Annotated in this window: 51 protein-coding genes (2 of these 51 cut by a window edge); 26 read left to right on the plus strand and 25 right to left on the minus strand. The window is 68.9% G+C overall.

Annotated elements, in window-relative coordinates; translation table 11 throughout:
• From PM1_RS09005 to PM1_RS31070, 3 genes are all read left to right on the plus strand, one after another.
• Positions 1 to 785, plus strand: the 3' portion of a protein-coding gene (locus PM1_RS09005; RefSeq protein ID WP_009623532.1) for an extracellular solute-binding protein. It extends 316 nt beyond the left edge of the window; the window shows 785 of its 1,101 coding nt (coding positions 317-1,101); its start codon lies off the left edge, out of view; the stop codon is at positions 783 to 785.
• 189 nt (positions 786 to 974) lie between these two features.
• Positions 975 to 1,907, plus strand: a complete 933-nt coding sequence (locus PM1_RS09010; RefSeq protein WP_009623530.1) for a DMT family transporter — start codon at positions 975 to 977, stop codon at positions 1,905 to 1,907.
• A 155-nt stretch (positions 1,908 to 2,062) separates the two neighbouring features.
• On the plus strand, positions 2,063 to 2,194 hold the full coding sequence (locus PM1_RS31070; protein WP_009623528.1) for a PA1414 family protein: 132 nt from the start codon (positions 2,063 to 2,065) through the stop codon (positions 2,192 to 2,194).
• A gap of 69 nt (positions 2,195 to 2,263) precedes the next feature.
• Here PM1_RS31070 and PM1_RS09015 read toward each other — a convergent pair whose 3' ends face one another.
• The 6 genes from PM1_RS09015 to speB form a co-directional block, all read right to left on the minus strand.
• Entirely contained in the window at positions 2,264 to 2,989 is a 726-nt protein-coding gene (locus tag PM1_RS09015) for an MBL fold metallo-hydrolase (protein ID WP_009623527.1), read from the minus strand.
• Positions 2,990 to 3,153: 164 nt separating this feature from the next.
• Positions 3,154 to 4,755 (minus strand): 5-guanidino-2-oxopentanoate decarboxylase, encoded by a 1,602-nt coding sequence (locus PM1_RS09020; RefSeq protein ID WP_009623526.1) that lies wholly within the window; start codon positions 4,753 to 4,755, stop codon positions 3,154 to 3,156.
• A gap of 93 nt (positions 4,756 to 4,848) precedes the next feature.
• Positions 4,849 to 6,228: a sodium:solute symporter gene (locus tag PM1_RS09025; RefSeq protein WP_009623525.1), complete on the minus strand. Its 1,380-nt coding sequence runs from the start codon at positions 6,226 to 6,228 to the stop codon at positions 4,849 to 4,851.
• Positions 6,229 to 6,346: 118 nt separating this feature from the next.
• Positions 6,347 to 7,861: a purine-cytosine permease family protein gene (locus PM1_RS09030; protein ID WP_009623524.1), complete on the minus strand. Its 1,515-nt coding sequence runs from the start codon at positions 7,859 to 7,861 to the stop codon at positions 6,347 to 6,349.
• Between the two features lie 25 nt (positions 7,862 to 7,886).
• Positions 7,887 to 8,291 carry a YybH family protein gene (locus tag PM1_RS09035; RefSeq protein ID WP_009623523.1) on the minus strand — a complete coding sequence of 135 codons (405 nt, stop codon included), beginning with the start codon at positions 8,289 to 8,291 and terminating at the stop codon, positions 7,887 to 7,889.
• 10 nt (positions 8,292 to 8,301) lie between these two features.
• Positions 8,302 to 9,261 (minus strand): agmatinase, encoded by a 960-nt coding sequence (gene speB, locus PM1_RS09040; protein WP_009623522.1) that lies wholly within the window; start codon positions 9,259 to 9,261, stop codon positions 8,302 to 8,304.
• Positions 9,262 to 9,547: 286 nt separating this feature from the next.
• Between speB and PM1_RS09045 the strand changes: the two genes are divergently transcribed.
• The 3 genes from PM1_RS09045 (at position 9,548) to PM1_RS09055 (ending at position 13,212) form a co-directional block, all read left to right on the plus strand.
• Entirely contained in the window at positions 9,548 to 10,444 is an 897-nt protein-coding gene (locus PM1_RS09045) for a LysR family transcriptional regulator (RefSeq protein WP_009623521.1), read from the plus strand.
• Complete coding sequence (locus tag PM1_RS09050) at positions 10,441 to 11,034, plus strand: tRNA-uridine aminocarboxypropyltransferase (RefSeq protein ID WP_009623520.1); 594 nt, start codon at positions 10,441 to 10,443, stop codon at positions 11,032 to 11,034. The genes PM1_RS09045 and PM1_RS09050 overlap by 4 nt, the downstream gene beginning before the upstream one ends.
• Positions 11,035 to 11,604: 570 nt before the next feature.
• Complete coding sequence (locus PM1_RS09055; protein ID WP_009623519.1) at positions 11,605 to 13,212, plus strand: ABC-F family ATP-binding cassette domain-containing protein; 1,608 nt, start codon at positions 11,605 to 11,607, stop codon at positions 13,210 to 13,212.
• A 188-nt stretch (positions 13,213 to 13,400) separates the two neighbouring features.
• On the opposite strand, the gene PM1_RS09060 is transcribed toward PM1_RS09055, so the two are convergent.
• Complete coding sequence (locus PM1_RS09060) at positions 13,401 to 13,769, minus strand: antibiotic biosynthesis monooxygenase family protein (protein ID WP_009623518.1); 369 nt, start codon at positions 13,767 to 13,769, stop codon at positions 13,401 to 13,403.
• A 73-nt stretch (positions 13,770 to 13,842) separates the two neighbouring features.
• On the opposite strand from PM1_RS09060, the gene soxR reads away from it, so the two are divergent.
• Positions 13,843 to 14,325, plus strand: coding sequence for a redox-sensitive transcriptional activator SoxR (gene soxR, locus PM1_RS09065; RefSeq protein ID WP_009623517.1), 483 nt, complete (start codon positions 13,843 to 13,845; stop codon positions 14,323 to 14,325).
• Here the strand turns inward: soxR and PM1_RS09070 are convergent.
• A complete protein-coding gene (locus PM1_RS09070) occupies positions 14,298 to 15,257 on the minus strand; it encodes a threonine dehydratase (protein ID WP_009623515.1) in 960 nt (319 codons plus the stop codon). The genes soxR and PM1_RS09070 overlap by 28 nt on opposite strands.
• 219 nt (positions 15,258 to 15,476) lie before the next feature.
• On the opposite strand from PM1_RS09070, the gene PM1_RS09075 reads away from it, so the two are divergent.
• Positions 15,477 to 16,439, plus strand: a complete 963-nt coding sequence (locus PM1_RS09075; RefSeq protein WP_009623513.1) for a DMT family transporter — start codon at positions 15,477 to 15,479, stop codon at positions 16,437 to 16,439.
• A 598-nt stretch (positions 16,440 to 17,037) separates the two neighbouring features.
• On the opposite strand, the gene aqpZ is transcribed toward PM1_RS09075, so the two are convergent.
• The 4 genes from aqpZ to PM1_RS09095 form a co-directional block, all read right to left on the minus strand.
• A complete protein-coding gene (gene aqpZ / locus PM1_RS09080) occupies positions 17,038 to 17,724 on the minus strand; it encodes an aquaporin Z (RefSeq protein ID WP_009621566.1) in 687 nt (228 codons plus the stop codon).
• 150 nt (positions 17,725 to 17,874) lie between these two features.
• Positions 17,875 to 18,498, minus strand: a complete 624-nt coding sequence (locus PM1_RS09085; RefSeq protein WP_009621568.1) for an NAD(P)H-dependent oxidoreductase — start codon at positions 18,496 to 18,498, stop codon at positions 17,875 to 17,877.
• Entirely contained in the window at positions 18,491 to 19,885 is a 1,395-nt protein-coding gene (locus PM1_RS09090) for a class II fumarate hydratase (RefSeq protein WP_009621570.1), read from the minus strand. The genes PM1_RS09085 and PM1_RS09090 overlap by 8 nt, the downstream gene beginning before the upstream one ends.
• Before the next feature lie 97 nt (positions 19,886 to 19,982).
• A complete protein-coding gene (locus tag PM1_RS09095) occupies positions 19,983 to 20,996 on the minus strand; it encodes a DUF2804 domain-containing protein (RefSeq protein WP_009621572.1) in 1,014 nt (337 codons plus the stop codon).
• A gap of 152 nt (positions 20,997 to 21,148) precedes the next feature.
• On the opposite strand from PM1_RS09095, the gene PM1_RS09100 reads away from it, so the two are divergent.
• The 8 genes from PM1_RS09100 to PM1_RS09135 all read left to right on the plus strand — a co-directional run bounded on the left by PM1_RS09100 (position 21,149) and on the right by PM1_RS09135 (position 30,422).
• Positions 21,149 to 21,694, plus strand: a complete 546-nt coding sequence (locus PM1_RS09100) for a DUF2059 domain-containing protein (RefSeq protein ID WP_099049072.1) — start codon at positions 21,149 to 21,151, stop codon at positions 21,692 to 21,694.
• Between the two features lie 13 nt (positions 21,695 to 21,707).
• Positions 21,708 to 22,016 carry a BolA family protein gene (locus tag PM1_RS09105; RefSeq protein WP_009621576.1) on the plus strand — a complete coding sequence of 103 codons (309 nt, stop codon included), beginning with the start codon at positions 21,708 to 21,710 and terminating at the stop codon, positions 22,014 to 22,016.
• A gap of 110 nt (positions 22,017 to 22,126) precedes the next feature.
• A complete protein-coding gene (trhO, locus tag PM1_RS09110) occupies positions 22,127 to 23,068 on the plus strand; it encodes an oxygen-dependent tRNA uridine(34) hydroxylase TrhO (protein ID WP_009621578.1) in 942 nt (313 codons plus the stop codon).
• Between the two features lie 39 nt (positions 23,069 to 23,107).
• Positions 23,108 to 23,710 (plus strand): DsbA family protein, encoded by a 603-nt coding sequence (locus PM1_RS09115; RefSeq protein WP_161788528.1) that lies wholly within the window; start codon positions 23,108 to 23,110, stop codon positions 23,708 to 23,710.
• 579 nt (positions 23,711 to 24,289) lie between these two features.
• Positions 24,290 to 26,746, plus strand: coding sequence for an EAL domain-containing protein (locus PM1_RS09120; protein WP_009621582.1), 2,457 nt, complete (start codon positions 24,290 to 24,292; stop codon positions 26,744 to 26,746).
• A 62-nt stretch (positions 26,747 to 26,808) separates the two neighbouring features.
• Positions 26,809 to 27,594, plus strand: coding sequence for a TenA family transcriptional regulator (locus PM1_RS09125; protein ID WP_009621583.1), 786 nt, complete (start codon positions 26,809 to 26,811; stop codon positions 27,592 to 27,594).
• A 938-nt stretch (positions 27,595 to 28,532) separates the two neighbouring features.
• Complete coding sequence (locus PM1_RS09130; protein ID WP_009621585.1) at positions 28,533 to 29,942, plus strand: amino acid permease; 1,410 nt, start codon at positions 28,533 to 28,535, stop codon at positions 29,940 to 29,942.
• Between the two features lie 102 nt (positions 29,943 to 30,044).
• Positions 30,045 to 30,422 carry an MliC family protein gene (locus tag PM1_RS09135; RefSeq protein WP_009621587.1) on the plus strand — a complete coding sequence of 126 codons (378 nt, stop codon included), beginning with the start codon at positions 30,045 to 30,047 and terminating at the stop codon, positions 30,420 to 30,422.
• Between the two features lie 190 nt (positions 30,423 to 30,612).
• Here PM1_RS09135 and PM1_RS09140 read toward each other — a convergent pair whose 3' ends face one another.
• The gene (locus tag PM1_RS09140) at positions 30,613 to 31,536 is read right to left on the minus strand and encodes a hypothetical protein (protein WP_009621589.1); all 924 of its coding nucleotides are present in this window, start codon (positions 31,534 to 31,536) and stop codon (positions 30,613 to 30,615) included.
• Between the two features lie 236 nt (positions 31,537 to 31,772).
• Here PM1_RS09140 and arfB point away from each other — a divergent pair, with 236 nt between their 5' ends.
• The gene (gene arfB / locus PM1_RS09145) at positions 31,773 to 32,186 is read left to right on the plus strand and encodes an alternative ribosome rescue aminoacyl-tRNA hydrolase ArfB (protein ID WP_009621591.1); all 414 of its coding nucleotides are present in this window, start codon (positions 31,773 to 31,775) and stop codon (positions 32,184 to 32,186) included.
• A gap of 151 nt (positions 32,187 to 32,337) precedes the next feature.
• Here the strand turns inward: arfB and PM1_RS09150 are convergent, their stop codons facing one another.
• Entirely contained in the window at positions 32,338 to 33,408 is a 1,071-nt protein-coding gene (locus tag PM1_RS09150; protein ID WP_009621593.1) for an AbrB family transcriptional regulator, read from the minus strand.
• 108 nt (positions 33,409 to 33,516) lie between these two features.
• On the opposite strand from PM1_RS09150, the gene PM1_RS09155 reads away from it, so the two are divergent.
• The gene (locus PM1_RS09155; protein WP_009621595.1) at positions 33,517 to 34,419 is read left to right on the plus strand and encodes a LysR family transcriptional regulator; all 903 of its coding nucleotides are present in this window, start codon (positions 33,517 to 33,519) and stop codon (positions 34,417 to 34,419) included.
• 372 nt (positions 34,420 to 34,791) lie between these two features.
• Here the strand turns inward: PM1_RS09155 and PM1_RS09160 are convergent, their stop codons facing one another.
• Positions 34,792 to 35,685, minus strand: coding sequence for a TauD/TfdA dioxygenase family protein (locus PM1_RS09160; RefSeq protein ID WP_009621597.1), 894 nt, complete (start codon positions 35,683 to 35,685; stop codon positions 34,792 to 34,794).
• A gap of 113 nt (positions 35,686 to 35,798) precedes the next feature.
• Between PM1_RS09160 and PM1_RS09165 the strand changes: the two genes are divergently transcribed.
• A complete protein-coding gene (locus PM1_RS09165) occupies positions 35,799 to 36,830 on the plus strand; it encodes an AraC family transcriptional regulator (RefSeq protein ID WP_009621598.1) in 1,032 nt (343 codons plus the stop codon).
• A 55-nt stretch (positions 36,831 to 36,885) separates the two neighbouring features.
• On the opposite strand, the gene PM1_RS09170 is transcribed toward PM1_RS09165, so the two are convergent.
• From PM1_RS09170 to phhA, 3 genes are all read right to left on the minus strand, one after another.
• On the minus strand, positions 36,886 to 38,082 hold the full coding sequence (locus PM1_RS09170) for an amino acid aminotransferase (protein ID WP_009621599.1): 1,197 nt from the start codon (positions 38,080 to 38,082) through the stop codon (positions 36,886 to 36,888).
• Positions 38,079 to 38,435, minus strand: a complete 357-nt coding sequence (locus PM1_RS09175) for a 4a-hydroxytetrahydrobiopterin dehydratase (protein WP_009621600.1) — start codon at positions 38,433 to 38,435, stop codon at positions 38,079 to 38,081. Before PM1_RS09175 ends, PM1_RS09170 begins: the two co-directional genes overlap by 4 nt.
• Before the next feature lie 140 nt (positions 38,436 to 38,575).
• Positions 38,576 to 39,364: a phenylalanine 4-monooxygenase gene (phhA, locus tag PM1_RS09180; protein ID WP_009621601.1), complete on the minus strand. Its 789-nt coding sequence runs from the start codon at positions 39,362 to 39,364 to the stop codon at positions 38,576 to 38,578.
• Positions 39,365 to 39,624: 260 nt separating this feature from the next.
• Between phhA and PM1_RS09185 the strand changes: the two genes are divergently transcribed.
• Positions 39,625 to 41,187, plus strand: coding sequence for a sigma-54-dependent phenylalanine hydroxylase transcriptional regulator PhhR (locus tag PM1_RS09185; protein WP_009621602.1), 1,563 nt, complete (start codon positions 39,625 to 39,627; stop codon positions 41,185 to 41,187).
• Between the two features lie 672 nt (positions 41,188 to 41,859).
• Here PM1_RS09185 and PM1_RS09190 read toward each other — a convergent pair.
• The 5 genes from PM1_RS09190 to PM1_RS09210 all read right to left on the minus strand — a co-directional run bounded on the left by PM1_RS09190 (position 41,860) and on the right by PM1_RS09210 (position 44,347).
• On the minus strand, positions 41,860 to 42,102 hold the full coding sequence (locus tag PM1_RS09190) for a hypothetical protein (RefSeq protein ID WP_009621603.1): 243 nt from the start codon (positions 42,100 to 42,102) through the stop codon (positions 41,860 to 41,862).
• A gap of 176 nt (positions 42,103 to 42,278) precedes the next feature.
• Positions 42,279 to 42,815 carry a protoglobin domain-containing protein gene (locus PM1_RS09195; protein WP_009621604.1) on the minus strand — a complete coding sequence of 179 codons (537 nt, stop codon included), beginning with the start codon at positions 42,813 to 42,815 and terminating at the stop codon, positions 42,279 to 42,281.
• Between the two features lie 10 nt (positions 42,816 to 42,825).
• The gene (locus PM1_RS09200) at positions 42,826 to 43,194 is read right to left on the minus strand and encodes a roadblock/LC7 domain-containing protein (RefSeq protein WP_009621606.1); all 369 of its coding nucleotides are present in this window, start codon (positions 43,192 to 43,194) and stop codon (positions 42,826 to 42,828) included.
• The gene (locus tag PM1_RS09205; protein WP_009621608.1) at positions 43,191 to 43,745 is read right to left on the minus strand and encodes a GTP-binding protein; all 555 of its coding nucleotides are present in this window, start codon (positions 43,743 to 43,745) and stop codon (positions 43,191 to 43,193) included. Before PM1_RS09205 ends, PM1_RS09200 begins: the two co-directional genes overlap by 4 nt.
• Positions 43,742 to 44,347, minus strand: a complete 606-nt coding sequence (locus tag PM1_RS09210; protein WP_009621610.1) for a DUF4388 domain-containing protein — start codon at positions 44,345 to 44,347, stop codon at positions 43,742 to 43,744. Before PM1_RS09210 ends, PM1_RS09205 begins: the two co-directional genes overlap by 4 nt.
• A gap of 271 nt (positions 44,348 to 44,618) precedes the next feature.
• On the opposite strand from PM1_RS09210, the gene PM1_RS09215 reads away from it, so the two are divergent.
• Positions 44,619 to 48,947 carry a DEAD/DEAH box helicase gene (locus PM1_RS09215; protein ID WP_009621611.1) on the plus strand — a complete coding sequence of 1,443 codons (4,329 nt, stop codon included), beginning with the start codon at positions 44,619 to 44,621 and terminating at the stop codon, positions 48,945 to 48,947.
• Between the two features lie 74 nt (positions 48,948 to 49,021).
• On the opposite strand, the gene PM1_RS09220 is transcribed toward PM1_RS09215, so the two are convergent.
• Positions 49,022 to 49,339 carry an Mpo1-like protein gene (locus PM1_RS09220; protein WP_009621613.1) on the minus strand — a complete coding sequence of 106 codons (318 nt, stop codon included), beginning with the start codon at positions 49,337 to 49,339 and terminating at the stop codon, positions 49,022 to 49,024.
• Between the two features lie 129 nt (positions 49,340 to 49,468).
• Between PM1_RS09220 and PM1_RS09225 the strand changes: the two genes are divergently transcribed.
• Positions 49,469 to 50,467: an AraC family transcriptional regulator gene (locus PM1_RS09225; RefSeq protein ID WP_009621616.1), complete on the plus strand. Its 999-nt coding sequence runs from the start codon at positions 49,469 to 49,471 to the stop codon at positions 50,465 to 50,467.
• A 347-nt stretch (positions 50,468 to 50,814) separates the two neighbouring features.
• Here PM1_RS09225 and PM1_RS09230 read toward each other — a convergent pair whose 3' ends face one another.
• A complete protein-coding gene (locus PM1_RS09230) occupies positions 50,815 to 51,528 on the minus strand; it encodes a TorF family putative porin (protein WP_009621618.1) in 714 nt (237 codons plus the stop codon).
• A gap of 214 nt (positions 51,529 to 51,742) precedes the next feature.
• Between PM1_RS09230 and PM1_RS09235 the strand changes: the two genes are divergently transcribed.
• From PM1_RS09235 to PM1_RS09250, 4 genes are all read left to right on the plus strand, one after another.
• Positions 51,743 to 52,048, plus strand: a complete 306-nt coding sequence (locus PM1_RS09235; RefSeq protein WP_009621621.1) for an STAS domain-containing protein — start codon at positions 51,743 to 51,745, stop codon at positions 52,046 to 52,048.
• A 12-nt stretch (positions 52,049 to 52,060) separates the two neighbouring features.
• Complete coding sequence (locus PM1_RS09240; protein ID WP_009621623.1) at positions 52,061 to 53,761, plus strand: ATP-binding SpoIIE family protein phosphatase; 1,701 nt, start codon at positions 52,061 to 52,063, stop codon at positions 53,759 to 53,761.
• Positions 53,762 to 53,814: 53 nt separating this feature from the next.
• The gene (locus tag PM1_RS09245) at positions 53,815 to 54,165 is read left to right on the plus strand and encodes an Hpt domain-containing protein (RefSeq protein ID WP_009621625.1); all 351 of its coding nucleotides are present in this window, start codon (positions 53,815 to 53,817) and stop codon (positions 54,163 to 54,165) included.
• Between the two features lie 73 nt (positions 54,166 to 54,238).
• Positions 54,239 to 55,404: the 5' portion of a flagellar hook-length control protein FliK gene (locus PM1_RS09250; protein WP_009621627.1), read on the plus strand. Its footprint extends 112 nt past the window's final position; the window shows 1,166 of its 1,278 coding nt (coding positions 1-1,166); its start codon is at positions 54,239 to 54,241; the stop codon falls past the right edge of the window.

The following is a 55,404-nucleotide window of genomic DNA, read 5'->3' on the forward strand; positions in this document are numbered from 1 at the left end:
GGAAGAACCTCAACCCGGCGCTGCTCAAGGTGCTGGAGAGCAAGGACCCGGGCAACCAGTACGCCATGCCGTACATGTGGGGCACCAACGGCGTCGCCTACAACGTCGACAAGGTGAAGGCCATCCTCGGCGCCGACGCGCCGGTGGATTCCTGGGACCTGATCTTCAAGCCGGAGAACCTCGCCAAGCTCAAGCAGTGCGGCGTGGCCTTCCTCGACTCGCCTACCGAGGTGATCCCCGAGGCCCTGCATTACCTGGGGCTGTTGCCCAACAGCCACGACCCCGCGGACTATGCCAAGGCCGAGGCGCTGCTGAGCAGCCTGCGCCCGTACATCACCTACTTCAGCTCCTCGAAGTTCGTCACCGACCTCGCCAATGGTGACGTCTGCGTGGCCATGGCCTGGTCCGGCGGTGCCATGCAGGCGGCCAACCGCGCCAAGGAGGCGAACAACGGCATCCACATCGAATACCGCATTCCCAAGGAGGGCACCGCGGCCTGGTTCGATGTGCTGACCATCCCCAGGGACGCGCAGAACGTCGAGCAGGCCCACGCCTTCCTCAACTACCTGCTGCGCCCGGAGGTGGTGGCGCCGATCTCCGACTACGTGGCCTACGCCAACCCCAACCAGGCGGCGGACAAGCTGATTTCCGCCGACCTGCGCGACAACCCCAACGTCTACCCGCCGGCCGAGGTGCAGGCCAAGCTGTACTCGGTGGAGATGCTGCCGCCGAAGCTGGAGCGCATCCGCACCCGCACCTGGAGCAAGGTCAAGACCGGGCAGTAAGTTGACGCCCTGGCGGCCGGCGGTGTCGGATTTGCGCTGGTGCCGTTCGTCGCTTAACTGGAATAATCGGCGGTATACCCTTGGGGTACCGCCGTTTCCTCGTCTTGGTGCCCGCTCACTGCCGAGCCTTGCCATGAAACTGCCTTGCTGCCGTTGCTCCCTTCCTTCGCCCGGACTGCGGAGGTGCATATGACGCCGCTACCCCCGCGCAAAGGCGCCGACGCCTTCGCCCTGCAAGCGATGCTGCTGCTGTGCCTGATCTGGGGCGTGCAGCAGGTGGCGGTGAAGCTCGCCGCCGGCGACATAGCGCCGATCATGCAGGCCTTCGCCCGCAACCTGCTGGCCGCCACGCTGGTGGGCCTGCTGGTGCTCTGGCGCGGCGACTGGAAGGCCGCGGGCGGCACCCTGGCCGGCGGCGCGCTGGCCGGGCTGCTGTTCGCCATGGAGTTCCTGTTCATCGCCCAGGGCCTGGTGTACACCAGCGCCTCGCACATGGCGGTGTTCATCTACACGGCGCCGATCTTCTCCGCCCTGGGCCTGCACTTCCTGCTGCCCAGCGAGCGCCTGCGGCCGCTGCAGTGGCTGGGCATCGCGGTGTGCTTCGGCGGCATCGCCCTGTGCTTCGGCGGCGGTTTCGACCTGCGGCACATGGACAGCCGCATGCTGCTGGGGGATTTCTTCGGCGTGCTCGCCGGGGCCTCCTGGGGCGCCACCACGGTGGTGGTGCGCAGCACGCGGCTGTCGGAGGCGCCGACCAGCCTGACGCTGTTCTACCAGTTGTTCGCCGCCGCGCTGCTGCTGCCCTTCATCGCCCTGGCCCTGGGCGAGTTCGGCAACGTGCGCTTCACCGCGCTGGGCGTGGGCAGCGTGCTGTTCCAGGGCGTGGTGGTGTCCTTCTTCAGCTATTTCGCCTGGTTCTGGCTGCTGCGCCGCTACCTGGCGTCGAACCTGGCGGTATTCTCCTTCATGACGCCGCTGTTCGGCATCGCCTTCGGCGTGCTGTTGCTGCACGAGCCGCTGGCCTGGAACTTCGTCGCCGGGGCGGCGCTGGTGCTGGCGGGGATTTCCCTGGTCAGCGGCGAGGCGTGGGTGCGCCGGGCATTGCGCGGCAAGCGTGCCTGAACTTGATCCAGGTCAGCGGATCGCGGCCGGCCGACGCGTAGTCTTTGTTGCAAGGAGTGAGTGGCACGGGCGGAGAGTGGGACGCCGGGCTACTCTACTCTTAGGGCGGCCCGGAAGCGGGCCGCCCGACCCTTCCGCCGCAAAGGAGGCATCCCATGAAACTCTGGCTGCAAACCCTGGCATGGAAACTGGGTGTCACGCTCGGCCTCATCGAGCCTCCGCGCCTGCAACCCATTCCCATTCCAAGCGATGAGCAACGGCGCTACGCACAGCAACGCCGACGCTGACTCCTGAAGCATCTGCTGGACACACCTTCTGCCCGCTCACGCGGGCAGATTGCGTTGGGTCCCGGTATTTCAGCCGTGGGCCGCGAACCACTCGTCGATGATCTGCCGCAGGCGCTCCCCGGAAAAGCTCGGGAAGTGCCCGCCGTGCACGGTGCGCACTGGTAGCTGGCGCAGACGCTCCAGGCTGCGCGCGTAGTCGTCCAGGTTGGAGTGGTAGGCATCCTCGATCAGCGGGCCGTCGTAGACGATGTCGCCGGAGAACAGCGTCTGCGTCCGTGCTTCCCACAGGCTGATGCCGCCCGGTGAATGGCCGGGGGTATGCAGCACCTCCAGCACGCGGTCGCCCAGGTCGAGCACGTCGCCTTCGTCGATGGTGCGCGTGGCCGGCGCGGCCTTCACCCGGTACTCGGCGTAGCACAGCGGGCAGTCCGGGTGCGCTTCGAACATCTCGTCGCCGACGAAGGCCGTGGCCAGGGTGCGCTCGCCGTCGGGGCTGGCGAGGATGTCGGCCTCGGCCGGGTGGCACAGGCGCTCGGGGAATTCGTGGTGGCCGGCGATGTGGTCGAAGTGGGTATGGCTGGCCACCGCCAGCAGCGGCCGCTCGGTGAGCCAGGGCAACTGCTCGCGCAGGCTGACCAGGCCGGAGCCGCTGTCCACCAGCAGGTCGCGCTCGCGGCCCTGGATGTGCCACATGTTGCAGCGGTAGAAGGGCCGCACCCAGGGCTCGTGGATCAGGCTGACGCCGTCGTAGCAGTGGCGGACTTCGAACCAGCGGTCGCGGGTGACGATTTTCATGCTGGGGCCTGGTGTCTTTGTGGTTTGTGTAGGAGCGCGCCCTGCGCGCGATTTCGCGGGCAGGGCCCGCTCCTACAGGGTGGCATGCCTGTGAGGGCGGTGCCGGGTGGGAGGCCTTTCCCTCTCCCTGAAGGGAGAGGGCTGCCGCACCTCACTCCATCGCCTCAAGGCGCGAACGGCGCCGCCTCCATTACTTCCACGATCAACGGCCGATCGCTCGGCGCGTTACGCAGCAACGCCTGCAGGTGCTCGTAATCCCGCGCCCGCTCCGCTTCGCAGCCGAAGCCGCGGGCGATGGCGAGGAAGTCCGGCGTGTAGATATCCACACCCAGCGGAGTGATGTCGCGGCGCTCCATGTAGCGCTTGATCTCGCCGTAGCCGTGGTTGTTCCACAGCAGCACGATGATGCCCACCCTGGCCTCCACGGCGCTGGCCAGCTCCGGCAGGGTGAACTGCAGGCCGCCGTCGCCCATCAGGCTGATCACCGGGCGGCCCGGTTCGCCGAGCTTGGCGCCGATGGCCGCCGGCAGGCCGTAGCCGAGGGTGCCGTAGCCGCTGGCGGAGTTGAACCAGCGGCGGCCGCCGTCCAGTTCCACCAGGTGGTTGCCGCTGTACACGGTCTGGGTGGAGTCGCCGACGAAGCGGGCGTCCGGCAGCGCTTCGAGAATCTTGCCGAACAGCGTGCGGTAGTGCGCCCAGCCGCTGAAGTCCTCGGCCAGCTGCGCGCGCACCTTGGCCGCGCGCTGGGCCCCGGGGCTGTCGGCGCTGGCCTGGCGGGCCGGCAGCAGTTCCAGCAGGGCGCGCATGGCGGTGCGGGCGTCGGCCTGGATGGCGATGCCCGGGACCTGGTTGCGCATCAGCTGCTGCGGGTCGATGTCGATGCGGATCAGCTCGCCGCCGATGCGGAAGTTGCCGTCGAACACCACGTCGTAGTCGGTCTCGCCCAGCTCGGTGCCGATGGCCAGGACCACGTCGGCCTCCAGCGCCAGTTCACGCACCGGCACCAGCGACTGGTTGCTGCCGACCAGCAGCGGGTGCTCCGGCTGCAGCAGGCCCTTGGCGTTGACGGTCAGCGCGGTGGGGGCGTCCAGCGCGGTGGCCAGGGCGCGGGCTTCGGCCTGGGCGGCCACGCAACCGCCGCCGAGCAGCAGCAGCGGCTTCTGCGCCTTGGCCAGCTTGGCCGCCGCTTCGTGCAGCGGCGAGCGCGCCGGGGCCGGGCGCGCCAGTTGCACGCGCGGGCGCACCTGCATGTGCTCGGCGGGGGCGGTGATGATGTCCAGCGGCAGCTCGATGTGCACCGGGCGCGGGCGCTCGCTGTCGAACACGGCGAAGGCGCGGGCCAGCACCGCCGGCAGCTCCTCGACGCTCATCAGGGTGTGGCTGAAGGCGCTCACCCCGGCGGTCATGGCGCGCTGGTCGGGCAGCTCGTGCAGGTAGCCGTTGCCGTGGGCCAGGCGCGAGCGCTCGTTGACGCTGCTGATCACCAGCATCGGGATGGAGTCGGCGTAGGCCTGGCCCATGGCGGTGAGGATGTTGGTCATGCCCGGGCCGGTGATGATGAAGCACACGCCCGGCTTGCCGGTGACGCGCGCGTAGCCGTCGGCCATGAAGCCGGCGCCTTGCTCGTGGCGCGGGGTGACGTGGCGGATGGCGCTGCCCGGCAGGCCGCGGTAGAGCTCGACGGTGTGCACGCCGGGGATGCCGAAGACGGTGTCCACGCCCCAGGCTTCGAGTTGCTTGACGAGGAATTCGCCGCAGGTGGTCATGGCAGTTCCTTTCTGTTCGTGGGTGAGGGGATTCTCAAACGAAGAGGGCGCGGAGATCGACTCGCCGCGCCCTTGTTCATCGCAGCGTACGCGTCAGGCGACGCTGGCGGCCGCCTGCGGGCGGCGCGACAGCAGGCTGACCACGACGAAGCTCACCAGGCCGACGGCCAGGCTGTAGTAGATCGGCGTGTTGGCGTCGAAGCCATCCTTGAGCATGAACGCCAGGGCGGTGACGAAGCCCAGGGTCATGCTGGTGATGGCGCCGGCGGTGGTGGCGCGCTTCCAGTAGATGGCGCCGATCAGCGGGATCAGCATGCCGCCCACCAGCAGGTTGTAGGCCAGGGTCAGGGCGCTGATCACGTCGTTCACCACCAGGGCGATGGCCAGCACCACGACGCCGGTGAGGGCGGTGAACAGGCGGTTGATGCCCAGGCTGGAGGTCTTGCCGCCGCGCAGTTTCGGCAGCAGGTCCTCGGTCAGGGTGGTGGAGGCGGCCAGCAGGCCGGCGCTGGCGGTGGACATCATCGCGGCCAGGGCGGCGGCGATCACCAGGCCGCGGATGCCGTCCGGCAGCGAGGCCTGGACGATGGCGGCGAAGGCGTTGTTGACGTTGTCCAGGTCGGGCAGCAGGACCTTGGCGCACATGCCGATCAGCGCGCCGACCAGGCCGTAGATCACGCAGTACACGCCGGCGGCGGTGCCGGCGTACTTGGCCACGCCCTCGCTGCGCGCGGTGAACACGCGCTGCCAGATGTCCTGGCCGATGAGGATGCCGAAGAAGTAGATCAGGAAGTAGGTGATGATGGTGTCGTAGCCGATGGTGTGGAAGCTGAAGGCGCTGGCCGGCAGCTTGGCCACCAGCTCGTCCCAGCCGCCCACGCGGTACAGGCAGATCGGCAGCAGCAGGAACATCAGGCCGACGGTCTTGATGATGAACTGGACGATGTCGGTGAGGGTCAGCGACCACATGCCGCCGATGGTCGAGTAGACCACCACCACGCCGCCGCCGAGCAGGATCGAGACCCAGAACGGCAGGCCGAACAGCACCTGCATCACGGTGCCGATGGCCAGGGTGGAGACGGTGCCGATCATCAGCGCGTAGGCGAACATGATCACCGCGCTGGCCTGGCGCGCCATGGGGTTGTAGCGGCGCTCCAGGACCTGGGTGACGGTGAAGATGCGCAGCTTCAGCAGCGGCTTGGCCAGGAACAGGTTCAGCGCGATGATGCCGGCGCCCAGCGCGGCGCACAGCCAGAAGCCGGAGATGCCGTGGACGTAGCCCAGGCGCACGGTGCCGACGGTGGAGGCGCCGCCGAGCACGGTGGCGGCCATGGTGCCCATGTAGAACGACGGGCCCAGGTTGCGTCCCGCTACCAGGAAGTCCTCGTGGGTCTTCGCCCGGCGCATGCCGTACCAGCCCAGTACAAGCATGCCGGCGGCATAGATCAGAACGACGATTATATCCAAGGCCATGATCGGCTCCTCACACTCGAATTGTCATTGTTGCCGCCCGCGGCTGGCGGGCGGTAGGCCGGCGGACCGGTGGCAACCGGCCCGTCGGCGTCTCACGGGTACTGCGGGTGTCGCGGGTTCAGGCCGCCGGCTCGTTGATGCCGAGCACCGGGCGGTCGTGGCTGCCGACCCAGCGCGGGCCTTGCGGGCCGTACACCCCGGCGGATTCCGGGAAGGTGCGCAGCAGCGTCAGGTAGAGCAGGGCGGCGAGACCGAGGGTCACCGGCAGGCTGATGTCGATGCCGCCGGCCAGCTCGCCCAGCGGGCCGACGAACTGCCCCGGCAGGTTGACGAAGCACAGGCCGGCCAGTGCGCTGGGGATCCAGGCGCCCATGCCGCGCCAGTTCCAGCCGTGGTGGAACCAGTAGGCGCCGCCTTGCTGGCCGCGGGTGAACACCTGCAGGTCGTCGGCGTGGTAGAAGCCGCGGCGCACGATCAGGCCGAGGATCATGATCACCATCCAGGGGCTGGTGCAGGTGATGATCAGCACGGCGAAGGTGGACACGCTCTGCACCAGGTTGGCGGCGAAGCGGCCGATGAAGATGAAGGCGATCGACAGCAGGCCGATGAACAGGGTGGCCTGCACGCGGTTGAGCAGGCGCGGGAACACGCTGGACATGTCCAGGCCGGTGCCGTACAGCGAGGTGGTGCCGGTGGACATGCCGCCGATGGTGGCGATCAGGCACACCGGCAGGAAGAACCAGCTCGGCGAGATGGCCAGCAGGCCGCCGACGTAGTTGTTCGCGGCGATGTAGTCCGGCGCTTTCACGGCGACGATGGTGGCGGTGACCAGGCCGAAGAAGAACGGGATAAGCGTAGCCAGCTGCGACAGCAGCACCGCCAGCATGATGCGCTGCTTCGAGGTCTCGCGCGGGATGTAGCGGGCCCAGTCGCCGAGGAAGGCGCCGAAGGACACCGGGTTGCTCATGGCCAGCAGGGTGGCGCCGATGAAGGCGGCCCAGAAGCCCGCGCTGCCCAGCTGCACGCTGCCGGCGTAGCCGGCGTCGAAGGGGCCGGCGAAGGCGAACACGCCTAACAGGAACAGCAGGCTGGCGGCCCACACGGCGATCTTGTTGACCAGCAGCATGAAGCGGAAGCCGTAGATGCACACCACCAGCACCAGCACCGCGAACAGGCCGTAGGCCAGGCCCAGGGTGAGGTCGGTTTCCGGCAGGCCGAACAGGCGCTTGGCGCCGCCGACCAGGGCATCGCCCGAGCTCCACACCGACAGCGAGAAGAAGGCGATGGCGGTGAGCAGCGACAGGAAGGAGCCGACGATCCGCCCATGCACGCCGAAGTGCGCGCCGGAGGAGACCGCGTTGTTGGTGCCGTTGATCGGGCCGAACAGGCCCATGGGCGCGAGGATCAGCGCGCCGACCAGCACGCCCAGGACGATGGCCCAGGCGCCGGCCTGGAACGACAGCCCGAAGAGCACCGGGAAGCTGCCGAGCACGGCGGTGGCGAAGGTGTTGGCGCCGCCGAAGATCATGCGGAACAGGTCGGTGGGCGTGGCGTTGCGCTCGGCGTCGGGAATCTGCTCGACGCCGAATGTCTCGATGGTGGTGATTGCGTGTTGGTTGTTCTTGTTATCCATGACTTCCTCCCGGGAAAGTCCCGCCTCATGGCGTAGGCGACAGGTGCTCGTGGACGGCCAGCCAGCGGCCTTGTTGTTGTTCACGGCGGAAGACGATGGTCTCCCGTTCGTGGTTCAGGCTCTCCGTTCCCTGGATGCGCAGCCGCGTGGCGACGTCGTGGCTGAAGATCGCCACGTCCTCGCCCTGCAGGCTGACGAAGGTGTTGCTGGACTGGCAGTCGAGGACCTCGAAGCCGTCGTCGCGCAACCAGCTCTCCCACACCTCGCGGTAGGCCGCGCGGGTGCGCAGCGGCTGCGGCCAGTTGTGGAAGATGAAGCTGGCGTCTTCGCTGAAGGCCGCGAAGTAGGCCTCGGTGTCGGTGCGCGCGAAGGCTGCCACGAGCGCGCGGGCAGCCTCCAGCACCTGTGCTACGCAGGCGTCGTTATGCATTTGGGGTCACTCAGCGGCGCTGTACGCCCGGGAGGATGCAGAGCATTTCGTACAGCAGGTTGGCGCCGAGCAACGAGGTGTTGCCGGTGGTGTCGTAGGGCGGGGAGACCTCGACCAGGTCGCAGCCGATGATGTCCAGGCCCTGGCAGCCGCGCACGATCTCCATCGCCTGGATGGTGGTCAGGCCGCCGATTTCCGGGGTGCCGGTGCCCGGCGCCCAGGCCGGGTCGATGCCGTCGATGTCGAACGACAGGTACACCGGGCCGCCGCCGACCTTCTCGCGCACTTCGGCCATCAGCGGCGCCAGCGACTGGTGCCAGCACTCCTCGGCCTGGACCACGCGGAAGCCCTGCTTGCGGCTCCAGTTGAAGTCCTCGGCGGTGTAGCCCTGGGCGCGCAGGCCGATCTGCACCACCCGGTCGCAATCCAGCAGGCCTTCTTCCACGGCGCGGCGGAAGGTGGTGCCGTGGGCGATCTTCTCGCCGAACATGTGGTCGTTGACGTCGGCGTGGGCGTCGATGTGCACCAGGCCGACCTTGCCGTGCTTCTTGTGGATGGCGCGCAGGATCGGCAGGGTGATGGTGTGGTCGCCGCCGAGGGTCAGCGGGACGATGCCGTGGTCGAGGATCTTGTCGTAGGCCTCCTCGATGATGCGCACGGCCTCCAGCAGGTTGAAGGTGTTGATCGCCACGTCACCGATGTCGGCGATGTTCAGCGAATTGAACGGGGCGGCGCCGGTGGCCATGTTGTACGGGCGGATCATCACCGACTCGGCGCGGATCTCGCGCGGCCCGAAACGGGTGCCGGAGCGCAGGGAGGTGCCGATGTCCAGAGGCACGCCGACGAAGGCGGCGTCGAGCTGGTTGAGCTGTTCGGGGGCCTGGATATGCGGCAGGCGCATCATGGTGGCGATGCCGCCGAAGCGCGGCATTTCGTTTCCGCCCAGGGGCTGGTGGAGTTTCTTGTCCATGGGTAGGCCTCACGGGATTCGCTGTTTTCGTGGAAACAGGCTTGTTGATACTGAGGCCGGATTCTGGTCATGCCCGGTAGTGGGAAGAATCGCTGGCTACAAATAATCAGTTCAGAGTTTTCTAAACTTATTTCCACGGCTAGACTGCGTTGCCCTGCCGCAGCCCCCGCGGCGCCGGCCCCGTCGTATGTGCCTTGCAGGCCGGGCGGCGACGGACGGTCTGGCCGATTGCCAGTCTAGTGACTGCTGAACTGGAGCCCCTCCACCTCGAATTGCGGAGCCCTTCATGAGCGCCAGCGCCCTGCCCGACGTCAAGCTTCTGCGGATTTTCGCCTGCGTGGTGCGCAACCAGGGCTTCGCCTCGGCGCAGCAGGAGCTGAACCTGTCGACCTCGGCCATCAGCACCTACATGAGCCAGTTGGAGAACCAGTTGGGCATCGTGCTCTGCCACCGCGGCCGCGGCGGCTTCGGCCTGACCAGCAAGGGCGAGCTGTTCCACCAGGAAACCCTGCGCATCCTCGGCGAACTGGAAGGCTTCGAGCGCTACGCGGCGACCCTGAAGGGAGAGCTGCGCGGCACCCTCAACCTCGGCGTGCTCGACTCCACGGTAAGCGACCCGGCGCTGCCGCTGGCCGACGTCATCGGCTCGTTCAGCAGCCTGCACCCGGCGGTGCACCTGCACCTGCAGGTACAAAGCCCCTACGAACTGCAACTGGCGGTGTTGGACAACCGCCTGGACCTGGCCATCGGCTCCTTCTTCAGCCGCATGAACGGCCTGGTCTACCAGCCGCTGTACCGCGAGCAGCACTGGCTGTACTGCAGCGACCGCCACCCGCTGTTCGACGGCCGGCGCATCCCCGCCGAGCTGATCACCCAGCAGCGCATGGTCGGCCGCGGCTACTGGAGCCAGGCGGAACTGGCGCGCCACGGCTTCAAGCACAGCGCGGCGACGGTGGAAAGCATGGAGGCGCAGCTGATCCTGATCCTCTCCGGCGGCTACATCGGCTACCTGCCCGAGCACTACGCGCATTCCTGGGTGGAGCAGGGCAGGCTGCGCGCGCTGTCGCCGGCCACCTTCGGCTACCAGGCGCCGTTCTCGCTGATCCTGCGCCGCGGCCGCTCCCGCGAGCCGCTGATCCAGAACTTCCGCGACCTGCTGCGCACGCAGCCGGGCAAGCCATGAGCCGCGCCCGCTGCGAACGCTGCCTGCGCCCGGCCGGCCATTGCCTGTGCGCGCTGATCCCGCACCTGGACAACCGCACCCGCGTGCTCCTGCTGCAACACCCCAGCGAAGCCGGCCACGCCCTGAACACCGCGCGCCTGGCGGCCCTCGGCCTGGCCAACGCCGAACTGCGGGTGGGCGAGGACTTCCGCGACCTCGACCTGTCCGCCGAGGACGCCTGGCTGCTGTTCCCCGGCGAAAACGCCATCCCCCTCGCCGAACTGGCTACCCGCCCGGCCTCCCGGCCACGCCTGCTGGTGGTGCCCGACGGCACCTGGCGCAAGGCGCGCAAGCTGCTGCACCTCAACCCGCACTTGGCAGCCCTGCCGCGAGTAGTGCTGCCCGAAGGCCTGACCTCGCGCTACCGCCTGCGCAAGGCCCCGGCCGAAGGCGCGCTGTCGACCATCGAGGCGGTGGTGCATGCGTTGAACGCGCTGGATGCACCGCAGTCCTTCGACGCGCTGCTGCGACCGTTCGAGGCGCTGATCGACGGGCAGATCGCAGCGATGGGGGAGGAGACCTTCAGGCGCAATCACCAGCGCCCACACTGATTCCGTTCGTCTCGCCGGGGCTGTCGCTCTTTTGCAGGAGCGGGCAACCCCGGCTTCTCGTAGGAGCGAGCTTGCTCGCGAACAGACTCCGCTGCGGGGCTCATTCGCGAGCAAGCTCGCTCCTACGAAGAGCACCTCCGAACCCACCTGCGCGCGATTCGCGGCCATGGGCCGCGGAAATTCCAGCGTAGGATGGTGTTGAGCGAAGCGATACCCATCGCCATGGCCGCATGGGTTTCACCAAGGCTCAACCCATCCTACGAGGAGCGCCTCGGCGACGGCCCTCAGGCCAACCGCTCCGCCACCTGAAAACTGTCGAAATGAATGCTCCTGACCTCCCAGGTGCCGCAGTCCCAGGTGGCTTCCCAATCCGGCTGCGCCAGCGCCCTCACTGATTCCGTTCGTCTCGCCGGGGGCTGACAGCCGTGGCTGCCGTTCTTTATAGTGCGCACTTCATTTCCTTTCGCGAGGTGTTCGTCCGATGCGCAATTGATGCCGCCGTGCCCGCACGGCCCGTTTCCGTCCCAGGCTGTGTGCCCTGGGAGATTCATGGCATCCATTGGAGTCGGTATGACGAGCCCCTTCACCCTGGCGCTGCAAGGCGTCACCTGCCAGTTGCCCACTGGCGAAATCCTCTTCCGTGATATTGACGAAAGCCTCGACGAACGCCGCACCGGCCTGGTGGGGCGCAACGGCGTGGGCAAGTCGCTGCTCGCGCGCATCCTCGCCGGCGAGCTGGCGCCCAGCGCCGGGCGTTGCCTGCGCCAGGGGCGCGTGCACTATCTGGCGCAGCACCCGGTGGGCGCCGCCAGCGTGGCGGAGCTTGCCGGCGTGGCGGCTCCCTTGCAGGCCCTGGCGCGTATCGAGGCCGGTGGCGTGGACGCGGCGGACTATGAACTGCTCGACGGCCGCTGGGACGTTCGCCAGCGCCTGGAGGCGGAGCTGACCGCCTGCGGCCTCGGCCACCTGGAGGCGGAAACCCCGGCGGCGCGTCTGAGCGGTGGCGAAGCCACGCGGGTGGCGCTGCTCGGCGCCTGGCTCAGCGGGGCCGACTGCCTGATCCTCGACGAGCCTAGCAACCACCTCGACCGGCCCGCCCGCGAGGCCCTACACGAACAGTTGCAGCGCTGGCGCGGCGGCCTGTTGCTGGTCAGCCATGACCGCCTGCTGCTGGAGGGCATGCAGCGCATCCTGGAACTGTCGGCGGATGGGCTGCGCAGTTACGCCGGAGGCTATTCCGCCTATCGCGAGGCGCACCGCCTGGAGCGGGATGGCGCGCTGCGCGAATTGCAGCGGCGCAAGCTGGAGCGCGAACGCCAGCAACGCGCCATGCAGGCCCAGCGCGAGCGCCAGGAGCACCGCCAGGCCAGGGGCCGGCATCAGGCCAGCGAGGTCAACCAGGCGGCCATCCTGGTGGACCGACAGAAGGAGCGAAGCCAGGCCAGCATCGCCAGGCTGCATAGCCAGCACGGCGAGCGCCGCGAGCGACTCGACGACGAGGTTCGCGAAGCCTTCGCCCGGGTGCGCCAGGACGCCGAGGTGCTGCTGGACGCACCGGACTGCGAGCTGCCGGCACAACGCGGGGTGCTCGTGCTGGAAGGGCTGCGCCTGCCCTTCGGCACCTGCCGTGCCCCGCTCGACCTGCAGCTCTGCGGGCCGAGCCGGTTGGCCCTGACCGGGGCGAATGGCTCCGGCAAGTCGACCCTGCTCAAGGTCTTGGCCGGCCACCTGGCGCCGCTCGCCGGCTACTGCGAGACGAAGGTGCGCACCGCCTACCTGGATCAGCATCTGCACAGCCTGCGCGCGGATCGCTCGGTGTTGCAGTCATTGCTGGAGCGCAACCGCCGCATGGCGCCTTCCGACCTGCGCACGCGCCTGGCCCGGATGGGCCTGGGCGCCGCGCGCATCGAACTGCCCACGGCACTGCTCAGCGGCGGTGAGCGGGTCAAGGCGGCGCTGGCATGCGAGCTGTACGTCGAACAGCCGGCGCAATTGCTGCTGCTCGACGAGCCGGACAACCACCTCGATCTCCCGGCCCTGGAGGCTCTGGAAGCGTTGCTGCGGCAGTACCGTGGCGCGTTGCTGGTAGTCTCCCACGACGAGGCCTTCCTCGCCGCCCTGGAACTGGACGGCCGACTGCAGGCCAGTGCCGAGGGTTGGTGCTGGGCCGCGCCCTAGCGGCTCTACCCGGTCGCTGTGGCCAGCTCGCGTACCTTGCAGGCGAGCACCCCCGGACTCACCTGTAGGAGCGCGCCCTGCGCGCGATTCGCGGCCATGGGCCGCATACGCCACAGGGGAAACGTCACAGCCGCATGGGTTTCGCCAAGGCTCAACCCATCCTACGAAGAGCACCTCGACGACGGCCCTCAGGCCAGCCGCTCCGCCACCAGGAAACTGTCGAAATGAATGCTCCTGGCCCCCAGCCGCAGCAGGCTGTCGCTGAACAGCTCGCTGCGCGTGGCGCCGCAGTCCCAGGTGGTTTCCCAGTCCTCGCGGCTGCGCCAGTGCACGCAGCCGAGCAGGTGGCGGCCGTCTTCGCTGGCGCGCAGTTCCGCGCCCAGGTAGCCCGGCGCCTGGTGGAACAGTTCGCGCAGCTGCTCCAGGTAGTGGCCCAGGCGCTCGGCGATGTCGGGCTGTTGCGCCGGCGCTACCTCGATGTCGATCAGCAGGGCGAAATGCGCTGGGGTTCCGGCCTGGTCGGCGTCGGTGCTGCAGTAGGCGCTGGGAATGATCATGGGTGGGCTCCTGGGCTTGAAGGCAGACGCTGGCGAGGGTAAAACCTCAACTTAACTTGAGGTCAAGCCCGCCATGCCGAAAAAACACCAGGCCCTGCACGTACCCCATGAACTGAGCGTCGGCGAACTCGCCAGGCGCGCCGGCGTGGCTGTGTCCGCGCTGCATTTCTACGAGGCCAAGGGGCTGATCCACAGCACCCGCAATGCCGGCAACCAGCGCCGTTACCCGCGCGACGTGCTGCGCCGGGTGGCGGTGATCAAGGTGGCGCAGCGCGTCGGCATCCCGCTGAACGAGATCGCCGAGGCTCTGGCCAGCCTGCCCAGCGGGCGTTCGCCCATGGCTGCCGACTGGGCGCGGCTTTCTGCGCGCTGGCGTGACGACCTGGACGAGCGCATCGCCAAGCTGGTGCTGCTGCGCGACCAGCTCAACGGCTGCATCGGCTGCGGTTGCCTGTCGCTGGAGACCTGCCCGCTGCGTAACCCCGGCGACAGGCTGGCGGAGCAGGGGCCGGGCGCGCACTGGGACGGTCAGCCGCCGGACAGCTCGCGGGCGTAGACCTCGCGGTCGACGTTGCCGCCGCTGAGCACCAGGCCCACCTTCAGCCCGCGCAGCGCTTCGCGCTCCTGCAGGGCGGCGGCCAGCGCCGCGGCGCCGGCGCCCTCGGCGACGTTGTGGGTGGCGGTGAACAGCAGGCGCATGGCCGCGCCGATTTCCGCATCGCTGACCTGGACGAAATGGTCGGCGCCGGCGCGGATCATCGCCACCGCGTTCGGCTCCGGCGTGGTGCAGGCCATGCCGTCGGCCAGTTGCGTGCTGGTGGCGTGGAACACCGGCTCGCCGGCGGCGAAGGACAGCGCATAGGCCGGCGCATGGCTGGAGACCACCCCGACGATGCGCGTCTTCAGGCCCAGGGCGTCGCGCGCGGCGATCATCCCGCAGATGCCCGAGCCCATGCCCACCGGCACGTAGCACACGTCCAGGCCGGGCAGGGCGCGCAGCAGCTCCAGGCTGTAGCTGGCCACGCCGGCCACCAGCCAGGGGTGGAAGGAGGGAATCAGGTGCAGGCCGTCGCGCTCGGCCAGTGCGGTGGCGTATTCGCGGGAGGCCTGGAAGTCTTCGCCGTGCTCGATCAGGTTGGCGCCCAGGGCGCGCATGGCGGCGTTCTTCTCGCGGCTGTTGCCGTGGGGCACGACTATGGTCGCCGGCATGCCCAGGCGCGCCGCGGCGAAGGCGATGGACTGGCCGTGGTTGCCGCGGGTGGCGCTGATCACCCCGGCCGGGCAGGGCGCCTGGGCCGCCAGGTGGTGGAAGTAGACCAGCCCGCCGCGCAGCTTGAAGGCGCCCACCGGCGAGTGGTTCTCGTGCTTGACCCAGGTTTCGCAGCCCAGGGCTTCCACCAGCAGGGGCCAGCGGATCTGCGGAGTGGGCGACAGGCTGCGGTGGACGATGGCGGCAGCGGCTTCGAGGGCGGGCAGGCTGAGCGGCATGGGGTTCTCCTATGGGAAGAGGGGAGTCTAGGACGCTGCGCCGGGAATGCGACAGGTACAGCTGGGAAGAGGATTTTCGTAGGTCTCCAGTAGCGCTTCCGGCCGCCTGCGCCCGAGTGTGCCGCCGGACCGGTACAGTTGTATCGCCGAACTGTTCCTGTCGAGCGCCACCGGCGCTGGCTTAGCATGGCTGACCGCACACGCGAAGGGCTGTCCTCCATGCACGTTTCCTCCGGCCGCTGGCAATTCGGCCTGTTCCTCTCCCTGGTCACCGCCGTGCTCTGGGGCATCCTGCCGATCAAGCTGAAGGAAGTCCTGAAGGTGATGGACCCGGTCACCGTCACCTGGTACCGCCTGGTGGTGGCCGGTGGCGTGCTGTTCGTCTGGCTGGCCGTACGCGGCCAGCTGCCGCGCTTCCGCCCGCTGGGCCGGCGCGGCGGCGGCCTGGTGCTGCTGGCGGTGCTGGGGCTGACCGGCAACTACGTGTTCTACCTGGTCGGCCTGCGCATGCTCACCCCGGGCACCACCCAACTGGTGATCCAGATCGCGCCCATCCTGCTGCTGCTCGGCAGCCTGTTCGTCTTCAAGGAGAGCTTCAGCCTCGGCCAGGGGCTGGGCCTGCTGGTGCTGCTGGGCGGCTTCGCGCTGTTCTTCAACCAGCGTCTCGGGGAACTGTTCGGCTCGCTGGGCGACTACACCCTGGGCGTGCTCATCGTCCTGCTGGCGGCTTTCGTCTGGACCTTCTACGGCCTGGCGCAGAAGCAGTTGCTCACGCAGTGGAACTCGCTGCAGGTGATGATGGTGATCTACCTGGGCTGCGCGCTGCTGCTCAGCCCCTGGGCGCATCCGCAGCAGGCGCTGCTGCTCGATGGCGTGCAGGCCTGGCTGCTGCTGGCCTGCTGCCTGAACACCCTGGTGGCCTACGGCGCCTTCGCCGAGGCCCTGGCGCATTGGGAAGCCTCGCGGGTCAGCGCGACCCTGGCGCTGACGCCCCTGGTGACCATCGCCAGCGTGGCCGTGGCGGCCAGCCTGTGGCCCGGGCACCTGCAGCCGGAAAGCCTCGACGGCCTGGCCTACCTGGGAGCGCTGCTGGTGGTGTGCGGTTCGGCGCTGACCGCGCTGGCGCCGTCGCTGCTGCGCAGCTACCGGGCGCGGCGGGCGAGGGCGGCGCTGTCGTCCTGAACCATCCCTTTAATTTCGCGAATGATAGGCGCGGATGAAGCCGGTGCGGGGACGTTATCGTGAATGCGGGAAGGGCGATCGGCGGGGCCGTGGATCAGGGCACCCTCCTCTCCCTGAAGGGAGAGGGGACCGTTCGGCGTGCGCGGGTGTTTCGGCGTTAGCCGGCAACTGCGGGATCCCCAACTGACTCCATCTCCCTTCTCGGCACGGGCTAGCCCCCTCTCCCTCCGGGAGAGGGCTGGGGTGAGGGGAAAGCCCGAGCGCCGATGTCATTCCCTGTAGGAGCGCGCCCTGCGCGCGAATCGCGGGCAGGGCCCGCTCCTACAAGTGCATGGCTTCATGGAACGTGTGGGGGAACGGAATCGAGCGAGCAGGCCTGCGGCCCCCTCACCCTAACCCTCTCCCGGAGGGAGAGGGGACCGTTCGGAGTGCGTTGGTACTTCGGCGTTAGCCGGCTGGCACAGGGATCGCCGGCTGAAGCCAGGCCTTCTCTCGGCACGGGCCAGCTCCCTCTCCCTCCGGGAGAGGGCTGGGGTGAGGGGAAAGCCCGCGCGCCGACGTCATTCCCCTGAACGAGCGGACCCCATCCGCGAATCACTCAACGCCCGCGAATCACCCGCCAGGCCAGGGCGCCGAGCACCCCGCCGGCCAGCGGCGCGACCCAGAATGCCCACAGCTGCTGCAGCGCCCAGGGATCGGTGAAGGGCGCCACGCCCAGGCTGCGCGCCGGGTTCACCGAGGTGTTGCTGACCGGGATGCTGACCAGGTGGATCAGCGCCAGGGCCAGGCCGATGGCCAGCGGCGCGAAGCCGGCGGGGGCGTCGCGGTCGGTGGCGCCCATGATGATGAACAGGAAGACCGCGCTCATCAGCACTTCGCACAGCAGCACCGCCTGCAGGCTGTAGCCGCCCGGCGAGTGCTCGGCGTAGCCGTTGGCGGCGAAGCCCTTCGATGGGTCGAAGCCGGCGGCGCCGCTGGCGATGCAGTAGAGCGCGGCGCCGGCGAGCAGGCCGCCGGCCACCTGGGCCAGCACGTAGGGCAGCAAGTGCTGGGCGGGGAAGCGTCCGCCGACGCACAGCCCCAGGCTCACCGCCGGGTTGAAGTGGCCGCCGGAGATCGGCCCCACGGCGTAGGCCATGGTCACCACGGTCAGGCCGAAGGCCAGCGACACACCGAGCAGGCCGATGCCGACATTGCCGAATTGCGCGGCCAGCACGGCGCTGCCGCAGCCGCCGAAGACCAGCCAGAAGGTGCCGACGAGTTCGGCGCCGAGTTTGCGAAACATGTTTCCCTCCCAGGAACCCAAGGGCCGCCGGAATGGCGGCAAGGGCCGGGATGCTAGGCGAGGAGGGCGGGAGGGGGCTTTAGGGAACGTCTGGAAAAGCCCCGGCTCCCGGAGATGGGATGCTGGGCGGGCCGTCGGCCCGCCCGGTGCTCACACCTGCGTGCCCAACTGCTCGGCGCGCTTGAGCCAGGCCTGGCGCTGTTCCTCGCTGGCGCCGCGCATGGGGCTGAACTCTTCCAGGTGGCGGGTGGCGATGCCGCACGGGCCGAGGATGCAGCGCACCATCTGGCGGTGCGCCGGGGCGCCCTGGCGCAGGCGGTAGCGCCAGTGCGTCTGGTCGTGGGTCACCAGCAGGTCGGCGCTGCGCCCGCCCAGCAGCGGTTCCCACTCGCGGTCCTGCGGGGTGCGGTAGCGGAAGGCGAAGCCGGGCAGGAACACCCGGTCGAAGAAGCCCTGCAGCAGCGCCGGCAGGCCGCCCCACCAGATCGGGTAGACGAACGCCAGGTGCTGGGCCCAGTGCACCTGGCGCTGGGCTTCGAGCAGGTCCGGCTCCAGGTCCTGGCTGCGCTCGTAGCCGCCGCGCAGCACCGGATCGAAGCGCAGTTCGCCGAGCTTGAGGGTGCGCACCACGTGGTCCCGGCTGCGCGCGCCGTGCTGGTAGGCGTCGGCCAGGGCGTGGCAGAAGCCGTCGGCCTTGGGCGTGCCGAGGATCACCAGGATGCGCTTGCCGTCGCCCTCCAGGGGCGTGGCGCCGGATTTGCCGGATTCAACCATGCTGCCCGGCCTCCAGCATGTCCTGTGGGCGGACCCATTCGTCGAACTGCGCATCGGTCAGGTAGCCCAGCTCCAGCGCCGCCTCGCGCAGCGAGGTGCCTTCCTTGTAGGCCTTCTTGGCGATTTCCGCGGCCTTGTCGTAGCCGATGTGGGTGTTCAGCGCGGTGACCAGCATCAGGCCGCGCTCCAGGTGCTCGGCCATGCGCTCGGCGTCCGGCTGCAGGCCGGCGATGCAGTGGCTGTTGAAGTTGCGGCAACCATCGGCCAGCAGGCGGATGGATTCCAGCAGGTTGTGGATGATGACCGGCTTGAACACGTTCAACTGCAGGTGGCCCTGGCTGGCGGCGAAGGTTAGGGCGGCGTCGTTGCCCATGACCTGGCAGGCCAGCATCGACAGCGCTTCGCACTGCGTCGGGTTGACCTTGCCGGGCATGATCGAGCTGCCCGGCTCGTTGGCCGGCAGGCGTACCTCGGCGATGCCGGCGCGGGGGCCGGAGCCGAGCAGGCGCAGGTCGTTGGCGATCTTCATCAGCGCCACGGCGAGGGTCTTCAGGGCGCCGGAGAGCGTCACCAGCGGCTCGTGGCCGGCGAGGGCGGCGAACTTGTTCGGCGCCGAGACGAAAGGCAGGCCGGTGAGGCCGGCCAGCTCGGCGGCGATGTCCTCGGCGAAGCCCGCCGGGGCGTTCAGCCCGGTGCCCACCGCGGTGCCGCCCTGGGCCAGCTCGTAGACCGCCGGCAGCGCGGCGCGGATGGCGCGCTCGGCGTAGTCGAGTTGGGCGACGAAGGCCGACAGTTCCTGGCCGAAGGTGATGGGCGTGGCGTCCATCAGGTGGGTGCGCCCGGTCTTCACCAGGTCGGCGTGGCGCGCCGACTGCGCGGCTATGCCGCCGACCAGCTCGGCGATGGCCGGCAGCAGCTCCTGGTGCACGGCTCGGGCGGCGGCCAGGTGCATGGCGGTGGGGAAGCTGTCGTTGGAACTCTGCGCGCGGTTGACGTGGTCGTTGGGGTGCACCGGCGCCTTGCCGCCGCGGGCGTTGCCGGCCAGTTCGTTGGCGCGGCCGGCGATCACCTCGTTGACGTTCATGTTGCTCTGGGTGCCGCTGCCGGTCTGCCAGACCACCAGGGGGAACTGGTCGTCGTGCTGGCCGGCGAGGATTTCGTCGGCGGCCTGCTCGATCAGCTGGCCGATCTCCGCCGGCAGCTCGCCCAGGCGCACGTTGATGCGCGCGGCGGCCTTCTTGACCAGCGTCAGGCCGTAGACCACAGCCAGCGGCATGCGCTGCCCGCCGATGGCGAAGTTCTCCAGCGAGCGCTGCGTCTGCGCGCCCCAGTAGGCCTGCTCGTCGACCTCGATGGGGCCCAGGCTGTCGGTTTCGGTCCGTTTCATGAAGGCGTCCTCCCGGAATGATCTGAGGGAGTTTAGGCCTTGTGCCGGCTTTCGGGTTCCGCGCTGCGTCAATGGCGCTTATAGCTTGCCGGCGGGCCTACCAGCGTGCGTGGGTGGCGCCTATCCAGCCCAGGGCGCGCTTGACCGGCACCTGCTCGCCGGCGGCGCTGCGCAGGAAGCCGTCGTAGTGGCCGAACCACTGGCTGGTGTGGGCGTAGAGCAGTCCCAGGCGCGGCGAGGCCTCGTGCAGCTTGAGCGGGGTGAAGGCGAGGTCGACGCGCTGGTCGGCGGTGCTCAGGCGCCAGGGGGCGAGCGGGTCGTTGGGCGCCTGGCGGATGTCCACCTCGCCGCGCAGGCGCTGCAGCTCGCCGCCGAACCACAGGGCGTTTTCCTTGTGTTCGCTGTGGTCGGTCCAGCCCGAGCCGAAGTTGCCGGCGATGCCACCGGGCGCGGCGAAGGCGGCGCGCGTCCAGAAGCTGCGGAAGGGCCACACGCCGCGGCCGAAGTCCAGCGCGGCGAAGCTCTGCCCGGCCTGGGCCTGGTAGGTTTCCTCGCCCAGTTGCAGGGCGCCGGTGAAGGGCAGGCCCATCTGCCGGCTGCAGGCGTGGAAGTGGTTGCCGCCCATGGGCACCACCAGGTTGACCGAGTCCAGGTGCGCCGGGCGCTGCACGTCCAGCGCCAGGGATAGCGGCAGGCCGCCCAGGTCGCCGGCGTCGGCGTGGATGCGCAGGCGCGCGCCCTGGTCGTCGAAGCCCAGGTTGAGGCGTTCGTGGCGGAAGGCGTGGCTCTGGTTGGGGTGGTCGGGCAGCTCGCAGCACAGGCCCAGCGGGCAGATCTGGGTGCGGGAATAGGCCTTGCCGGTGTTCAGGTCGAGGAAGTAGAGGGCGCCGTAGCCGAGGTAGTCGAGGTCGGCGATGGTCAGCGAGAGCATCCAGCCCGGGCTGATCAGGCACCAGTGGTTCCAGCGCTTGCGCCGGCCGCGCTGGCCGGGCAGGGCGCAATCCAGCAGCGGCCGCGAGGACCAGCCGATGGCGCCCGGGTCCAGGTGGCCTCGCGCATTGCACAACATCGGTAGGGCAGGAGGCAGCGTAAGGCGGGCCTGGGAGGTCATCGAACACATCCATGTGACAATCTGACCCAGCATGCCGATTCGACGCTGGCAGAACAAGGGTAGGCAGCAACTTTCAGTCATTTCTGCCACTGGGCTGGCATAAACGCCGTTGCTCGGCTCCCGCTTGAGGGCTTTCAGAACTTAGGCGCAGAATGGCGGGTCCCAAGGGACACACCAGACAGACTCAAGGACTGCCCATGACCGCCCTTCGCAAGATTTGCACCGCTGCACTCCTCGTTGGTTTCAGCTCCATGGCCCTGGCCGATTCCGCCGCCGAGGCCGAGAAATTCCTCAAGCAGGTCCACGCCGACAAGCTCACGGTGCCGGTCTACGCCCAGGTGCAGCAGATGTTCGCCCAGCACTTCGCCCAGGCGAAGGCGCCGGACAGCAAGAAGGCGGTGCTCGACCGCTACCAGGCCAAGGCCAACGCCGAGCTGGACCGCGCGGTGGGCTGGGAGAAGATCAAGCCGGAGCTGGTCAAGCTCTATTCGGACAACTTCACCGAGTCCGAGCTCAAGCAGCTGAACGACTTCTATGCCTCGCCCCTGGGCCAGAAAGTGCTGCAGAAGATGCCGCGCCTGACCGCGCAGTCCGCCCAGCTGACCCAGGCCAAGCTGCAGACCGCGGTCGACCCGGTGAACAAGCTGCTGGCCGACATGGACAAGGAACTGGGCGTGAAGGCCCCGGCGAAGAAGTGACGGAAACAGCGACATGAGCATGCAGGAACGTATCCAGTCCGCCCTGGCAGCCGGCCTCGAACCGCAGCACCTGCAGGTGCTGGACGAGAGCCACATGCACAGCCGCGGCCAGGAAACGCACTACAAGGCCGTGATCGTCAGCCCGGTATTCGCCGGGCTGAATTCGGTCAAGCGGCACCAGAAGGTCTACGCCACCCTCGGCGAGCTGATGGGCCAGTTCCACGCCCTTGCACTGCACACCTACACCCCCGAGGAATGGGCCGGGCAGGGCGCCGCGCCCGACTCGCCGACCTGCCGCGGCGGCAGCAAGCACGACCACTGACGCTGCCCGGTCGTTGCGGTAGAATGCGCCAACGCCGGCAACCGATGCCGGCGTTGTCTTTTCTGACCCGGTCCGCCCTTTACGCGGGCGACCACTGGAGGATGTACCCCATGACCCGCTCCATCGTCGTGGCGGCGCTGTACAAGTTCGTTTCCCTGCCGGACTACGTCGCGCTGCGCGAACCCCTGCTGCAGACCCTGCTGGACAACGGCATCAAGGGCACCCTGCTGCTTGCCGAGGAAGGCATCAACGGCACCGTGTCCGGCACCCGCGAGAGCATCGACGCGTTGCTCGCCTGGCTGCGCCGGGACCCGCGCCTGGCCGACGTCGACCACAAGGAATCCTACTGCGACGAGCAGCCGTTCTACCGCACCAAGGTCAAGCTGAAGAAAGAGATCGTCACCCTGGGCGTGCCCGGCGTCGATCCCAACCGCCGCGTCGGCACCTACGTCGAGCCGCAGGACTGGAACGCGCTGATCAGCGACCCCGAGGTGCTGCTGATCGACACCCGCAACGATTACGAAGTGGCCATCGGCACCTTCGAAGGCGCCGTCGATCCCAGGACCAAGTCGTTCCGCGAGTTCCCCGAATACGTCAAGGCCCACTACGACCCGGCCAAACACAAGAAGGTCGCCATGTTCTGCACCGGCGGCATCCGCTGCGAGAAGGCCTCCAGCTACATGCTCGGCGAGGGCTTCGAAGAGGTCTTCCACCTCAAGGGCGGCATCCTCAAGTACCTGGAGGAAGTGCCCGAGGAACAGAGCCTGTGGCGCGGCGACTGCTTCGTGTTCGACAACCGGGTGACCGTGCGCCACGACCTCACCGAGGGCGACTACGACCAGTGCCACGCCTGCCGCAACCCGATCTCTGCCCTGGACCGCGCCAGCGAGCACTACGCCCCGGGCATCAGCTGCCCGCACTGCTGGGACACGCTGAGCGAGAAGACCCGCGCCAGCGCCCGCGAGCGGCAGAAGCAGATCGAACTGGCGAAGCTGCGCAACCAGCCCCACCCCATCGGCCGCGACCCGCGGCAGGCCGTCCTGGAGGACTGATCCTTGGCCAACGCCCGCCTGCTCTACGTGATGGACCCCATGTGCTCCTGGTGCTGGGGTTTCGCCCCGGTGGCCCAGGCGCTGATCGAGCAGGCGGGCGCCGCCGGCGTACCGCTGGCGCTGGTCATGGGCGGGCTGCGCACCGGCCACGGCGCGGGGCTGGAGCCGACCACCCGGCGCTACATCCTCGAGCACTGGCAGGCGGTGCAGCAGGCCACCGGCCAGCCGTTCCGCTTCGAGGGCGCGCTGCCCGAAGGCTTCGTCTACGACACCGAGCCGGCCTGCCGCGCGGTGGTCGCCGCCCGGCGCCTGGACGAGGAGGCCGCCTGGGCGCTGGTCAAGGCCATCCAGCAGGCCTTCTACGTCGAGGGACGCGACGTCACCGAGGCCGCGACCCTGGCGCAGCTGGCCGAAAGCGCCGGCCTGCCGCGCATCGAGTTCGCCGAGCTGTTCGACAGCCAGGAAAACCACCTGGCGACCCAGGCCGACTTCTCCTGGGCCCGCGACCTGGGCATCGCCGGCTTCCCCACCCTGCTGGCCGAGCGCAACGGCCAGCTGGCCCTGCTGACCAATGGCTACCAGCCGCTTGAAGAACTGGCGCCGATGCTGGAACGCTGGCTGGAGCGCGGCCGCCAGGGCTGATTCCTGTTTCGCTGTTGGTGGTGATGGGTATCGCTTCGCTCAACGCCATCCTACGTCGGTGTTCCTCCTGTCATGCCGACGCCACTGTCTTGCCGCCCGCGCCGAGGCGCTTTTCGTAGGATGGGTTGAGCTTGCGATACCCATCGCCATGGCGATGGGTATCGCTTCGTGTACGGGCATGGTGTTTGCCGGCGGATGTAGGAGCGAGCTTGCTCGCGAACGGCGCTCCCCGGCGGCCGGCGTGGCCTGATCGCTCGACGTCATCCTGAATCCGCATCGCTGCGCTTCGCGTTCGCGAACGGAATTGCCCTGCGGCACCGACACGTCCACCACCGACGAAGTGCGCCACTGTCGCCCATCGGCTGACCGGAGGCCCTGGCGCAGGGGTTGGCAGCGGCGCAGGCGACGGCCGGCGGCATATTGTCGGACAATTTTGAGATTTTCCTCGGCCCAGGCCCTGTACCCCCGCCTTGTGGAATGGCTACCATGCGCTAAGAGTAAGGAGGGGCCGTTGCGCTCCAGTCCGGCTACGGCGGGCTGCCGCAGCGGTAAGGACACGAAAGGAATCCGACAATATCCATGGGTGCTACTGGGCAGAGCCGTATTCGCCATGACTCCCGGCTGTGGAAGCTGGTATGGCCGTTCATCGCCGTGGTCCTGCTGCAGGGATTGCTTGGCGTAGGCAGCCTTTACCTGATTTCGGGAGTGCGCGCCTACGTCGGCGGCGAGAGCCTCTGGTCCAAGGGCCAGAAGGACGCCATCCACTACCTGCAGCGCTACGGCGAGACGCGCGACGCCGACGACTACCGGCGCTACCAGGAAGCCATCGCCATCCCCCTCGGCGACCGCCTGCTGCGCACCGCCCTGGACAGCCCGCAGCCGGACTACGAACTGGCGCGCAAAGGCATCCTCGCCGGCGGCAACCATCCCGACGACGTCGGCGCCATCATCACCCTCTACCGCTATTTCCACGACTTCAGCTACTTCAACGAGGCGGTGCGCTACTGGAAGGAGGGCGACCGCTACCTCGACCAGCTCCAGGCCATCGCCGAAGAGATGCACCAGCGCATCCAGACCGGCCAGGTCGGCCCCGGCGACATCAGCTACTGGGACCAGCGCATCCAGGCCATCAACGAAGGCGTGACCCCCGCCTCCATGGCCTTCAGCGCTGCGCTCGCCCAGGGTTCGCGCTCGGTGATGCGCCTGCTGCTGGCGGCCAACGTCGTCAGCGGCCTGGCCCTGATCCTCCTGGCGGCCTGGCGCACGCGCAACCTGCTGCTGGCCCAGCGCGCCTTCCAGAGCGCCCTGGACAGCGAGCGCGAGAAGGCCCAGACGACCCTGGCGGCGATCGGCGACGCGGTCATCACCATCGACGAGAACGCCCACATCGCCTACCTCAACCCGGCCGCCGAACGCATGATCGGCTGGGACAGCGAGATGGCCGTGGGGCTGCCGCTGAAGTCGCTGCTGCGCATGCTCGACGAGACCTCCGAGGAAGAGGACCTGGCCCTGGTCGGGCAGGTCCTGCGCGGCGAGGTGGAGGCCGGCAGCGAGATCAGCAAGCTGCTGCAGCGCCTGGACGGCAGCGGCGTGGTGGTGACCCTGGTGGGCACGCCGATCCGCGTCGGCGGGCGCATCGTCGGCGCGGCGCTGGTGCTGCACGACATGACCCGCGAGCGGCAGTACATGGAAAGCCTGTCCTGGCAGGCCACCCACGATTCCCTGACCGGCCTGAGCAACCGCCGCGAGTTCGAGTACCGCCTGGAGCAGGCGCTGGAGCGCTCGGCGCAGCGCAACGACCGCCACAGCCTGATGTACCTCGACCTGGACCAGTTCAAGCTGGTCAACGACACCTGCGGGCACGCCGCCGGCGACGAGTTGCTGCGCCAGGCCTGCAGCGTCCTCGAAAGCTGCCTGCGCGAGGGCGACACCCTGGCGCGCCTGGGCGGCGACGAGTTCGGCGTGCTGCTGGAGAACTGCCCGCCGGAGGTCGCCGAGCAGATCGCCGAGAACCTCCGCCAGGGCGTCGAGAACCTGCACTTCGTCTGGGACCGGCGGCCCTTCAACATCACCGTCAGCATCGGCGTGGTGCACGTCACGGCCATGCTGGTGTCGGTGGAGGAGGCCCTGCGCTGCGCCGACATGGCCTGCTACCTGGCCAAGGAGAAGGGCCGCAATCGCGCCCAGGTGTTCAGCCCGGACGACAGCGAGCTGTCCATGCGCTTCGGCGAGATGGCCTGGGTCCAGCGCATCCGCCAGGCCCTGGACGAGGACCGCTTCCGCCTGTTCGCCCAGCGCATCCGCGCCGTCGACCCGCAGGCCGAGGAGGGCCTGCACGTCGAGCTGCTGCTACGCGTGCTGGACGAGAACGGCCGCCTGGTGCCGCCCAACGACTTCATCCCGGCCGCCGAGCGCTACGGCCTGATGCCGCTGATCGACCGCTGGGTGGCCAACCGCGCCTTCGAGATCCTCGCCGAACGCCGCGAGGCCGGCTGCGAGCCGATCGCCACCTGCGCCATCAACCTGTCCGGCGCCACCATCGGCGACGCCAGTTTCATCCAGATGCTCCGCGAACTGCAGCCGGCCTACGGCCTGGCGCCGGAGAACATCTGCTTCGAGGTCACCGAGACCAGCGCCATCGCCAACCTGGTCAGCGCCACCCAGTTCATCCACGAACTCAAGGCCATGGGCTACCGCTTCTCCCTCGACGACTTCTGCGCCGGCATGTCGTCCTTCGTCTACCTCAAGCACCTGCCGGTGGACTACCTGAAGATCGACGGCAGCTTCATCAAGGACATGCTCGACGACCCCATCGACCGCGCCATGGTCCAGGTGATCAACCAGATCGGCCACGTCATGGGCAAGCGCACGGTGGCGGAGTTCGTCGAGTCGGAGGAAATCCTCGAGGCGCTGCGGGAAATCGGTATCGATTATGCCCAGGGTTACGCCGTGGGCCGCCCGCTGCCGTTCAACCGTCACTATTCCGGGCAGGCGGAGCCGGCCCTGGTGGAGCCGGACACCACCTCCGGACGGTGACAGCCGGCGGCCCGTCATCTAGTCTGGCGGTCGATTTCGTCGACGCACAAGGATGGGCCAGCATGAACGAAGCATTTCTCCGCGTCGGGTCGCTGAAGGACCTGACCAGTTACCCGCAGTGGGCTCAGGACCTGGTGGTCGCCTGCGAAAGCGCCCGCCGCGCGGTCTCCGGGCACGAGTTCTACCGCCGCCTGCGCGACGGCCAGATTGGCGCCGCGACCATGCGCACCTACCTCATCGGCGGTTGGCCGGTGGTCGAGCAGTTCCCCCTGTACATGTCGCAGAATCTGCTGAAGACACGCTTCGGCCGTTCCCCCGGCGAGGACATGGCGCGGCGCTGGCTGATGCGCAACATCCGCGTCGAACTGAACCACGCCGACCACTGGCTGCGTTGGGCCGAGGCCTATGGCGTGGGCCTGGCGGCGCTGCGTGCGCAGGAGGTGCCCGAGGCGCTGCACGCCCTCGGCCACTGGTGCTGGCACAGCAGCGCCTCGGACGACCTGGCGGTGGCCATGGCGGCCACCAACTACGCGGTGGAGGGCGTGACCGGCGACTGGTCGGCGCTGGTCTGCTCCAGCGACGCCTACGAGCAGACGCTGCCGGCGGAACTGCGCAAGAGCGCGATGAAGTGGCTGCGCCTGCACGCCCATTACGACGACGACCACCCCTGGGAAGCCCTGGAGATCATCTGCACCCTGTGCGGCCAGGAAATCGCCCCCGGGCGCTGGGACGAACTGCGCGCGGCCATCTGCAAGAGCTTCCGCTACATGGAACTGTTCCTCGACCACTGCCTGGCCCGGGAGCTGGCCGGCACCTCGCGCCGCCCGCAGGTGCGCGTGGCCGGCTGAGACCCCGCCTCGGGGCGTTTGGCGGGGTAGAGGCAGGCGTAGAGGCAGGCGGATTGCGCCGCCCATGGGAATGGTGCGGGTGGGGCGGCGTAGCGGATCTCATCCGCGAATCGCGCCGGAGGTTCCGGCTAATCGCGGACAAGGTCCGCTCCTACGGGGAGAAACACCGTGCTTCCCGGCAACCTGTAGGAGCGGGCCCTGCCCGCGATTCGCGCGCAGGGCGCGCTCCTACATGGGAATGGTGCGGGTGGGGCGGCGTAGGAGCGGATCTCATCCGCGAATCGCGCCGATACCCCCGGCTATCGCGGACAAGGTCCGCTCCTACGGGGAGAAACACCGTGCTTCCCGGCGACCTGTAGGAGCGGGCCCTGCCCGCGATTTCGCGCGCAGGGCGCGCTCCTACATGGGAATGGTGCGGGTGGGGCAGCGTAGGAGCGGATCTCATCCGCGAATCGCGCCGATACCCCCGGCTATCGCGGACAAGGTCCGCTCCGTTGCAGGCGAGCATGGCTTCTCGTAGGAGCGAGCTTGCTCGCGAACACTCTCCACTGTGGGGCTCCTTCGCAAGCAAGAACATGGCTCTCGGGTTCGACGGCGGATAACCGCAAACGGTTATCCGCCCTACGCCACCACCCCACAGCGGTGTAGCGCCGTGCATCTACCCTGGAAACCTGACGAACCGCTGTGTAACGAAGGCTTTACGCGGCCGCCGACGCACTGCGCAGCCCGCCATGGCTGTAACGAAAAGCTGCCGCCCGCGACGCTGGCCAGGCGCTTTCCCACAAGGGTTGCGGACTTGTTCGCCGCGACCGCAGCCGCTGATATGGCGCCTGCCCCGCGCCCGGCGGCAATTCGTCGCGGCGCGATGCGCCTTGCATGCCGCGCGGCCACGAACCGCGGGGCCCGATCCGTCACAGATAACAACAAAAGGTGACGCAATGACGCGTGATACCCAGCACGCAGGCCAGTTGCAGCGCGGCCTGAAGAATCGCCACATCCAGCTGATCGCCCTCGGCGGCGCCATCGGCACCGGCCTGTTCCTCGGCTCGGCCGGGGTGCTCAAGTCGGCCGGGCCGTCCATGCTGCTCGGCTACGCCATCGCCGGGGTGATCGCCTTCCTGATCATGCGCCAGCTCGGCGAGATGATCGTCGAAGAGCCGGTGGCCGGCTCCTTCAGCCACTTCGCCCACAAGTACTGGAGCGGTTTCGCCGGCTTCCTCTCCGGCTGGAACTGCTGGGTGCTGTACATCCTGGTCGGCATGTCCGAACTCACCGCGGTGGGCAAGTACGTGCACTACTGGTGGCCGGACGTGCCCACCTGGGCCAGCGCCGCCGTGTTCTTCGTGCTGGTCAACCTCATCAACCTGGCCAACGTCAAGCTGTTCGGCGAGGCCGAGTTCTGGTTCGCGATGATCAAGGTCAGCGCCGTGGTCGGCATGATCTTGCTCGGCTGCTGGCTGCTGTTCTCCGGCCACGGCGGCGAGCAGGCGAGCGTGAGCAACCTGTGGAGCCACGGTGGCTTCTTCCCCAACGGCGCCAGCGGGCTGGTGATGGCCATGGCCTTCATCATGTTCTCTTTCGGCGGCCTGGAGATGCTCGGCTTCACCGCCGCCGAGGCCGACCAGCCGAAGACGGTGATCCCCAAGGCGATCAACCAGGTGCTCTGGCGCATCCTGATCTTCTACGTCGGCGCCCTGGCCGTGCTGCTCGCGCTGACGCCCTGGGACAGCCTGCTGCAGAGCATCAGCGCGGCCGGCGACGACTACAGCGGCAGCCCCTTCGTGAAAGTGTTCTCGCTGCTGGGCAGCGACACCGCCGCGCACATCCTCAACTTCGTGGTGCTCACCGCGGCGCTGTCGGTCTACAACAGCGGCACCTACTGCAACGGCCGCATGCTGGTCGGCCTGGCCGAGCAGGGCGACGCGCCCCGCGCCCTGGCGAAGGTGGACAAGCGCGGCGTGCCGGTGCGTGCGCTGCTGGTGTCGGCGCTGGTGACCTTCCTCGCGGTGGTGGTCAACTACGTGATCCCGCACCAGGCGCTGGAGCTGCTGATGTCCCTGGTGGTGGCGGCGCTGGTGATCAACTGGGCGATGATCAGCTACGCGCACCTGAAGTTCCGCCAGCGCATGGACCGCGACGGCGTGCGCACCGCCTTCCGCGCCATCTTCTACCCCTACGGCAACTGGCTGTGCCTGGCCTTCGTGGTGTTCATCCTCGGGGTGATGGCGATGATCCCGGGCATCCAGGTCTCGGTGTACGTGATCCCGCTGTGGCTGCTGGTGATGTTCGCCTGCTACCGCCTCAAGCGCTCGCGCGCCGCGCAGCCGGTGCTGGCACTGGCCGAGTGAGGGCGAGCCGCGCGCCCGACTTTTCGCCGGGGCGCGCGGCGTTGCCGCCGGCAGCGAACCTTGGCTAGAGTGTCCTGGCCATTTTTCGTCAGAGGGACACCCATGAAAAAAGCATTCTGGCTGCTGGCCGCCGCCGTTCCCGTGCTGCTGGTCGCCTGTGGCGGCGAGGAGAAGAAGGCGCCGCCGGTGGACGCGCTGGTCCTGCCCGGCGACGCCAAGCTGGATTCGCGCAGCGTCGACTACAAGTGCGACGACGGCCGCAAGTTCAGCGTCCAGTACCTGAACAAGGGCGACAACCACCTGGCGGTGGTGCCGGTGAGCGATAGCGCCAGCCTGGTGTTCGCCAACGTCATCTCGGCCTCAGGCGCCAAGTACGCCGCCGGCCAGTACATCTGGTGGACCAAGGGCGAGGAAGCCACCCTGTACAAGGACTGGAAGGGCGGCGAGCCCGCCGACGGGGTTTCCTGCAAGGAGCGCTGAGTTCGTCGCGATGAAGAAAGCCCGGTCTGCGCCGGGCTTTTTCATTGGTGAGAGCTGCGCCGAGGTGCTTTCGTAGGATGGGTTGAGCCTGCGAAACCCATGCGGGCATTGGTGATGGGTATCGCTTCGCTCAACCCATCCTACGGGGCTCGCTCCTACGAGAAGCCGTACCCGTACCGAGGCCCGAACCTCAGAAACTGAACTCCAGGTTCACCGTCGGCGTCGAGGTGCGGCTGCCGGTGCCGCCGTCCACGCCGAACTTGTTGTGCCAGTACTCGTAGCCCACGCCGAGCCAGAGGTTCGGCTGGCGCCTGGCGCCGGGCAGGGCCGCCACCATCAGCGAGGTGCGCACCAGCGTCTCGGCGGCGGTGTCCTTGTCGTTGTAGTCCTCGCCCTTCTCGCCGACGTGGTTGAGGAAGCCCTGGAATTTGGCCATGCGCTCGCCGAGCTGGAAGGGTTTCAGCCAGGTCAGGTTGAGCATGTAGGTGCCATCGAAGGTGTGGTCCGGGTGCTTTGCGCCGGGCACGCCGAAGTGGTTCTTCTCGCGGTAGTACAGCAGGCTCAGGTCGAGCACGCCGGCGCCGTTGAACTTCACCGTGGGGCCTATCACCAGGGCGCGCTTCTTCGCCGAGGCCAGGTTGTTGTTGCGGCTGGCGTCGAAGCCGAAAGTCAGCGCATGGTCCTTCACCAGGCCCTTGCCCAGCGGCACGTCGAACACCCGCGAGGCGTACAGCTGGTGGCGGTACACCGCGTAGACCTCGCTGCCGCCGTGGTCGGTGCCCTTGCGCGGGTCGCGGCTGTCGGAGAGGAACACGTCCAGATGGAAGAAGTTGCTGCCGTAGCGATAGCCGTCGGCGTGGCTGAAGCTGTAGATGCGCTTGGCGAACTTGTCCGGGTTGTTCGGGTTGGTGAACTGCTGGCCGTAGCGGAAGCCCAGCGTGTTGCTGGTCCACTCGAAGAAGCGGTCGTCGTCGGCGAAGGCCGCGTCCAGGGGGAGGCCGGCCAGCAGGGCGGCGCTCAGGGCGATACGGCTGCCGGTGCTCAGGCGGCGGGGCGTACGCGGGGGTTGGCGGACGGCGCTGGGCGCCGGCACGGAGGATACCGGGCGGAACATGCTGCACCTCGATCTTGTTGTTGTTATGGGGCCGGTTGCCGCGTGACTGCCCGCGGCCGGACAGGGACGGTTCTAAAGGTCTGTTGGATTCATTGCAAGAGATTTTTGTATACACAAGTGTATTCAAAAATTGATCCGCGAGTCAGGAATCGGCCTTGCGCCGCGCCGGGCCGCGTTCTGTGCCTGCTGGCGATTGCGCGTTATGCTGTGCTTTCCCTCCGTCCGAATTCCCCGCCATGCTCGTCATCTCCAACGCCGTGCAGATCCCCGACGCCGAAATCGAGCTGAGCGCCATCCGCGCCCAGGGCGCCGGCGGGCAGAACGTCAACAAGGTGTCCAGCGCGGTGCACCTGCGCTTCGACATCCGCGCCTCGTCGCTGCCGGATTTCTACAAGGAGCGCCTGCTGGCGCTGAGCGACCAGCGCATCAGCGGCGACGGCGTGGTGGTGATCAAGGCCCAGCAGTACCGCACCCAGGAGCAGAATCGCGAGGATGCGCTGGAGCGCCTGGCCGAGCTGATCCGCTCGGCGGCCACGGTGCAAAAGAAGCGCAAGCCGACGCGGCCGACCCTCGGCTCCAAGACCCGCCGCCTGGAGGGCAAGAGCAAGCGCGGGGCGATCAAGGCCGGGCGCGGCAAGGTGGATTACTGAAAGGGGCTGCCGGCTCTGCGCAGGAGGGGACGAGCGAAGCGACTCCCATCGATGGGTATCGCTGCGCTCAACGCCATCCTACGGAGCCTGGGATATCTGGCGTGAACCTTCCACCGCGGCGGCCCAGGCCGCGCGCACAAGGCGCCGCACTTCAGGCGTGGCTAAGACGGATCACCAGGCGGGCGATGGACACGCCGCTGAACAGCACCACGAACAGCCGCAGGGTCTGCATGGCCAGCACCAGGCCGACGTCGGAGTGGGTATCCACCGCGATGATCGCCATGGCGTCCAGGCCGCCGGGGCTGGTGGCCAGGTAGAGGGACAGGAAGTCCATGCCGGTGACGGCCGCCAGGGCCCAGGCGAAGAGCGCGCAGCTGAGGATCAGGCCGAGGGCGCTGACCAGCATGGCCGGCAGGTGGCGGCCGACGTAGGCCAGGCTGGCGCGGTCGAAGCGCAGGCCGATGTAGCAGCCGATCACCCCGTAGGCCAGCACCAGCAGCCAGTGCGGCAGGGCGATCTGCAGCAGCCCGCCCAGTTGCAGCGCGGCGCCGGCCACCAGCGGCACCAGCAGCGGGCCGGCCGGCAGGCGCGCGCCCAGGCTGACGCCGACGAAGATCAGCAGCAGGCAGTTGACCAGGTCGGGCAGGTGGCCGGCGTCGTTCAGCGGCGTGCTGTGGGCCGCCGAGCCGCCGCCTTCCAGGCCCAGCAGGCGGCCGACCAGGGCGCCGGCCATGACCACGCAGACCACCCGCACGTACTGCATGGTCGCCACCACCCGCGGATCGGCGCCGTGGGATTCGGCCATCGCCACCATGGCCGCCGCGCCGCCGGGCGCGGTGCCCCAGGCGGCGGTGCTGCCGGGGATGCCGCCGAAGCGCACCATGGCGTAGCTGACCAGGGCGCTGAGCAGCAGGGTGAGCAGGGTGGCGCAGAGCATCAGCGGCCAGGACGCGGCCATGGCCTGCAGCACCGACCAGTTGATGGCGTGGGCCACCAGCAGGCCGATGCAGCCCTGGCTGAGGCGGAAGGCCTGGCGCGGCAGGCGGATGCCGGCGCCGCCGACGCCGAAGGCGATGGCCACCAGCATGGGGCCGAGGAACAGCGCGGCGGGGATGCCCAGCCAGGCGAGCAGCTGCCCGGCGCCGCCGGCCGCCAGGATCAGGGCCGGCCACTGCAGGCTGGCGGGGATACGGCTGAGGCTCTGGGCTGGAGGGCTGGACACGCGAAGGCTCCCGACTGCGGACAACGGGGAAAATTATCGATAGCGCAATCCATCAAGTCCATTTTCTAATAGTCATGAATTCATTCCTGAAATCTATCGGTGGCCGCCATGGACCTGCGCGATCTCGCCTATTTCGAAACCATCGCCGAGCTCGGCCACCTGGGCCGCGCGGCGGACCGCCTGGGGCGCAGCCAGCCGGCGCTGACCAAGAGCATCCAGCGCCTGGAGCAGTCCCTGGGCACCAGCCTGTTCCAGCGCGAGGGCCGGCGCATCCGCCTGACCCCGGCCGGCGAGCTGATGCTGCAGCGCGCCCGCCAGCTGCGCCAGGACATCGAGGAGACGCGCCGCGAGGTGCGCGACTTCGCCAGCGGCCTGGTGGGCAACATCCGCCTGGGCTGCGCCGCGACCATGGCCGAGTACCTGCTGCCGCCGCTGGTGGAGGAACTGTTGCGGCGTGCCCCGGAGGTGACCATCAGCCTGTCCCTGGGCCAGGACGACGTATTGCGCGAGGCCCTGCGCGGCGGACGCCTGGACATGGCGATCTGCTCGCGCATCCTCGACGACGCGCACCTGGTCAGCGAGCCGCTGCTGCAGGACCAGGTGGTGGTGGTGGCCAGCCGCGAGCACCCGCTGTTCGACGGCCCGGTGGCCATCGCCGACCTCTGTCGATACCGCTGGGTGCTGCCGGCGCCCAGCGTGTCGTCGCGGCGCTGGATGGACGCCACCTTCCAGGCCCACGGCCTGCCGCCGCCGCGGGTGCAGATCGAGACCAACGCCATTCCCATGCTGCCCAACCTGATCGCCCGCACCCGGCTGCTCAGCTTCGTTGCCCGCGAAACGCTGGACGGCGGGCTGCATGGGATGAGCCAGTTGCGCGAGGTGAAGCTGGCGGAAACCACCCTGACGCGCACCATGGGCCTGGCGGTGCGGGAGGGGGCCTATCTGTCGCCGGCGGCGCAGTTGTTGCGGGGGATGTTGCGGGAGCATGCGCAGAGGTTTGCGGGGGAGTGAGCTGGGCTTTTCGTAGGAGCGAGCAAGCTCCCCGGTGACTCCGCTGCCGGGCTCACCTCTGTTCCCTCTCCCTAACCCTCTCCCTGAAGGGAGAGGGGACCGTTCGGAGTACGTGGGTATTCCTGAGTCAGCCGGCAGCACCGAAGGTTTTCGGCTGAAACTATTCCTTTTCTCGGCACGGACTAGCCCCCTCTCCCTTCAGGGCGGGGCGCGCAGCCGAGGGCCGGGGAGAGGGGGCGGAGTTCACCGTAAACACCGTAGCTACCGGGAAACACTCTTCGCGAGCAAGCTCGCTCCTACGAAAAGCAGAAAAGCAGAAAAGCAGAAAAGCAGAAAAGCAGAAAAGCAGAAAAGCAGAAAAGCAGCCGTCTCTTAGCGACTCGGCACTTCCCCCACCACCGTAGTCCGATACATCTCACGCCGCATCCCATGGTAGTCCGACACCGGGTAGTGCCAGGTGCTGCGGTTGTCCCAGATCGCCAGGGTGCCCTGGCTCCAGCGCATGCGGCAGGTGAAGGCCGGCTGGGTGGCGATGCCGTAGAGGTAGTCCAGCAGCGGCTGCGCTTCGGCCGGGCGCATGCCCTTGATGCCGCTGGTGTAGGCCGGGTTGACGAAGAGTATCTTCTTGCCGGTCTCCGGGTGGCGCGTCACCAGCGGGTGCGAGCGGGTCTCGCCGTCGGCGTTGCCGTAGCGCACCGCCATGTTCTCCATCAGGTCGTTGTGCTTGGCCTCGGCGCCGTAGGCGCGTTCCGGGCTGTGGATGGCGTCCAGGCTCTCCAGCTGCGCGCGCAGCTTGGGCGACAGCCATTCGTAGGCCAGCGCCAGGTTGGCGTAGAGGGTGTCGCCGCCGAACGGCGGGATGTCGTGGCCGTAGAGCAGGGTGAAGGCCGGCGGGCGTTCCTGGAACGACCAGTCGCTGTGCCAGGCGCCGCCGAACACCACCGGCGTCTTCTCGTCGGCTTCCTTGACCACCCGCACCACGTGGGGATGCTCGGGCAGGCCCTGCACGTAGGGTTCGCGGCCGAATTCGCCGAAGCGCAGGGTGACCGCCTCCAGGTCCTCGACGCCCAGCGACTGCCCGCGGATGAACAACACCTTGTGCGCCAGCAATGCCTGGCGCAGTTCGGCGAAGCCTTCCTCGCCCAGGCTGCGCAGGTCGACGCCGCTGACGTCCGCGCCGATGGCGCCGGTGGCCGGGACGATCTGGAAGTGACGGTAGCTGGCGGCGCGGTTCTGGCTCGGCAAGGCGTAGAAGAACTCGAACATGGGGTGCCCTCTTGTTGGTGTTGTCGGCCTGTTGAGGATGGTCGCCGCGGCGCACTTGCGCCATGATGATCGGCGCCAGAAATTGATGATTCCCGCCACTTGCAGGAGGCCCCATGGACTGGCGACAGACCCGTGACATCACCGGCGTGCGCCACCTGCTCGACTGCGCCCGCAGCGAGGGCCTGGCCGCGGAGGCCTGCCTGGTGGGCAGCGCCATCGAGCCGCGCGAACTCAGCGGACGCCATGCGCAGATCCAGGCCTGGCAGGAGCTGGCGGTGATCCGCAACCTGCTGCAACAGGGCGCCCGCCCCGGCCTGGGCTTCGCCGCCGGGCGCCGCTACCACCTCACCTCACTGGGGCTGCTGGGCTTCACCATGCTCGCCTGCCGCAGCCTGCGGGAGGCCTTCGAGACCTTCGGCCGCTACCAGAGCCTGGCCCTGACGCTGTGCCCGGTGAGCCGCGAGGCCGAGCTGCGCGGGCACTGGATGATCTTCGACGACCAGGTGCTGCCGCCGGACGCCCGCGCCTTCGTGGTGGAGCGCGGCATCGCCGGTTGCCTGCAACTGGCCGGCGAACTGCTGCAGCGCCCGGTGCAGCCGCTGGCATTGGAGCTGCGCGCCGAGGCGCCGGCCGACCTCGACGCCTACGCCCGCGCCTGGCCGTACCCGGTGCGCTTCGGCGCCCCGCGCAATGCCCTGCTGTTCGCCCGCGCTGACCTGGAGGCCAGCCTGCCGCAGGCCAACCCGGACAGCCGCAGCAGCGGCGAGCAACTGTGCGAGAAGCTCTGCGAAGAACTGGCGCTGCCCCTGGCCGCCACGCCTACCGCGCGGGCGGTGCAGCGCCTGCTGGTGCGCGATGCCGCGAGCCTGCCGGGCTGCCGCGAGGTGGCGCAGCGCCTGGGGCTTTCCGAACGCACCCTGCAGCGCCGCCTGGCCGCCGAGGGGCAACGCTTCCAGCCGCTGAGCGACGGCATCCGCCTGCGCCTGGCCGAGCGCCTGCTGTTGGAGTCGCGCATGGACCTGAACGGCGTCGCCCAGTGCCTGGGTTATGCCGAGGCGGCCAGCTTCTGCCGGGCCTTCCAGCGCTGGACCGGGACCACCCCGGGGCGCTGGAAGCGCCAGGCCGGGCCGCTGTCGCCGCGCTGAACGCGGGCAAAAAAAGACCGGCCAGCGGCCGGTCGAGCGAGGGTGGAAATAGTTTTCAGGCGCAGACCGCGGCGATGGCCCTGGCCAGGTCGTCCAGGCGGCTGGCGTCCAGCCCGGCGACATTGGCGCGGCCGCTGCCGACCATGTACACGCTGTGTTCCTCGCGCAGGCGGCGCACCTGGTCCGGGCTCAGGCCGGTGTAGGAGAACATGCCGCGCTGGATGGCGATGTGCGCGAAGCGCTCGGCCAGGCCGTGGGGCTGCAGCGCCTCGACCAGGCCCAGGCGCAGCCCGGCGATGCGCGTGCGCATGGCGGTGACTTCCTCCAGCCAGACCTGCTTGAGGTCGCGGTCGCCGAGGATGGTCGCCACCACCTCGGCGCCATGGGCCGGCGGCGTGGACCAGAGGTTGCGCGCCAGACTGGCCAACTGGCTGCGCACGTTGCCCAGTTGCTCGGCGTTGGCGGCACAGACGATCAGCGCGCCGACGCGGTCGCGGTAGAGGCCAAAGTTCTTCGAGCAGGAACTGGTCACCAGCAGCTCCGGCAGGCTCTCGGCGAACAGCCGCACGGCGCGGGCATCCTCCTCCAGGCCGTCGCCGAAGCCCTGGTAGGCGAAGTCGATCAGCGGCAGCAGTTCGCGGCGGCGCACCACTTCCAGCACCTTCTGCCAGTCGTTGTAGGCCAGGTCGAAGCCGCTGGGGTTGTGGCAGCAGGCGTGCAGCAGCACCACGTCGCCGTGGGGCACCTTTTCCAGGGTGGCGAGCATGCCTTCCACGTCGAGGTGGTTGTCGGCGCCGACGTAGGGGTAGTGGTGCACCTTCAGGCCGGCGGCGGCGAACAGCGTCTCGTGGATCGGCCAGGTTGGGTCGCTGACCCAGATGCCGCGGCCGGGCAGGCAGCGGGCGATGAAGTCCGCGGCCAGGCGCAGGGCGCCGGTGCCGCCGGGCGTCTGGCTGGCGTCGGCGCGCTGGCTGGCCAGCAGCGGCGAGTCGCTGCCCAGCACCAGCTCGCACAGGCGCGCGGCGAACAGCGCATCGCCGTGGCCGCCGACGTAGCTCTTGGTGGTCTCGTGCTCCACCAGGCGCTGCTCGGCCAGCTTCACTGCGCGGGGGATCGGCGTCAGGCCCTGGGCGTCCTTGTAGACACCCACGCCCAGGTCCAGCTTGGCCGGGTTGGGGTCGGCACGGTAGGCGTCGAGCAGCCCCAGGATGGGGTCGCCCGGCACGCGCGGGATGGGGGCGAAGTGGTTCATTTGCGGCCTTCGGCGACCTTGGCCAGCTCGTCGGTGCGCGCGGCCATGATGAAGTCGTTGCGGTGCAGGCCCTTGAGCTCGTGGCTCCACCAGGTGACGGTGACCTTGCCCCACTGGGTGAGCAGGTCCGGGTGGTGGCCTTCTTCCTCGGCGATGGCGCCGACGGCGTTGGTGAAGGCCAGGGCGTGGCGGAAGTTCTTGAACAGGTACACGCGCTCCAGCTCCATGTGGCCGTCGCGGACCTCGATGTTCCAGTCCGGAATCTGCTTGATCAGGGTCGCCAGTTCCTCGTCGGAGACGTGGGGCGCGTCGGCGCGGCAGGCTTCGCAATGGGCTTGGTTGAGGGCGGTCATGGGGTTCTCCTTGTAGGGTTCGTCACGCAAGACATTGATCTTAGGACTGTAGAGGCGAGCTTGCTTGCGAACCGCATGGCACTGCGTTTGTTCGCGAGCAAGCTCGCTCCTACGAAAAGATGTCGGGCAGGCCTCGGGGTTCAGGCCGCCTGCTTCGGCGGGAACTTGGGTGCGTGCAGGCCCAGCTGCATGGCCTGGCGGACCAGCGCCATGATGTCCTGGTGGGCCAGTTCGAACAGGCGCTTGAGCTCCGGCAGCACGAAGTACAGCGGCTGCAGGATGTCGATGCGGTAGGGCGTGCGCATGGCCTCCACGGGGTCGAAGGCCTGGTGCTCGGGCTCGCCGGAGAGGCTGTAGACGGTCTCCTTCGGCGAGGAGAGGATGCCGCCGCCGTAGATGCGCCGGCCCTGCGGGGTGTCGAGCAGGCCGAACTCGATGGTCATCCAGTACAGCCGCGCCAGGTACACGCGTTCTTCCTTGCTGGCGGCCAGGCCGAGCTTGCCGTAGGTGTGGGTGAATTCGGCGAACCAGGGGTTGGTCAGCAGCGGGCAGTGGCCGAAGATTTCGTGGAAGATGTCCGGCTCCTGCAGGTAGTCCAGCTCCTCCGGGGTGCGGATGAAAGTGGCCACCGGGAACTGCTGGCTGGCCAGCAATTCGAAGAAGGTCTGGAAGGGGATCAGCGCCGGGACGCGGGCCACGCGCCAGCCGGTGGTGGCCTGGAGCACCTGGTTGATCTCGCCCAGTTGCGGGATGCGCTCGTGGGGCAGGGCGAGCTGCTCGATGCCGTCCAGGTATTCCTGGCAGGCGCGGCCTTCGATCACCTTGAGCTGGCGGGTGATCAGGGTGTTCCAGACCTGGTGCTCGGTTTCGGGGTAGTGGATGAAACCGTCTTCGTCAGGTTGGCGGGCCACGTACTGCGTTGTCTTCATGGGTCCTCCGGCTTCGAGGCCTTTGTTGTTTTGATGCCTCATCAATAACCGCATCGGCGTGCCCATGCAGCCCCCGGGCGTCCTAGGCGCGCACTGCAAATCCCTTTCGCCTGTAAAGAAAAGATTACGTTTGGCGCCGAATCGCGCGTCATCGGCTTGCTGCTGGCGTCTTCTGTCACATATTCTTGACGGAAATTTCCGCCTCGCCGGCGAAATCCGGCCGGGCGCCGCCCCGCACAACGACAATCTCCGGGCTCGCCATGCGTATCAAAGTCCACTGCCAGAACCGCGTCGGCATCCTGCGCGACATCCTCAACCTGCTGGTCGACTACGGCATCAACGTCAACCGCGGCGAGGTCGGCGGCGAGCAGGGCAACGCCATCTACCTGCTCTGCCCGAACCTGATCAACCTGCAGTTCCAGTCGCTCAAGCCCAAGCTGGAGGTCATTCCCGGGGTGTTCGGCGTCAAGCGCGTCGGCCTGATGCCCAGCGAGCGCCGCCACCTGGAGCTCAACGCATTGCTGGCGGCGCTGGACTTCCCGGTGCTGTCCATCGACATGGCCGGGCAGATAGTCGCCGGCAACCGCGCCGCCGCGCAGCTGCTCGGGGTGCGCGTCGACGAGGTGCCGGGCATTCCCCTGGCGCGCTACGCCGAGGACCTCGACCTGCCGGAACTGGTGCGCGCCAACAAGGCGCGGATCAACGGCCTGCGGGTGAAGATCAAGGGCGACGTGTTCCTCGCCGACATCGCCCCGCTGCAATCCGAACACGACGAAAGCGAGGCCCTGGCCGGCGCCGTGCTCACCCTGCACCGCGCCGACCGCGTGGGCGAGCGCATCTACAACGTGCGCAAGCACGAGCTGCGTGGCTTCGACAGCATCTTCCAGAGCTCGCGGGTGATGGCCGCAGTGGTGCGCGAGGCCAGGCGCATGGCGCCGCTGGACGCGCCGCTGCTGATCGAGGGCGAGACCGGCACCGGCAAGGAACTGCTGGCCCGCGCCTGCCACCTGGCCAGCCCGCGCGGCCAGGCGCCATTCATGGCGCTGAACTGCGCCGGGCTGCCGGAATCCATGGCCGAGACCGAGCTGTTCGGCTACGGCCCCGGCGCCTTCGAGGGCGCGCGCCCGGAAGGCAAGCTCGGCCTGCTGGAGCTGACCGCCGGCGGCACCCTGTTCCTCGATGGCGTCGGCGAGATGAGCCCGCGCCTGCAGGCCAAGCTGCTGCGCTTTCTGCAGGACGGCTGCTTCCGCCGGGTGGGCAGCGACGAGGAGGTGTACCTGGACGTGCGGGTGATCTGCGCCACCCAGGTCGACCTGTCCGAGCTGTGCGCCAAGGGCGAGTTCCGCCAGGACCTGTACCACCGCCTCAACGTGCTGTCGCTGCACATCCCGCCGCTGCGCGAATGCCTCGACGGCCTGACGCCGCTGGTGGAGCACTTCCTCGACCAGGCCAGCCGGCAGATCGGCTGCCCGCTGCCGCAGCTGGCGCCCCAGGCCATGGACCGCCTGGGCCGCTACCACTGGCCGGGCAACGTGCGCCAACTGGAGAACGTGCTGTTCCAGGCGGTGTCGCTGTGCGAGGGCGGCACCATCAAGGTCGAGCACATCCGCCTGCCGGACTACGGCGCGCCGCACCCGCTGGGCGACTTCTCCCTGGAAGGCGGCCTCGACGCCATCGTCGGCCGCTTCGAACGCGCGGTGCTGGAGCGCCTCTACCGCGAGCACCCCAGCAGCCGCCTGCTGGGCAAGCGCCTGGGGGTGTCGCACACCACCATCGCCAACAAGCTGCGCCAGCATGGGCTGGGGCAGGGCGGGGAGTCCTGACATCGGGGTTCGGCTCCTGTAGAAGCGAGCTTGCTCGCGAACCCGGATTCCCGGCCGACTCCAGACTATCCGCCCACACCGGACAGCCCTCTCCCGCTTGCGGGAGAGGGCTGGGGAGAGGGCGATCGCGGATGAGTCCGCTCCTACGGTTCCAGGAAGCACGGCTTTTCGTAGGATGGCGTTGAGCGAAGCGATACCCATCAGCGCAACTTCGACGTCATGGTGTCGCGGACCATGTCCGCGATCGCGGATGAATCCGCTCCTACACCCGTGCCCGACCGTAGGGCGGATAACCGTTCGCGGTTATCCGCCGTTGGCCGTGAGGTCGGTCAAACGGCGGATAACGCCGTAGGCGTTGTGCGCCCTACGGGTTGTCCCGTGCCGCCGTAGGATGGTGTTGAGCGAAGCGATACCCATCGCCACAACCGCATGGGTTTCGCAAGCTCAACCCATCCTACGAGAAGCCGTGCCCGCCGGTATGGCAGGAGCGGACTCCGTCCGCGATCACCGACACACGCCAGCCGGATCGCGAATAAGATCCGCTCGGTTTGCCTCTTTGCACCGTGCCTCCCTGTAGGAGCGGGCCCTGCCCGCGAATCGCGTGCAGGGCGCGCTCCTACATGGGAATGGTGTGGATGGGGATCGCGTAGGAGCGGACTCCGCCGGCGGATGTCACCAGGTCTTTACCCGCTGCCCCTTCACGCAGGCGCGCACCTCGTCGTCGATCAGGTTCCCCGGCTTGATGCACTCGGCCAGGCTCCGGGAACTGTCGGTGTACTTCATGGGCTGGGCCGTGACCTTGTCGGCCGGGCGCTCCAGGCCCAGGCGGCCGAGCAGGGCGTGCCAGCGCGCCTCGCCCCACTGGTGGCTGGCAGGGTTCTGCCAGAGGGCGCCGGCGCCTATCGCCAGCGCCACCAGCAGGGCCAGTTGCAGCAGGTGCTTGAACGCCCGGCGCAGGTACCACTGCCGCCGACGCGGCGGTGGTTCGCCGGGCTGGCCGGGGTTCTTCAGGTTCTGCCAGTACTAGTCGCGGTCTTTCTCGGCCATGTCTCGCGGTCCGTCGGGGGAATCCGCGAAGGGTAGCGCCCGGCTCAGCCGCCGGACAGCAGGCGGCGGGCCAGCCGTTCGTTGCCGGTGAGGTCGGCCAGGTGCTGCAGCTGGTTGTTCTCGTAGGCCTGGTTGAAGGTCGCCACGTCCAGCGCCAGGACCTTGCGGAAGGCCGTCAGCGCCTCGGCGCCGGCCTGGCCGGCCACCTCTTCGCCGTAGCGGGCGATCAGGTCGAGCATGGCCAGCGGGTAGCGCACCGGCAGGCCGATGCGCACGTGGATCAGGCCGATGTTCAGGCGCTTGAGCGCGTAGGTGTCGTCGTAGACGCCGCCGAACAGTTCGCAGAACCAGGTGGCCAGGGATTCCCCCAGGCGCTTCTGGTCGGTGATGAATTCGCGGGTGGCCTCCTGGCTCAGCAGGCGTTGGTAGAAGTCTTCGATCAGCGCCGGGCTGATGGCCTTGGCCTGTTCGGCGAGGCCTGCGAGCAGTGCGCATTCCTTGTCGGACAGGTCCAGCAGGGCGATCAGTTCGTGAACGATGGCGGCGTCCTTGGTGGCCCAGGACAGTCGGTCTGCATGCATGGGGGGCTCCTCAGAGAATGCTGTCGAGGGTGGCGAGGCTGTCCGCCACTTCGAGGTTGATCAGGCCCACGTTGCTGTCGCGTGCGGCGACGATCGCCAGGCAGGCCTTGTCGCCGGCCAGGTGGATGAACACCCGGCCGTCTTCCGCCAGCAGGCTCAGTTCCTTCATCGCGCCGCTCTTGAGGGTTTCGCCGATGCGCCGGCCCACGCCCAGGGCGGCGGCGGCCATGGCTGCGATGCGCGCCGGTTCGATGCCATGGTCGCTGATGGCGTCGACGATGGGCATGCCGTCCAGGCTGCCGAGCAGCACCCCGCGGATGCTGGGGACCGACTGCCGGAGGCGGTCGAGTTCGGCTTGCAGGCGTTCTTGTCGGGTCATGGGGTTTCTCCGTGGTGGGGGTCGGGTGATGGGGCGTCGTTGGCCAGCAGCTGTACCAGGACGTCGCAGGCGCTCTGCCGGTCGCGGGCGTCCGTGGCGATGACGTGCTGCGGTGGCAGGTCGAAGTAGGCGGCGACCTCGGCCGGCACCCAGGCCTGGTCGTCGGCGTCGCAGTGGGTGAGGGCGACGATGAAGGGCACCGGCTGCACGCTGGTGATCGCCTCGAGGATGCTGCGGGCCTGGCCGAACTGCTCCGGGTGATCGGCGGCCAGCATCAGCACCAGGCCGTCGGCGCCTTCGCTGAGCAGTTCCCACATGAAGCTGAAGCGCTCCTGGCCGGGCGTGCCGAACAGATGGATGTCGGTGGCGCCCAGGGTGATCCGGCCGAAGTCCAGCGCCACAGTGGTGTTCGCCTTGCCGATGGCTTCGCTGCTGGGCACCTCGGTGTCGACGACGGGGATTTGCGAGAGGTTGCGGATCAGGGTGGTCTTGCCCGAGCCCACGGGCCCGGAGACGACGACCTTGATCGGCGGTGCGCTGTCCTGGTTCATGGGCGGAAGAGCCTCTTCAGACGGCTGGCGAGGGTGGGGTTGGCATGTTTCGTCGATGCACCGGCGCTCTCGTGGGCGCGCACCGGCCAGATTTTCTTGATCTCCCGCAGGTGCTGCAGGGATGCGCAGGTCTCGCGGACTTCCAGCTTCAGCGCCTGGGCCAGTTGCCGCGCGCTGCAACCCTCGGCCAGCAGGGGCATGGCCCTGGCCAGGAAGGCGTCGAGCTCGGCCGGCAGCGTCACCGTGCGCCCGCGGATCAGCACGAAGCGCGTGTCCGGGTGCACCGACGGCTCCGCCCGGGACGAGGGCGCCAGGCTGGCGAGCACCTGGTCGATGGGTAGGTGCTGGCCGGGTTTCGCCTCCATGGGCGGCGTGGGTTCGAAGTGAAAGCTTGCGTCGCCGATCGATTGCAGGGCGCGCTTGATCTCGCCCGGCTCGCCGATCGGCTGCTCGAGGCTCAGGCCGAGCAGCCGTTCGTTCTGCAGCCGCAGGCGGAGCCGCCTGCCGTCCGCTTCTTCAAGCGTCAGCTGGCCTGCGCGCTTGCCGATGACCGAGAGGACTTCCGCGAGCGGGAAGTCGGAGAGCTTGCCGAAAATTGCCAAACGAAGTGTCCTCCAGGGCGGGCTGGGCGCCCTGTCCTGGTAGGAAGTCAGTGCGCGATTCGTGATGCGCCGAGATGATAAGGGGAGGCGTTGTTATGACATGCCCGTACTGCTTGTAGGTGATCTCCGAGGGGCGCTGTCGTTTGTGTAGAGTGCTGAGGCTGTTTCCTTCGGTCCCTCGTGACCTGGCCGCGCGATGCCTGCGCCGCGCCAGGCCAGCCACGATCGGCGGTGCTTGAGGGCCTCGCCCGCCGCCACCATATTGGTGCCCATGAACCGACTCGCCAGCAGCGCCACGCCCGCCGACGTCCTGCAGGGTTTCCACCCCGCCGTCGCCGCCTGGTTCACCCGCCACTTCGCCGCGCCCACCCCGGCCCAGGTGCGGGCCTGGCCGTCGATCCGCGCCGGGCGCTCGACCCTGGTGGCCGCGCCCACCGGCTCGGGCAAGACCCTCACCGCCTTCCTCTCGGCCATCGACCAACTGGTGCGCGAGGGCCTGGCCAACGGCGGCGAGCTGCCGGACCGCACCTGCGTGGTCTACGTCTCGCCGCTCAAGGCGCTGTCCAACGACATCCGCATCAACCTGGAAGAACCCCTGGCCGGCATCCGCGCCGAGCTTGAGCGCCAGGACCTGCCGGCCGTGGACATCCGCAGCGCGGTGCGCACCGGCGACACCAGCCAGGGCGAGCGCGAGGCCATGCGCCGGCGGCCGCCGCACATCCTGGTGACCACCCCGGAATCGCTCTACGTGCTGCTCGGCTCCGACTCCGGGCGGCAGATGCTGGCCGGCGCGCGCAGCGTCATCGTCGACGAGATCCACGCCCTGGCCGGCAGCAAGCGCGGCAGCCACCTGGCGCTGTCGCTGGAACGCCTGCAGGCCCTGTGCGCCGAGCCGCTGGTGCGCATCGGCCTGTCCGCCACGCAGAAGCCCGTCGAGGCGGTGGCGCGGTTCCTCTGCGGCAACGCCGACTGCCGCATCGTCGACATCGGCTACAGCCGCGCCCGCGACCTGGGCATCGAAGTGCCGCCGGCGCCGCTGGAGGCGGTGATGTCCCACGAGGTCTGGGACAGCGTCTACGACCGCCTCGCCGCGCTGGCCGAGGAACACCGCACCACCCTGGTCTTCGTCAACACCCGCCGCCTGGCCGAGCGCATCACCCGCCACCTGGGCGAGCGCCTGGGGATAGACAAGGTCGCCGCGCACCACGGCAGCCTGTCCAAGGAACAGCGCCTGGGCGCCGAGCAGCGGCTCAAGGCCGGGCGCCTGAAGGTGCTGGTGGCCACCGCCTCGCTGGAGCTGGGCATCGACATCGGCGACGTCGAGCTGGTCTGCCAGGTCGCCTCGCCGCGCTCCATCGCTGCCTTCCTGCAGCGCGTCGGGCGTTCCGGGCACAGCGTCGGCGGCACGCCGAAAGGGCGGCTGTTCCCCACCTCCCGCGACGAGCTGATCGAATGCGTGGCGCTGCTCGACAGCGTGCGCCGCGACGAACTGGATGCCCTGGCGATCCCCCACGCGCCGCTGGACGTGCTGGCCCAGCAGATAGTCGCCGAAGTGGCCTGCCGCGAATGGCGCGAGGACGAGCTGTTCCAGCTGCTGAGCCACGCCCAGCCCTACGCCGGCCTGCCGCGCGAGCGCTTCGACGCGGTGCTGCGCATGCTCGCCGAGGGCTACGCCAGCCGCAACGGCCAGCGCGGCGCCTACCTGCACCGCGACGGCGTCCACGGCCTGCTGCGTGGCCGGCGCGGCGCGCGGCTGACCGCCGTGACTTCCGGCGGCACCATCCCCGACGCCGGCGACTACCAGGTGCTGCTGGAGCCCCAGGGCCTGACCGTGGGCACGGTGAACGAGGACTTCGCCGTGGAAAGCCTGGCCGGCGACGTGTTCCAGCTGGGCAACGTCTCCTACCGCATCCTCCGCGTGGAGCCGGGCAAGGTGCGCGTCGAGGACGCCCAGGGCCTGCCGCCGAACATCCCGTTCTGGCTGGGCGAGGCGCCGGGGCGCAGCGACGAGCTGTCGGTGAGCGCGTCGCGCCTGCGCGAGCGTCTGGACGCCTTGCTCGCCGAAGGGCAGGGCAGCGACGCGCCCCTGGCCCCGGCGCTGCGCTGGCTGGAGGACGAACTGGGCCTGCAGGAAGCCGCGGCCCGGCAACTGGTGGAATACCTGGCCCGCGCCCGCGCCGCCCTCGGCGTGCTGCCGAGCCAGTCGGCGCTGGTGCTGGAGCGCTTCTTCGACGAATCCGGCGGCATGCAACTGGTGTTGCATTCGCCCTACGGCAGCCGCATCAACCGCGCCTGGGGCCTGGCCCTGCGCAAGCGCTTCTGCCGCACCTTCAACTTCGAGCTGCAGGCGGCGGCCACCGAAGACGCCATCATCCTCTCGCTGTCCACCAGCCACAGCTTCCCGCTGGACGAGGTGTGGCGCTACCTGAACTCGAAGAGCGCCGAGCATGTGCTGATCCAGGCCCTGCTCGACGCGCCGCTGTTCGGCGTGCGCTGGCGCTGGAACGCCACCACCTCGCTGGCCCTGCCGCGCTTCCGCGGCGGGCGCAAGGTGGCGCCGCAACTGCAGCGCATGCGCAGCGAGGACCTGCTGGCGGCGGTGTTCCCCGACCAGGTGGCGTGCCTGGAGAACATCGTCGGCGAGCGCGAGATTCCCGACCATCCGCTGGTGGCCCAGACCCTCGACGACTGCCTGCACGAAGCCATGGACTGCGACGGCTGGCTGGCCCTGCTGCGGCGCATGGAGGCTGGCGAGGTGGCGCTGCACGCCCGCGACCTGCCGGCGCCTTCGCCGCTGGCGGCGGAAGTGCTCAGCGCCAGCCCCTACGCCTACCTCGACGACGCCCCGCTGGAAGAACGCCGCACCCAGGCCGTGCTGAGCCGGCGCTGGAGCGACGCGGAATCCGCCGACGACCTCGGCGCCCTCGACCCCGAGGCCATCGCCGCGGTGCGCGCCGAAGCCTGGCCCGAGGCCCGCGACGCCGACGAGATGCACGAGGCGCTGACCGGCCTGGGCTGCATCCTCGCCGAGGAAGCCCGCGCCAACCTGGGCTGGGAACTGCTACTCGGGCGCCTGGCCAGGGCCGGGCGGGCGACGCGCCTGCGCAGCGGCGCGGCCGACCTCTGGGTGGCCGCCGAACGCCTCAGCCAGTTGCGGGCGGTCTATCCACAGGCACGGCTGGCGCCCGAGCTGGACCTGCCGTTGGCGTTGCAGGAAGGCTGGTCCGCCGAGGATGCGCGCCTGGAACTGCTGCGCGCGCGCCTGACCGGCTTCGGCCCGCGCACCCAGGCGCAACTGGCCATGGACCTCGACCTGCCGCCCGCCGACATCGCCTTCGCCCTGGCTGGCCTGGAGCGCGAGGGCTACGTGCTGCGTGGCCGCTTCAGCCCCGACGTCGACGCGGAGGAGTGGTGCGAGCGCCACCTGCTGGCACGCATCCACCGCTACACGGTGCGCCGCCTGCGCCGCGAGATCGAGCCGGTGGAGCGCGCCGACTTCATGCGCTTCCTGTTCGACTGGCAGCGCGTCTCCAGAACCACCCGGGCGCGCGGCGCCGAGGCCCTGGCCGGCGTGCTCAGCCAGCTGGAAGGCTTCCAGGCCGCCGCCGGGGCCTGGGAAAGCGACCTGCTGCCGGCGCGGGTGGCCGACTACGGCATCAACTGGCTGGACGACCTGTGCCGCGCCGGCCGCCTGGTCTGGGCGCGCCTGCCCAGCCGCGGCACGGCGCGCGGGCGCAGCGGCGCCGGGCCGCTGCGCAGCACGCCCATCGTCCTGCTGCCGCGCCGCCAGCTGCCGCTGTGGGGCGCGCTCTGCGCCGATGCGCCGGAGGCCGAGCTGTCCTCGAAGGCGCAGAAGGTGCTGCAGGCCCTGCAGGAGCAGGGCGCACTCTTCTTCGACGAACTCACCAGCGAGGCGCACCTGCTGCGCAGCGAACTGGAAATGGCCCTGGGCGAACTGGTGGCGGTGGGCCGGGTGAACGCCGACAGCTTCGCCGGCCTGCGCGCATTGCTGCTGCCGGCGGCCAAGCGCAGCCGCCAGGAGCGCCGGGCCCGCACCCCACTGTTCGGCATGGCCGACGCCGGCCGTTGGGCGCTGCTGCGCCGCCCGCGCAACGAGCTGATCGAAGGCCAGCCGCCGCGCTTGCAGGCGGAAGTGCTGGAACATGTGGCCATGACCCTGCTGCGCCGCTACGGCGTGGTCTGCTGGCGCGTGCTGGAGCGCGAGGCCGACTGGCTGCCGCCCTGGCGCGACCTGCTGCGCGTCTACCATCGCCTGGAAGCCCGCGGGGAAATCCGCGGCGGGCGCTTCGTCGCCGGCCTCACCGGCGAACAGTTCGCCCTGCCCGAGGCCGTCGGCCTGCTGCGCGAGGTGCGCCGGCGCGAAAAGGACGGCGAATACCTGGTGCTCTCGGCGGTGGACCCGCTCAACCTAGCCGGCACCCTGCTGCCGGGCAGCAAGGTACCGGCAGTCGCCGGCAACCGCGTGCTCTACCGCGACGGCGCCGCCCTGGGCGCGCTCATCGCCGGCAAGCCGGTGCTCTGGGCGGAACTGCCGGCGGAGGAAATGGCGAAGGCGCGGGAGCTACTGATCCGGCGCTAGATCACGCTTCATGCTTTTCGTAGGAGCGAGCTTGCTCGCGAACCCCTGTCGTTCGCGAGCAAGCTGCTGCAACCTCAGAACCGAATCCGCCCCGTAAAAGCATCCCTGAGCATCACCCAGTCGCCCATGAACGACCACAGCGGGTACTTGAAGGTGGCAGGGCGGTTCTTTTCGAAGACGAAGTGGCCGACCCAGGCGAAGCCGTAGCCGGCGAAGGGCAGGGCGATGAGCCACAGCAGGTTGCCGCTGGCGATGGCGTAGGCGAGGATCGCCAGCACCAGCAGGCTGCCCACGTAGTGCAGGCGGCGGCAGGTGGGGTTGCTGTGTTCCTGCAGGTAGAAGGGGTAGAACTCGGCGAAGCTGTGGAAACGCTCGGCGGTGTGGGTGGTCATGGCGCACCTCCTGTTGTTGTGATGGCCGCAGTCTACGAAGGCGGCCGATGACTTGCAGATGACCCCTGCAGCCAGTTTAGTATCCAACCCCGCCATTCCTTGCGCGCGCTGACAACAAGAAGAACCGAGATGCCTGAGCGTACCACCCTGTCCAGTTGGGTTCGTGGGATCCTCCTTGCCATCGAGCTGGAGGGGCTGGACAGCCGCGAGCTGTTCGCCGAGCTGGGCCTGGACCTTGCCGTCCTCGCCGACCCGGACGCGCGTTTCCCCCAGGACGACATGACGCGCCTGTGGCAACTGGCCGTGCAGCGCAGCGGCAATCCGGCCATCGCCCTCAATTTCGCCCGTGTGCACACCCCGGCGTTTCCGGTGCTGGGGTATTCGATGATGTCCAGCCGCACCCTGGCCGAAGCCTTCGAGCGCCTGGAGCGTTACCAGCGGATCATCGCCGAGGGGGCGGACGCGAGTTTCCGCCGCCTGCCCGAGGGCTGCCTGTTCAGCGTGCAGGTGCATGGCGACCGCCTGTTGCCGCCACGGCAGAGCGCGGAAAGTTCGCTGGCCAGCATGATCGCCCTGGTGCGCTGGATCACCGGGCGCGACATCCGCCCGCTGGAGGTCCGCCTGGCGGGCGAACCGCCGGTCGACCTGGCGCCCTACCAGGCGCTGTTCCAGGCGCCGCTCAGCCATGGCCACGGGCAGTGCGCCATGCTGTTTTCCCACGAGGACATGAATGCGCCGCTGCCCACGGCCAACGCCGAACTGGCGCGCCTGCACGACCGTTTCGCCGGCGAGTACCTGGCGCGCTTCGGCAGCAGCCGCTTCAGCCACCAGACGCGCCAGGTGCTGTGCCGCCTGCTGCCCCAGGGCGAGCCGCGGCGCGAGGTGGTGGCGGAAATCCTCCACTTGTCCGAGCGCACCCTGCAGCGGCGCTTGCAGGAGGAGGGCAGCAGCTACCAGCAACTGCTCGACGACACCCGCCGCGAGCTGGCCCAGCAGTACCTGGCGACGCCGCACATGACGCTGCTGGAGATCGCCTACCTGCTGGGGTTCTCCGAGCCGAGCAACTTCTTCCGCGCCTTCCGCCGCTGGTTCGGGGTGACGCCGGGGGAGTATCGGGAGCGGTTGTAGGCGGTCGAGGGCGGTGATTGTAGGAGCGGGCCCTGCCCGCGAATCGCGCGCAGGGCGCGCTCCTGCATGGGCACGGTGTTGGGACAACCCGCAGGAGCGGATCTTATCCGCGAATCGCGCCGATACGTCCGGCTATCGCGGACAAGGTCCTACTGCATGAGCGAGCATGGCTTTTCGTAGGATGGTGTTGAGCGAAGCGATACCCATCACCGCAACCGCATGGGTTTCGCCAAGGCTCAACCCATCCGTTGAGGCGCATCTCGGTGCAGCCGGCAAGACGGTTGCTCCTACGCCCGTGTCTCCTGGAACCGTAGGAGCGGACTCCGTCCGCGATTATCCGCGCAGGCTCAGAAGAACGACCGCGACGCCTTGAAGGTCACGGCGCTGTCGCAATAGGCGTTGTGGCCGGAATAGGCGGTGCAGTCCGTCCCGCTCAGGCTGCTGCCGCTGTAGGAGAAGTTCAGGTCCAGGCCCAGCCAGGGGCGGCTGAGGTTCACCGACCAGTCGTTGAAGCCGCTGACATAGCCATTGGTCACGCTCACCGGGTTTTCCAGGCTGTAGCTGGCGTATTTCAGCGTCAGGTCGAAGCCCAGCGGCGGCGTCAGGCCCAGGTCGGCGAACAGGGTGGCGCTGCTGCGCCCGGCGCTGTTGCTGTAGGCGGCGCCCAGGCGGCTGCCGAAGATCGACAGGCCGCCGTAGACGTCCTGGGTGTCCAGGTCCGGCCGCTGCGGGTGCACGTAGCGGATGCTGCCCAGCTCGTAGCCGAGGCGGCCATTGCCCAGCGGGCGCTTGAAGCCGGCGTAGGAATCGACTTCGGTGGGCTTGTCCGGTTCCAGGTTGGCGGCCCAGCCGCCGAAGTACCAGCCCGAGGCGTGGCTGGCGTCGAGCCCGCCGTGCAGGCTGTCCAGGCCGCCGGGCTGGACCAGGCCCTGGGCCATGCTGCGGGCCGGCGAGGTGGCGAACTTGAGGTCGAAGTCGCCGAGTTGGCGCTGCATGACCTGGGCATTGGCGGCCAGGCTGGCGCACAGCGTGGCGCCCAGCAGCAGACGGTGGATGATCATGGCTCCCCCCTAGATCTTCGAAATGCTCCTTGGCAGGTGCGGTCCCCTCCGCACCTTTACAGGGTAAAGCCATTCGGTGACCGGGCAATGACCGGCGGTCCATTTGTCGGCCGGAGCGAACCTTTGCGTACCGGCGCTCGCCGAGGTTGCCGGGCCGCGGACTAGCTGCTAAATCTTCCCCAGCATGCGCAGTCCATTCAGCAGGGAGGCCTCCATGGCCATCACATCCGTACCTTCGGCCGACGGCCAGGAACTGACCATCGTCGTCCAGGGCCGCTTCGACTTCGGTGCGCACCAGGAATTCCGCGACGCCTACGAGCGCGTCGAGACCACCCCGCGGCGCTACGTCGTCGACCTCAAGGGCGCCACCTACCTGGACAGCTCGGCGCTGGGCATGCTCCTGCTGCTGCGCGACCACGCCGGCGGCGAACATGCGCAGATCAGCCTGGTGCACTGCAGCCCGGACGTGCGCAAGATCCTCTCCATCTCCAATTTCGAACAACTGTTCCGCATCTCCTGAGCCGTGGCGGTCATGGCCAACTTCCTCACGGTCCTGATCGCCGACGACAACGCCGCCGACCGCCTGCTGCTGTCCACCATCGTCAGCCGCCAGGGCCACCGCGTGCTGACCGCCGCCAACGGCCTGGAGGCCCTGGCGCTGTTCGAGCAGGAGCGCCCGCAACTGGTGCTGATGGACGCCCTGATGCCGGTGATGGACGGCTTCGAGGCGGCGCGGCGGATCCGCCGCCAGGCCGGCGAGGAGCTGGTGCCGATCATCTTCCTCACCTCGCTGAGCGAGACCGAGGCCCTGGTGCAGAGCCTGGAGGCCGGCGGCGACGACTTCCTCTCCAAGCCCTACAACCGAGTGATCCTCGAAGCCAAGATCCGCGCCATGGGCCGCCTGCACCACCTGCAGCGCGAGGTGCTGGCGCAACGCGACCTGATCGCCCGGCACAACGAGCACCTGCTCAACGAGCAGCGGGTGGCCAAGGCGGTGTTCGACAAGGTGGCGCATTCCGGCTGCCTGAACGCGCCGAACATCCGCTACCTGCAGTCGCCCTTCGCGCTGTTCAACGGCGACCTGTTGCTGGCCGCCTACAAGCCCTCCGGCGGCATGCACGTGCTGCTCGGCGACTTCACCGGCCACGGCCTGCCGGCGGCCATCGGCGCCATGCCGCTGGCCGAGGTGTTCTACGGCATGACCGCCAAGGGCTACCCGATCGCCGACATCCTCCGCGAGATGAACGCCAAGCTGAAGCGCATCCTGCCGGTGGGAGTGTTCTGCTGCGCCAGCATGCTCAACCTGAGCTTCCAGCGCGGCCTGCTGGAGGTGTGGAACGGCGGCCTGCCCGACGGCTACCTGTTCCGCCAGGGCCGCGAACTGCAGCCCCTGGTGTCGCGCCATCTGCCGCTGGGCATCCTGGAGCCGGCGGCCTTCGACGAGCGCTGCGAAGTCTTCCCCATGGAGGACGGCGACCGCGTGCTGCTGTTCTCCGACGGTGTACTGGAGGCGAGCAACCCGCAGGGCGAGATGTTCGGCGAGCAGCGCCTGCGCCAGGTGTTCGAGGAGCAGCGCGACGCCTCGCGGCTGTTCGACGGGGTGAAGGCGGCGCTGGTGCGCTTCCGCGGCGAGGCCCAGGACGACCTGAGCATGCTGGAGGTGGCCCTGGTGCCCGACGCCAGCCTGCAGCGGCCGCCGCTGGCGTTTTCCGAGAGCGGGCTGGGCGGCACCCAGGACTGGTCCTGCAGCTTCGAATTCCGCTCCCCTACGCTGCGTCACTTCAACCCCCTGCCGTTCCTGCTGCAGCTGCTGATGGAGGTGCATGACCTGCGCCCCCGCGGCGGGGCGCTGTACACGGTGCTCGCCGAGCTCTATTCCAATGCCCTGGAGCACGGCGTGATGGGCCTGGAGTCGCGCCTGAAGTGCGACGCCCAGGGCTTCGCCCGCTACTACGAGGAACGCCGCAGGCGCCTGGAAAGCCTCGACCACGGCTTCGTGCGCTTCCACATCGACCTCGCCCCCCATGGCGACGGCGGCCGCCTGCTGGTGCGGGTGGAGGACAGCGGCAACGGCTTCGACGTCAATGCCGTGCTGCAAGCCCAGGCGCAGTGCGCGCCGGGTTCCTTCAGCGGCCGCGGCCTGACCCTGGTGCGCAGCCTGGCCGACCGCTGCCAGTGGTCGGCGGACGGCAAGTCGGTGTCCGTGGAGTTTTTCTGGTCCGCTCAGGCATAATCCGGCACTTCCCGTGCGCCGGCCCTGGCCACGGGTAGCCAGGGAGCGAGCGAATGTCCGATGTGCATCTCGACGATGCCGTACTGAAGGCTTTGCGGGAGGTGATGGCGGAAGAGTTTCCGCTGTTGCTGGACACCTTCGTCGCGGATTCCGAGGAGCGCCTGCGCAACCTCCACGAGGCCCTGGCGGAACTCGACGGCCAGGCCCTGCGCCACGCCGCGCACAGCTTCAAGGGCAGCTGCGGGAACATGGGCGCGCCGGCCCTGGCCGCGCTGTGCAAGCGCCTGGAAGACGCCGCCCGGCAGGGCGACATGGCCAAGGCCGCCGGGCTGATCGAGCAGGTCGAACGCGAGTTCGCCATCGTCCGCATCCTGTTGCGCCAGCAGCGCCTGCAGCGTTCCTGACGAGCGATCCGGGAAACTGGCCCGGCCCTTGCTATCTCCGTGTCATCGACGCAAACGAGAACGGAGATCGCCGATGGCTGTCGCCCCGGACATCCTACTTTCGCCGACCGCGCCAGCGAGCCCCCGGACATCCCCGTCCAGGGCCGCGCAGGATTCGGCCAACACCAGCAACGACAAGGGTTCCAGCTTCGCCGACGTCTACGCCCAGGAGAGCCGGCCGGCCGCCAAGGAGCGCCCGCAGGCCCAAACCAAGGCCAGCCGCGACAAGCCGCGCGGGCAGGACGACGCGCCGGCCAAGGACAGCGCCAAGGCGCCGGAAGCCGGCAGCGAGCAGCCAAAGGTTGCCGATGGCGGCAAGCCCTTGCCGGCCCAGGAACAGGCGTCGACCGACGACGACGGCCAGCAGCCGCCCGACCCCAGCCTCGACCCGCTGCTGGCGCTGGCCATGGGCGCGCAGCCGCCGGTGCAGGACAGCGCCGCGCAGCTCGGCCAGGCCCAGCTCAACGCCGCCAACAGCGATGGCGACCTGCAGAAGCTCAACCAGGCCCAGGGCGTGGCCCTGTTGCCGGAGACGGGCGCCGAGGAGGTGACCCAGGCCTTGCAGCTGCCCACCGCCGGCAAGGGTGAAATCAACCTCAAGCTGACCGACGACCAGGGCAAGGGCGACGCCAAGCTGGACATGACCAGCCTGCTGGCCGGCCTCAAGGATGCCCAGGGTTCGACCGAGGCCAAGGCCACCGATGCCGCCGGCGAGCTGGCCGGGCAGTTGGCCGACGACGTGGCGCAACCCAAGACCGAGACGCGCAACGAGAGCTTCGCCCATCGCCTGGAGGCCATGACCCAGGCGCTCAACGGCACCCAGCAGGCGCTCACCAGCCGCCCGGTCAACCCGCAGGTGCCCGGCCAGCCGGTGGCCATGCAGCAGAACGGCTGGACCGACCAGGTGGTGGACCGGGTGATGTGGATGTCCAGCCAGAACCTGAAGTCCGCCGACATCCAGATGGAGCCGGCCGACCTCGGGCGCCTGGAAGTGCGCATCCACATGACCGGCGACCAGACCCAGGTGACCTTCGCCAGCGCCAGCGCCGGCGTGCGCGAGGCCCTGGACAGCCAGCAGCACCGCCTGCGCGAGATGCTCGGCCAGCAGGGCATGAACCAGGTCAACGTCAACGTCTCCGACCAGTCCCTGGCCCGCGGCTGGCAGGGCCAGGGCCAGCAGCAGGGCAACGCCCGCGGCGG

The organism is Pseudomonas sp. M1, from assembly GCF_022760135.1.
Taxonomy (GTDB): domain Bacteria; phylum Pseudomonadota; class Gammaproteobacteria; order Pseudomonadales; family Pseudomonadaceae; genus Pseudomonas; species Pseudomonas citronellolis.

Excerpts from the sequence above, each read along its gene's own strand:
- PM1_RS09010 (WP_009623530.1), top strand. The coding sequence starts at position 975 with ATGACGCCGCTACCCCCGCGCAAAGGCGCCGACGCCTTCGCCCTGCAA.
- PM1_RS31070 (WP_009623528.1), top strand. The coding sequence starts at position 2,063 with ATGAAACTCTGGCTGCAAACCCTGGCATGGAAACTGGGTGTCACGCTC.
- PM1_RS09015 (WP_009623527.1), bottom strand. The coding sequence starts at position 2,989 with ATGAAAATCGTCACCCGCGACCGCTGGTTCGAAGTCCGCCACTGCTAC.
- PM1_RS09020 (WP_009623526.1), bottom strand. The coding sequence starts at position 4,755 with ATGACCACCTGCGGCGAATTCCTCGTCAAGCAACTCGAAGCCTGGGGC.
- PM1_RS09025 (WP_009623525.1), bottom strand. The coding sequence starts at position 6,228 with ATGGCCTTGGATATAATCGTCGTTCTGATCTATGCCGCCGGCATGCTT.
- PM1_RS09030 (WP_009623524.1), bottom strand. The coding sequence starts at position 7,861 with ATGGATAACAAGAACAACCAACACGCAATCACCACCATCGAGACATTC.
- PM1_RS09035 (WP_009623523.1), bottom strand. The coding sequence starts at position 8,291 with ATGCATAACGACGCCTGCGTAGCACAGGTGCTGGAGGCTGCCCGCGCG.
- speB (WP_009623522.1), bottom strand. The coding sequence starts at position 9,261 with ATGGACAAGAAACTCCACCAGCCCCTGGGCGGAAACGAAATGCCGCGC.
- PM1_RS09045 (WP_009623521.1), top strand. The coding sequence starts at position 9,548 with ATGAGCGCCAGCGCCCTGCCCGACGTCAAGCTTCTGCGGATTTTCGCC.
- PM1_RS09050 (WP_009623520.1), top strand. The coding sequence starts at position 10,441 with ATGAGCCGCGCCCGCTGCGAACGCTGCCTGCGCCCGGCCGGCCATTGC.
- PM1_RS09055 (WP_009623519.1), top strand. The coding sequence starts at position 11,605 with ATGACGAGCCCCTTCACCCTGGCGCTGCAAGGCGTCACCTGCCAGTTG.
- PM1_RS09060 (WP_009623518.1), bottom strand. The coding sequence starts at position 13,769 with ATGATCATTCCCAGCGCCTACTGCAGCACCGACGCCGACCAGGCCGGA.
- soxR (WP_009623517.1), top strand. The coding sequence starts at position 13,843 with ATGCCGAAAAAACACCAGGCCCTGCACGTACCCCATGAACTGAGCGTC.
- PM1_RS09070 (WP_009623515.1), bottom strand. The coding sequence starts at position 15,257 with ATGCCGCTCAGCCTGCCCGCCCTCGAAGCCGCTGCCGCCATCGTCCAC.
- PM1_RS09075 (WP_009623513.1), top strand. The coding sequence starts at position 15,477 with ATGCACGTTTCCTCCGGCCGCTGGCAATTCGGCCTGTTCCTCTCCCTG.
- aqpZ (WP_009621566.1), bottom strand. The coding sequence starts at position 17,724 with ATGTTTCGCAAACTCGGCGCCGAACTCGTCGGCACCTTCTGGCTGGTC.
- PM1_RS09085 (WP_009621568.1), bottom strand. The coding sequence starts at position 18,498 with ATGGTTGAATCCGGCAAATCCGGCGCCACGCCCCTGGAGGGCGACGGC.
- PM1_RS09090 (WP_009621570.1), bottom strand. The coding sequence starts at position 19,885 with ATGAAACGGACCGAAACCGACAGCCTGGGCCCCATCGAGGTCGACGAG.
- PM1_RS09095 (WP_009621572.1), bottom strand. The coding sequence starts at position 20,996 with ATGACCTCCCAGGCCCGCCTTACGCTGCCTCCTGCCCTACCGATGTTG.
- PM1_RS09100 (WP_099049072.1), top strand. The coding sequence starts at position 21,149 with ATGGCGGGTCCCAAGGGACACACCAGACAGACTCAAGGACTGCCCATG.
- PM1_RS09105 (WP_009621576.1), top strand. The coding sequence starts at position 21,708 with ATGAGCATGCAGGAACGTATCCAGTCCGCCCTGGCAGCCGGCCTCGAA.
- trhO (WP_009621578.1), top strand. The coding sequence starts at position 22,127 with ATGACCCGCTCCATCGTCGTGGCGGCGCTGTACAAGTTCGTTTCCCTG.
- PM1_RS09115 (WP_161788528.1), top strand. The coding sequence starts at position 23,108 with ATGTGCTCCTGGTGCTGGGGTTTCGCCCCGGTGGCCCAGGCGCTGATC.
- PM1_RS09120 (WP_009621582.1), top strand. The coding sequence starts at position 24,290 with ATGGGTGCTACTGGGCAGAGCCGTATTCGCCATGACTCCCGGCTGTGG.
- PM1_RS09125 (WP_009621583.1), top strand. The coding sequence starts at position 26,809 with ATGAACGAAGCATTTCTCCGCGTCGGGTCGCTGAAGGACCTGACCAGT.
- PM1_RS09130 (WP_009621585.1), top strand. The coding sequence starts at position 28,533 with ATGACGCGTGATACCCAGCACGCAGGCCAGTTGCAGCGCGGCCTGAAG.
- PM1_RS09135 (WP_009621587.1), top strand. The coding sequence starts at position 30,045 with ATGAAAAAAGCATTCTGGCTGCTGGCCGCCGCCGTTCCCGTGCTGCTG.
- PM1_RS09140 (WP_009621589.1), bottom strand. The coding sequence starts at position 31,536 with ATGTTCCGCCCGGTATCCTCCGTGCCGGCGCCCAGCGCCGTCCGCCAA.
- arfB (WP_009621591.1), top strand. The coding sequence starts at position 31,773 with ATGCTCGTCATCTCCAACGCCGTGCAGATCCCCGACGCCGAAATCGAG.
- PM1_RS09155 (WP_009621595.1), top strand. The coding sequence starts at position 33,517 with ATGGACCTGCGCGATCTCGCCTATTTCGAAACCATCGCCGAGCTCGGC.
- PM1_RS09160 (WP_009621597.1), bottom strand. The coding sequence starts at position 35,685 with ATGTTCGAGTTCTTCTACGCCTTGCCGAGCCAGAACCGCGCCGCCAGC.
- PM1_RS09165 (WP_009621598.1), top strand. The coding sequence starts at position 35,799 with ATGGACTGGCGACAGACCCGTGACATCACCGGCGTGCGCCACCTGCTC.
- PM1_RS09170 (WP_009621599.1), bottom strand. The coding sequence starts at position 38,082 with ATGAACCACTTCGCCCCCATCCCGCGCGTGCCGGGCGACCCCATCCTG.
- PM1_RS09175 (WP_009621600.1), bottom strand. The coding sequence starts at position 38,435 with ATGACCGCCCTCAACCAAGCCCATTGCGAAGCCTGCCGCGCCGACGCG.
- phhA (WP_009621601.1), bottom strand. The coding sequence starts at position 39,364 with ATGAAGACAACGCAGTACGTGGCCCGCCAACCTGACGAAGACGGTTTC.
- PM1_RS09185 (WP_009621602.1), top strand. The coding sequence starts at position 39,625 with ATGCGTATCAAAGTCCACTGCCAGAACCGCGTCGGCATCCTGCGCGAC.
- PM1_RS09195 (WP_009621604.1), bottom strand. The coding sequence starts at position 42,815 with ATGCATGCAGACCGACTGTCCTGGGCCACCAAGGACGCCGCCATCGTT.
- PM1_RS09200 (WP_009621606.1), bottom strand. The coding sequence starts at position 43,194 with ATGACCCGACAAGAACGCCTGCAAGCCGAACTCGACCGCCTCCGGCAG.
- PM1_RS09205 (WP_009621608.1), bottom strand. The coding sequence starts at position 43,745 with ATGAACCAGGACAGCGCACCGCCGATCAAGGTCGTCGTCTCCGGGCCC.
- PM1_RS09215 (WP_009621611.1), top strand. The coding sequence starts at position 44,619 with ATGAACCGACTCGCCAGCAGCGCCACGCCCGCCGACGTCCTGCAGGGT.
- PM1_RS09220 (WP_009621613.1), bottom strand. The coding sequence starts at position 49,339 with ATGACCACCCACACCGCCGAGCGTTTCCACAGCTTCGCCGAGTTCTAC.
- PM1_RS09225 (WP_009621616.1), top strand. The coding sequence starts at position 49,469 with ATGCCTGAGCGTACCACCCTGTCCAGTTGGGTTCGTGGGATCCTCCTT.
- PM1_RS09230 (WP_009621618.1), bottom strand. The coding sequence starts at position 51,528 with ATGATCATCCACCGTCTGCTGCTGGGCGCCACGCTGTGCGCCAGCCTG.
- PM1_RS09235 (WP_009621621.1), top strand. The coding sequence starts at position 51,743 with ATGGCCATCACATCCGTACCTTCGGCCGACGGCCAGGAACTGACCATC.
- PM1_RS09240 (WP_009621623.1), top strand. The coding sequence starts at position 52,061 with ATGGCCAACTTCCTCACGGTCCTGATCGCCGACGACAACGCCGCCGAC.
- PM1_RS09245 (WP_009621625.1), top strand. The coding sequence starts at position 53,815 with ATGTCCGATGTGCATCTCGACGATGCCGTACTGAAGGCTTTGCGGGAG.